50 protein-coding genes and 2 pseudogenes are annotated in these 57,671 nt (G+C 60.2%); 24 read left to right on the top strand and 28 right to left on the bottom strand.

The features are described from left to right. Positions 1 to 329 precede the first annotated feature (329 nt). Positions 330 to 905, top strand: coding sequence for a hypothetical protein (locus tag QWI75_RS08935; protein WP_289268348.1), 576 nt, complete (start codon positions 330 to 332; stop codon positions 903 to 905). Between the two features lie 77 nt (positions 906 to 982). Here the strand turns inward: QWI75_RS08935 and QWI75_RS08930 are convergent, their stop codons facing one another. The 4 genes and pseudogenes from QWI75_RS08930 to QWI75_RS08915 form a co-directional block, all read right to left on the bottom strand. After that, positions 983 to 1,348, bottom strand: coding sequence for a hypothetical protein (locus tag QWI75_RS08930; protein ID WP_289268347.1), 366 nt, complete (start codon positions 1,346 to 1,348; stop codon positions 983 to 985). A 272-nt stretch (positions 1,349 to 1,620) separates the two neighbouring features. Beyond that, positions 1,621 to 1,923, bottom strand: a pseudogene (locus QWI75_RS08925) (DUF5615 family PIN-like protein); the annotation flags it as partial. A gap of 74 nt (positions 1,924 to 1,997) precedes the next feature. Continuing rightward, complete coding sequence (locus tag QWI75_RS08920; protein ID WP_289268346.1) at positions 1,998 to 2,252, bottom strand: DUF433 domain-containing protein; 255 nt, start codon at positions 2,250 to 2,252, stop codon at positions 1,998 to 2,000. Positions 2,253 to 2,461: 209 nt separating this feature from the next. Then, positions 2,462 to 3,448 carry a helix-turn-helix transcriptional regulator gene (locus tag QWI75_RS08915; protein WP_289268345.1) on the bottom strand — a complete coding sequence of 329 codons (987 nt, stop codon included), beginning with the start codon at positions 3,446 to 3,448 and terminating at the stop codon, positions 2,462 to 2,464. 106 nt (positions 3,449 to 3,554) lie between these two features. On the opposite strand from QWI75_RS08915, the gene QWI75_RS08910 reads away from it, so the two are divergent. Together QWI75_RS08910 and QWI75_RS08905 are read left to right on the top strand one after the other, a co-directional pair. After that, on the top strand, positions 3,555 to 3,980 hold the full coding sequence (locus QWI75_RS08910) for a hypothetical protein (RefSeq protein WP_289268344.1): 426 nt from the start codon (positions 3,555 to 3,557) through the stop codon (positions 3,978 to 3,980). Continuing rightward, positions 3,961 to 4,491 carry a DUF6036 family nucleotidyltransferase gene (locus QWI75_RS08905; protein WP_289268343.1) on the top strand — a complete coding sequence of 177 codons (531 nt, stop codon included), beginning with the start codon at positions 3,961 to 3,963 and terminating at the stop codon, positions 4,489 to 4,491. Before QWI75_RS08910 ends, QWI75_RS08905 begins: the two co-directional genes overlap by 20 nt. 61 nt (positions 4,492 to 4,552) lie before the next feature. On the opposite strand, the gene QWI75_RS08900 is transcribed toward QWI75_RS08905, so the two are convergent. The 3 genes from QWI75_RS08900 to QWI75_RS08890 form a co-directional block, all read right to left on the bottom strand. Continuing rightward, positions 4,553 to 5,893 carry an HlyD family type I secretion periplasmic adaptor subunit gene (locus tag QWI75_RS08900; protein ID WP_289268342.1) on the bottom strand — a complete coding sequence of 447 codons (1,341 nt, stop codon included), beginning with the start codon at positions 5,891 to 5,893 and terminating at the stop codon, positions 4,553 to 4,555. 129 nt (positions 5,894 to 6,022) lie between these two features. Beyond that, the gene (locus QWI75_RS08895; protein ID WP_370693631.1) at positions 6,023 to 8,194 is read right to left on the bottom strand and encodes a type I secretion system permease/ATPase; all 2,172 of its coding nucleotides are present in this window, start codon (positions 8,192 to 8,194) and stop codon (positions 6,023 to 6,025) included. Positions 8,195 to 8,602: 408 nt separating this feature from the next. Then, positions 8,603 to 15,514 carry a calcium-binding protein gene (locus QWI75_RS08890; RefSeq protein WP_289268340.1) on the bottom strand — a complete coding sequence of 2,304 codons (6,912 nt, stop codon included), beginning with the start codon at positions 15,512 to 15,514 and terminating at the stop codon, positions 8,603 to 8,605. A 96-nt stretch (positions 15,515 to 15,610) separates the two neighbouring features. Here QWI75_RS08890 and QWI75_RS08885 point away from each other — a divergent pair, with 96 nt between their 5' ends. Next, a complete protein-coding gene (locus tag QWI75_RS08885) occupies positions 15,611 to 15,736 on the top strand; it encodes a hypothetical protein (protein ID WP_289268339.1) in 126 nt (41 codons plus the stop codon). 91 nt (positions 15,737 to 15,827) lie between these two features. Here QWI75_RS08885 and QWI75_RS08880 read toward each other — a convergent pair whose 3' ends face one another. Together QWI75_RS08880 and QWI75_RS08875 are read right to left on the bottom strand one after the other, a co-directional pair. Continuing rightward, positions 15,828 to 16,796: a hypothetical protein gene (locus QWI75_RS08880; protein WP_289268338.1), complete on the bottom strand. Its 969-nt coding sequence runs from the start codon at positions 16,794 to 16,796 to the stop codon at positions 15,828 to 15,830. Positions 16,797 to 17,203: 407 nt separating this feature from the next. Next, positions 17,204 to 17,635, bottom strand: a complete 432-nt coding sequence (locus QWI75_RS08875; protein ID WP_289268337.1) for an OB-fold nucleic acid binding domain-containing protein — start codon at positions 17,633 to 17,635, stop codon at positions 17,204 to 17,206. A gap of 160 nt (positions 17,636 to 17,795) precedes the next feature. Here QWI75_RS08875 and QWI75_RS08870 point away from each other — a divergent pair, with 160 nt between their 5' ends. After that, positions 17,796 to 19,502 (top strand): uracil-DNA glycosylase family protein, encoded by a 1,707-nt coding sequence (locus QWI75_RS08870; protein WP_289268336.1) that lies wholly within the window; start codon positions 17,796 to 17,798, stop codon positions 19,500 to 19,502. Positions 19,503 to 19,576: 74 nt separating this feature from the next. On the opposite strand, the gene QWI75_RS08865 is transcribed toward QWI75_RS08870, so the two are convergent. From QWI75_RS08865 to tldD, 5 genes are all read right to left on the bottom strand, one after another. Continuing rightward, complete coding sequence (locus tag QWI75_RS08865; protein ID WP_289268335.1) at positions 19,577 to 20,074, bottom strand: hypothetical protein; 498 nt, start codon at positions 20,072 to 20,074, stop codon at positions 19,577 to 19,579. A gap of 7 nt (positions 20,075 to 20,081) precedes the next feature. Next, entirely contained in the window at positions 20,082 to 20,372 is a 291-nt protein-coding gene (locus tag QWI75_RS08860; RefSeq protein ID WP_289268334.1) for a hypothetical protein, read from the bottom strand. A 30-nt stretch (positions 20,373 to 20,402) separates the two neighbouring features. Next, a complete protein-coding gene (locus QWI75_RS08855; RefSeq protein WP_289268333.1) occupies positions 20,403 to 21,104 on the bottom strand; it encodes a dienelactone hydrolase family protein in 702 nt (233 codons plus the stop codon). Positions 21,105 to 21,164: 60 nt separating this feature from the next. After that, complete coding sequence (locus QWI75_RS08850) at positions 21,165 to 22,532, bottom strand: TldD/PmbA family protein (RefSeq protein WP_289268332.1); 1,368 nt, start codon at positions 22,530 to 22,532, stop codon at positions 21,165 to 21,167. A 112-nt stretch (positions 22,533 to 22,644) separates the two neighbouring features. Beyond that, the gene (tldD, locus tag QWI75_RS08845; RefSeq protein WP_289268331.1) at positions 22,645 to 24,084 is read right to left on the bottom strand and encodes a metalloprotease TldD; all 1,440 of its coding nucleotides are present in this window, start codon (positions 24,082 to 24,084) and stop codon (positions 22,645 to 22,647) included. 252 nt (positions 24,085 to 24,336) lie between these two features. Here tldD and uppS point away from each other — a divergent pair, with 252 nt between their 5' ends. From uppS to QWI75_RS08810, 7 genes are all read left to right on the top strand, one after another. Continuing rightward, positions 24,337 to 25,137, top strand: coding sequence for an undecaprenyl pyrophosphate synthase (uppS, locus tag QWI75_RS08840; RefSeq protein ID WP_289268330.1), 801 nt, complete (start codon positions 24,337 to 24,339; stop codon positions 25,135 to 25,137). Then, on the top strand, positions 25,134 to 26,021 hold the full coding sequence (locus QWI75_RS08835) for a phosphatidate cytidylyltransferase (RefSeq protein WP_289268329.1): 888 nt from the start codon (positions 25,134 to 25,136) through the stop codon (positions 26,019 to 26,021). Before uppS ends, QWI75_RS08835 begins: the two co-directional genes overlap by 4 nt. A gap of 127 nt (positions 26,022 to 26,148) precedes the next feature. Continuing rightward, on the top strand, positions 26,149 to 27,309 hold the full coding sequence (locus QWI75_RS08830) for a 1-deoxy-D-xylulose-5-phosphate reductoisomerase (RefSeq protein ID WP_289268328.1): 1,161 nt from the start codon (positions 26,149 to 26,151) through the stop codon (positions 27,307 to 27,309). Positions 27,310 to 27,349: 40 nt separating this feature from the next. Beyond that, complete coding sequence (gene rseP, locus QWI75_RS08825) at positions 27,350 to 28,741, top strand: RIP metalloprotease RseP (protein ID WP_289268327.1); 1,392 nt, start codon at positions 27,350 to 27,352, stop codon at positions 28,739 to 28,741. 6 nt (positions 28,742 to 28,747) lie between these two features. Further along, entirely contained in the window at positions 28,748 to 30,448 is a 1,701-nt protein-coding gene (locus tag QWI75_RS08820; protein WP_289268326.1) for a proline--tRNA ligase, read from the top strand. Between the two features lie 175 nt (positions 30,449 to 30,623). Then, positions 30,624 to 32,948, top strand: a complete 2,325-nt coding sequence (locus QWI75_RS08815) for a GspE/PulE family protein (protein WP_289268325.1) — start codon at positions 30,624 to 30,626, stop codon at positions 32,946 to 32,948. 210 nt (positions 32,949 to 33,158) lie between these two features. Beyond that, a complete protein-coding gene (locus tag QWI75_RS08810) occupies positions 33,159 to 33,710 on the top strand; it encodes a metal-dependent hydrolase (protein WP_289268324.1) in 552 nt (183 codons plus the stop codon). Between the two features lie 393 nt (positions 33,711 to 34,103). Here the strand turns inward: QWI75_RS08810 and QWI75_RS08805 are convergent, their stop codons facing one another. Continuing rightward, on the bottom strand, positions 34,104 to 34,562 hold the full coding sequence (locus tag QWI75_RS08805) for a hypothetical protein (protein WP_289268323.1): 459 nt from the start codon (positions 34,560 to 34,562) through the stop codon (positions 34,104 to 34,106). A 232-nt stretch (positions 34,563 to 34,794) separates the two neighbouring features. On the opposite strand from QWI75_RS08805, the gene QWI75_RS08800 reads away from it, so the two are divergent. Next, complete coding sequence (locus tag QWI75_RS08800; protein ID WP_289268322.1) at positions 34,795 to 35,175, top strand: hypothetical protein; 381 nt, start codon at positions 34,795 to 34,797, stop codon at positions 35,173 to 35,175. 65 nt (positions 35,176 to 35,240) lie between these two features. On the opposite strand, the gene QWI75_RS08795 is transcribed toward QWI75_RS08800, so the two are convergent. Together QWI75_RS08795 and QWI75_RS08790 are read right to left on the bottom strand one after the other, a co-directional pair. Further along, positions 35,241 to 35,627: a PilZ domain-containing protein gene (locus QWI75_RS08795; RefSeq protein ID WP_289268321.1), complete on the bottom strand. Its 387-nt coding sequence runs from the start codon at positions 35,625 to 35,627 to the stop codon at positions 35,241 to 35,243. A 135-nt stretch (positions 35,628 to 35,762) separates the two neighbouring features. Then, positions 35,763 to 36,077, bottom strand: a complete 315-nt coding sequence (locus QWI75_RS08790; protein WP_289268320.1) for a tetratricopeptide repeat protein — start codon at positions 36,075 to 36,077, stop codon at positions 35,763 to 35,765. A gap of 438 nt (positions 36,078 to 36,515) precedes the next feature. Here QWI75_RS08790 and QWI75_RS08785 point away from each other — a divergent pair, with 438 nt between their 5' ends. Continuing rightward, on the top strand, positions 36,516 to 36,806 hold the full coding sequence (locus QWI75_RS08785; protein ID WP_289268319.1) for a hypothetical protein: 291 nt from the start codon (positions 36,516 to 36,518) through the stop codon (positions 36,804 to 36,806). Between the two features lie 451 nt (positions 36,807 to 37,257). Continuing rightward, positions 37,258 to 37,569 carry an RNA-binding regulator gene (gene rbp / locus QWI75_RS08780; RefSeq protein WP_289268318.1) on the top strand — a complete coding sequence of 104 codons (312 nt, stop codon included), beginning with the start codon at positions 37,258 to 37,260 and terminating at the stop codon, positions 37,567 to 37,569. Between the two features lie 350 nt (positions 37,570 to 37,919). Here the strand turns inward: rbp and QWI75_RS08775 are convergent, their stop codons facing one another. Beyond that, entirely contained in the window at positions 37,920 to 38,258 is a 339-nt protein-coding gene (locus tag QWI75_RS08775; RefSeq protein ID WP_289268317.1) for a hypothetical protein, read from the bottom strand. Between the two features lie 437 nt (positions 38,259 to 38,695). Here QWI75_RS08775 and QWI75_RS08770 point away from each other — a divergent pair, with 437 nt between their 5' ends. After that, on the top strand, positions 38,696 to 39,316 hold the full coding sequence (locus QWI75_RS08770; RefSeq protein ID WP_289268316.1) for an acetate uptake transporter: 621 nt from the start codon (positions 38,696 to 38,698) through the stop codon (positions 39,314 to 39,316). Here the strand turns inward: QWI75_RS08770 and QWI75_RS08765 are convergent. Further along, positions 39,231 to 41,516 carry an amylo-alpha-1,6-glucosidase gene (locus QWI75_RS08765; RefSeq protein ID WP_289268315.1) on the bottom strand — a complete coding sequence of 762 codons (2,286 nt, stop codon included), beginning with the start codon at positions 41,514 to 41,516 and terminating at the stop codon, positions 39,231 to 39,233. The genes QWI75_RS08770 and QWI75_RS08765 overlap by 86 nt on opposite strands. A gap of 699 nt (positions 41,517 to 42,215) precedes the next feature. On the opposite strand from QWI75_RS08765, the gene QWI75_RS08760 reads away from it, so the two are divergent. Next, complete coding sequence (locus QWI75_RS08760; protein ID WP_289268314.1) at positions 42,216 to 42,761, top strand: nucleoside-triphosphatase; 546 nt, start codon at positions 42,216 to 42,218, stop codon at positions 42,759 to 42,761. A gap of 79 nt (positions 42,762 to 42,840) precedes the next feature. Here QWI75_RS08760 and nth read toward each other — a convergent pair whose 3' ends face one another. After that, a complete protein-coding gene (gene nth / locus QWI75_RS08755; RefSeq protein ID WP_289268313.1) occupies positions 42,841 to 43,542 on the bottom strand; it encodes an endonuclease III in 702 nt (233 codons plus the stop codon). Positions 43,543 to 43,680: 138 nt separating this feature from the next. Further along, on the bottom strand, positions 43,681 to 44,739 hold the full coding sequence (gene rtcA, locus QWI75_RS08750) for an RNA 3'-terminal phosphate cyclase (protein WP_289268312.1): 1,059 nt from the start codon (positions 44,737 to 44,739) through the stop codon (positions 43,681 to 43,683). 318 nt (positions 44,740 to 45,057) lie between these two features. Between rtcA and QWI75_RS08745 the strand changes: the two genes are divergently transcribed. The 3 genes from QWI75_RS08745 (at position 45,058) to QWI75_RS08740 (ending at position 47,018) form a co-directional block, all read left to right on the top strand. Beyond that, the gene (locus QWI75_RS08745) at positions 45,058 to 45,687 is read left to right on the top strand and encodes a DUF2459 domain-containing protein (protein WP_289268311.1); all 630 of its coding nucleotides are present in this window, start codon (positions 45,058 to 45,060) and stop codon (positions 45,685 to 45,687) included. A 79-nt stretch (positions 45,688 to 45,766) separates the two neighbouring features. Next, complete coding sequence (locus QWI75_RS22770; RefSeq protein ID WP_370693561.1) at positions 45,767 to 46,096, top strand: FAD-dependent oxidoreductase; 330 nt, start codon at positions 45,767 to 45,769, stop codon at positions 46,094 to 46,096. After that, positions 46,014 to 47,018 carry an FAD-dependent oxidoreductase gene (locus QWI75_RS08740; RefSeq protein ID WP_370693560.1) on the top strand — a complete coding sequence of 335 codons (1,005 nt, stop codon included), beginning with the start codon at positions 46,014 to 46,016 and terminating at the stop codon, positions 47,016 to 47,018. Before QWI75_RS22770 ends, QWI75_RS08740 begins: the two co-directional genes overlap by 83 nt. Here the strand turns inward: QWI75_RS08740 and QWI75_RS08735 are convergent. The 3 genes and pseudogenes from QWI75_RS08735 to QWI75_RS08725 all read right to left on the bottom strand — a co-directional run. Continuing rightward, positions 46,982 to 47,335: pseudogene (locus tag QWI75_RS08735) on the bottom strand (PHP domain-containing protein); the annotation flags it as partial. The gene QWI75_RS08740 and the pseudogene QWI75_RS08735 overlap by 37 nt on opposite strands. 18 nt (positions 47,336 to 47,353) lie before the next feature. Continuing rightward, positions 47,354 to 47,638 carry a hypothetical protein gene (locus QWI75_RS08730; protein WP_289268309.1) on the bottom strand — a complete coding sequence of 95 codons (285 nt, stop codon included), beginning with the start codon at positions 47,636 to 47,638 and terminating at the stop codon, positions 47,354 to 47,356. Positions 47,639 to 47,679: 41 nt separating this feature from the next. Next, positions 47,680 to 48,213, bottom strand: a complete 534-nt coding sequence (locus QWI75_RS08725) for a DUF1284 domain-containing protein (protein ID WP_289268308.1) — start codon at positions 48,211 to 48,213, stop codon at positions 47,680 to 47,682. Between the two features lie 163 nt (positions 48,214 to 48,376). Between QWI75_RS08725 and QWI75_RS08720 the strand changes: the two genes are divergently transcribed. After that, complete coding sequence (locus QWI75_RS08720) at positions 48,377 to 50,029, top strand: alpha-glucosidase (protein ID WP_289268307.1); 1,653 nt, start codon at positions 48,377 to 48,379, stop codon at positions 50,027 to 50,029. Positions 50,030 to 50,331: 302 nt separating this feature from the next. On the opposite strand, the gene QWI75_RS08715 is transcribed toward QWI75_RS08720, so the two are convergent. Continuing rightward, entirely contained in the window at positions 50,332 to 50,832 is a 501-nt protein-coding gene (locus tag QWI75_RS08715) for a nuclear transport factor 2 family protein (RefSeq protein ID WP_289268306.1), read from the bottom strand. A gap of 179 nt (positions 50,833 to 51,011) precedes the next feature. Between QWI75_RS08715 and QWI75_RS08710 the strand changes: the two genes are divergently transcribed. The 3 genes from QWI75_RS08710 to QWI75_RS08700 all read left to right on the top strand — a co-directional run bounded on the left by QWI75_RS08710 (position 51,012) and on the right by QWI75_RS08700 (position 53,457). Further along, the gene (locus QWI75_RS08710) at positions 51,012 to 52,028 is read left to right on the top strand and encodes an isopenicillin N synthase family dioxygenase (protein ID WP_289268305.1); all 1,017 of its coding nucleotides are present in this window, start codon (positions 51,012 to 51,014) and stop codon (positions 52,026 to 52,028) included. Between the two features lie 170 nt (positions 52,029 to 52,198). Further along, a complete protein-coding gene (locus tag QWI75_RS08705) occupies positions 52,199 to 52,573 on the top strand; it encodes an endonuclease/exonuclease/phosphatase family protein (RefSeq protein WP_502890206.1) in 375 nt (124 codons plus the stop codon). A 146-nt stretch (positions 52,574 to 52,719) separates the two neighbouring features. Beyond that, positions 52,720 to 53,457, top strand: a complete 738-nt coding sequence (locus QWI75_RS08700; protein WP_289268303.1) for a helix-turn-helix domain-containing protein — start codon at positions 52,720 to 52,722, stop codon at positions 53,455 to 53,457. Positions 53,458 to 53,628: 171 nt separating this feature from the next. Here QWI75_RS08700 and QWI75_RS08695 read toward each other — a convergent pair whose 3' ends face one another. The 3 genes from QWI75_RS08695 to QWI75_RS08685 all read right to left on the bottom strand — a co-directional run bounded on the left by QWI75_RS08695 (position 53,629) and on the right by QWI75_RS08685 (position 57,267). Continuing rightward, on the bottom strand, positions 53,629 to 55,797 hold the full coding sequence (locus QWI75_RS08695; protein WP_289268302.1) for an AAA family ATPase: 2,169 nt from the start codon (positions 55,795 to 55,797) through the stop codon (positions 53,629 to 53,631). 602 nt (positions 55,798 to 56,399) lie between these two features. Then, positions 56,400 to 56,984 carry a hypothetical protein gene (locus QWI75_RS08690; protein WP_289268301.1) on the bottom strand — a complete coding sequence of 195 codons (585 nt, stop codon included), beginning with the start codon at positions 56,982 to 56,984 and terminating at the stop codon, positions 56,400 to 56,402. A gap of 25 nt (positions 56,985 to 57,009) precedes the next feature. Beyond that, positions 57,010 to 57,267, bottom strand: coding sequence for a hypothetical protein (locus tag QWI75_RS08685; protein WP_289268300.1), 258 nt, complete (start codon positions 57,265 to 57,267; stop codon positions 57,010 to 57,012). Between the last annotated feature and the right edge of the window lie 404 nt (positions 57,268 to 57,671).

The raw sequence follows: 57,671 nt of genomic DNA, 5'->3' as shown, positions 1-57,671 counted from the left end.
TCCGCCCTATCACGGTGCGAATGAGGCCGGCTTTTGTCTTCCCCTGCCGGTGCTGTACAATCCCCGCATGGCTTTCGATCCGGCCAATCCGCCCATCTGGCTGCGGAAGCTCCACGTGACCGCGGCGCAAATCAGCCCGACGGACTATCCTTCTACACCGGAGGAAGGCATTCTCTTGTGTTGCCGTTTGTCGGATGCCATGTGGAAATGGTCCCGGGCCTGCGCTCAGGCCTTGGGGCATCCGCCGCTCCCGCCTTCTCCTCCATTCGAGAACCCGTTCCGCCCGACTCGTCCCGCTGAACCTCTATCGTCAGACTCGGGCACAGCCGATGCCGCCCGATGACCAAGATCCATTGGCCAGTTACCTGCGGGCCGTGCTCGACGCCTTCCCCCAGCCCGCACCACCCTATTGTCTGATCGGAGCCTTGGCTGTGAACGCCTGGGGTCGCCTCCGGGCCACTCAGGACATCGATCTCCTTGTCCTGTCCGAGGAAGCTGTCCGGGCCGAAGTGACTGACTCCCTTCTTTCTCGCGGGTTCCAGCTCGACACGAGGTGGATCATGCAGAACCCGATGGCCAAGGATCGGGTCCTTCGTTTGGGCCATCCTTCCCATCCTGGCATTCCACTCGACCTGATCTTTTCTGCGGACTCTCACGAAGCACAGGCGCTGACTCGGAGACAAACCCTGCACCTCCTCGGCCTGTCCGCGTGGGTGTGCAGCCCGGAGGACCTCATTATTCTGAAACTCAAGGCCAGTCGTCCTCATGATTTCGAGGATGCGCTTGGTATCATCAAGAACCCCCATCTGCAGCTCGACCTCGACTACCTCTGGCACTGGGCGGACCGCTTGGGCCTGCAGGGCGAACTGCATTATGTGCTGCAAGCGGCCGGGGCTGAGGGCTAGCTCACTAGCGCCGGCCGTTTCTCCCTGCGTCGCCACTCCTTTTTCCATTACCGCACCGCGAGCCATTCTCCCACCGCTCATCGCTTGTGCCTCCGACCGCCGCCTCCGTCCAGCGGCGCAAAGGGGACGTTGGGGTTGAACTGATTGGCCGGGTTCAGCGGGTTGTCCGGACGAAATTGATTGGCCGGATTGAACGGGTTGTTCGGATTGTATTGGTTGATCGGGTTCGCGGGATTGCCCGGATCGAAGCGATTGACGGGATTGAACGGATTGTTGGAATCGTAGGCGTTGGCGGGGTTGAGCGGATTGTCCGGCCGGTACTGATTGGCCGGGTTGAAGATGTTGTAGTCTCGTTCGTACTTCTCATCGAAGCCCTGATCGGCCAATCCTACCGTGGCCCAAGCCACAACAATGAGGGCCGCCGCCAGCGTGAGAGATTTCATGGGTGGCTCCCCTCCCCCTCACCGTCGCCTCTCCCCTTGAGGAAAGGACAGAGGCTAGGATCGTGAGCAGGATACCGAACGCGTGTGACATCCGAGGTCACAGGACAAAGAACAAGATGGCGGGTTCAGGGACCTTGTCTTTCCGTAGGTTGCGCAGCGCCGGCCGGTCGTGGGTCTCACGAGCCGTGACATCCGAGGTCACGCGGCGATCTGACGGTACGATGACGCGAGAGACGTTCTCCGATCCACGCGTCCCATCCCGCGGTCAACCGTTAGGTCTTCAGTGTGTTTGGGCGGATTATCGGAATTTGCCGGAAGTGCCCTGGGCTGGCCACGGTGAAAAAGCCCCGGAGCGTCGGTTTCGAATCGAAGAACGTGCTCAAAAAGGCGAGTACCCCTTCCGGCGACAGCCCGCCCAGGCGGAACAGAACGACGCCCGGAGAAGGCGGCTGCCGATGATGAAACACCAGTTCGCCGAAATCCTGATCGAACGTGAGTACGACGCGGTTCTGATCAAGCGCCGCACGCAGCACCTGTTCATCCGGTGCGGCAATCAGAGTCTCCGCGGCATAGAGGACGTCGTTCCCGGCTGCTCACAACGTCCTGACGATGGCCGCCGGGAAATTCTCGTTCGCCAGATAGCGGTCCGTCATGCCGGTCTGCCGGCTGGGGGCAACAGGTAAAACCGTTCCTCACGGAAGGTCTCGGCCGCGTAGGCGAGGACCGCGCGGACCCGCTCCTCAGTTAAGTTCGGATAATTCTCACGGATCTCGGCCCGATCCCACCCCGCCGCCAGAAGATCGAGCACAAACTCAACCGCAAGCCGTGTGCCCTTCAGGACCGGTTTTCCTCCGAGCACCTGCGGGTCGCATACGATATGGTCTCGCCAGTTGACGGTTGCCATAGGCCCCCCCTTTTTTTTCATCCGACGCCGCTCGCCGCCCGTTCAGCGGGTTCTGATCGCAACGAAGCGCCAAGGAAGCGCGGGTACCAGGCAGATCGGAATCTGTCACGGCATCGCCCAGGGCCGATGCGGGCAAGAATATCGGTTTTCCGGCATCCTGACAAGAAGGCGCAACTCGGGCCCTGCATGGTCACTGCGCCAGATGGCGCCTATACCCCTTCAGCGATGGCCTGGGCTTCCTCTCGCACGGCGGCTTTCAGACTTTCCGGCTTCACCACCCGAACGCCGTTCCCGAAGCTCAAGATCCACCCGAGCAATTCCCGCGTGTCGGCCACGGTGAGCGCCATGCGGAGCCTGCCGTCTTTGAGCTGGGTGAGCTGCTGGCTCGGATGCCAGATGCGATCCCGCACCCAGGCGGCGGTCGCCTTGTCGAACAGCAGCTCGACCTCGATGCGCTTCCCGCGCATGACAATGAGCGCATCTTCGATATAGGCCTCCACGTCGCCATCGAGCGGCATCTGATAGGGATGGTCCGTGAGCGTGCAGGACCGGATTCGCTCGACCGCGAACATCCGAACATCTTTGCGCCAGTGGCAATAGCCGATGAGGTAGAGGCCCCCGTCGATATAGCGCAGCCGGTAGGGATCGACCTCGCGCCGGGTGGTCGCCTGGCGGGAGGCGGAGAAGTAGCGCATCTGGACGGTGCGCCCGCGCGTGATCGCTTTGGTCAGCAAATCGATCGTCACGCGATGGTCGCGGTACCGCTTGTGCGGTCCCAGCCCGACAGAGAACGACTGCTCCAGTCGGCGCACGAACTCCATGGCGGGGGGCGGAATGCTGGCCGACGCCTTCTGCATCGCGGAATCGAGCGCCGCCTTGAGTTCGGTCCCTTCCAACGGCGCGAGCAGATGCCGGCTGAAGGCCACGGCCATGACCTCGGTCGGCGAGAGCCCCAGGGCCGGGATATTGCGAAAGCCCTCCATGAGCCGCCACCGTACCTTGCCATCGACCCGTTCGGTGACGAGGGGAAAGTTCGCCGCCTCCAGTGCGGCCAGATCGCGCCGGATCGTGCGGGCATGCTTAGGCAGGTCGTCAGGCAGTTCCGCCAAGAGTTCGTCCAGCGTCAGGCCCCGCTTGGCGGCTTCCAGACGCCGGAGGAGATGCCACTGGCGGGTGACTTGGTCGTTTCTCGGCATGCGCTTTTCAGTACGGCATGCGCGGGAAGCCCAACAGGGACACAGGGCGCACATGCCCGGCGGGCCATACAGTAGTCGAAACGGATCACATGGGCAAGACGAGCGTATGGCCGTGTGGATCGGTGACGGCTATGAGCTTGGTCAGTCCGTCGCCCTTCGTCGCGAATGGGCGTTATGGTACACTCCCCGCATGTCGGATTCGGGCATCTCCCATCATCCTTCCGCGCCGCTCAAGCTGTTGCCGGCCTACCTCGGAACGGATTCGATCGAGGCCGCCCTGGCCACCGCTCGCGGACGGCGCATTCTCTGGCTGGAAATCTTGGTCAACGATCGGCTGGATCTCTCTCCGTGGCGCAACCATCCGCCGATGCAGGAAGCCTTCCAAACAGCCTGCCGTTGGTATAGCCGCTACAGCCGCCTGATCACGTTCTTGTTCAACCGTGCGCCGTTGCCGGCCGATCCGGGGCCGATCGATTTCCGCGAGTATCGCACCTTCGCCGAGGCGCTGCGCTTTGCCTACCATCACCACTGAGCGCCTGATCGATCTGCTTTCCGAATACGTTCGCGAGCAAGGCCGCTCGGTTGATCTCCTGCTCGTCGGCGCTCTGGCTCTTCAAGCGTACGGCTGGCGTGACCGCCCGACCCAAGATGTGGATGGAGAGGTTGCCGGCCCACTCGAACCGCTGGTGACATTCCTCATGGCACATGGGGTGCCAGCGGACCTCAGCGAAGATATTTCGGGTTGGTCGATCGTCTCGATGCCTCCCGGCTATCGAGACCGCGCCACCGACCTTGTCGCACGTCCCAACCTCCGCATTCGATTGCTCGCGCCCGTCGATTTCGTTATCGCAAAATTGCGACGCGGGACCGATCTTGATCTGGAAGATGCCGCCTTCGTGGTGAAACGCTTCGGACTGACCCCCACCTCGATCCAAGCCACAGCCGAGACCGCAATTGCAGCATCTCGGCAAGATACGGCGCTGTTTCTCTTCCGCAAGACCGTGGACCTCTTCTGCAGAAGCTTGGCCGACCGGCAGCCTTGATCAGTGGGCAGCGGGATTGCTCCCTCTCCATCTATCTTAGATGACCTTTCCTGCCCCTTCCTCACCGTTCTCGCAGGCTCTCTTTGACGGACTTGAGGAGCGGGCTCAACAGGTACTCCATCACCCGGCGCCGGCCGGTCTTGATTTCAACCGTGACGGCCATGCCTGGCGAAAGGTGGACGGGTCTGCCTTCAACCAGCATGGTGGCGCGATCCATGCTCACCCTGGTGGCATAGACCAGCCCACCCTTCTCCTTGTCGAGCGGCACCGCATCGTCCGAGACGCTCAGCACCTTCCCGGGGATTGTCCCGTAGATGGTGAAGGGAAAGGTCTCGATTTTGATTTCGACCTCCTGGCCTTCCTGAACGAAGCCCACGTCTTTGTTCTCGACCTGCGCCTCGACTTCCACCGGATGGTCCTGCGGCACCACGATCAACAATGGCTGAGCCGGCGTGACGACCCCGCCGACCGTGTGGACGGCCAGTTGCTGCACCACGCCGTCGATCGGCGACACCAGCGTTTGCAGTTCAGCCTTCTGACCGGCCTTCACGACCTGCTGCACCAGGGAGGCGGCCTTCGTCTCCGTCGCGGACAGCTCCGCCTGTTTGGTCTGCTGAAATTCCGAGACCAGGGCACGGGCATTTTTCTCCGCCTCCGCCAGTGCCGCCCGGTCTTGAATGAGCTTCTGCCGGTTCTGTGCCAACTCCTGCGCCTTGTCGATCCGCTGTTGCTCAAATTGCAAATAGTCCATCTTGGACACGTACTGATGGTCGAGCAACCGCTTGTAGGCCGCGGCCCGCTCGGCTTCGATCGGCAGGGTCGCTTCCAACCGGCGGATGTTCTCCCTGGTGGCGTCGACCGCCGCCCGTCGTTGCTCGACCAGTGAGTGGGCCGCTTCCACACGGGCGCGGTACTCGGCCAGTTGATCGCGCAACAGTTGTTGTTGCAACGCCACCATTGCCGGCTCTGCCTCCTCCGGCGGCTCCAGGATCGGGCTACCGGCGATCAGAGCCCGGAGCCGCGCCGCCTCCGTCTTGGCCGCGCGATATTCGTTCAACGCCTGTTCCCGGTCCGCTCGATTTTGCGTTGGGTCCAGTTCGATCAAGACCTCGCCTTCTCGGACGGCCTGCCCGTCCTGGACATGGATCGCGGACACGACGCCGGTTTCGTAGGGCTGAAGCAGTTTCGAATAGCCGCTCGGGATGATCTTGCCCGGCGCCACCGCGACGATGTCGAGCCAGCCGAACCAGGCCCAGGCAACGGCGGCCGTGAAGACTCCGAGGATTGTCCAGATGATGGCACGGCCGATCGGCGACGGCGGCGTCTGTTCGATCTCCAGCACCGCCGGCAAGAATTCGACAGCGCGACCGAAGGCGCGGGTTGACGCGCGGCTCGAATGCACGGCTCTCTTCGGCGATTCGGTCTCAGCTCGCCAGGCTGCCAGCCAGACTCTGAGGTGTCGCGAGATCCTATTCCATACCATAAAGTGTTTGTAGAAGTTATGTTATCTAAGCTACTGATTCTATCGATATCAGGCTGCTTCCTGATTCGCCGGCTGATAGCGGCAGAGCCGCGCGTAGGCCCCGTTGTGGTTGATCAGGTCCTCATGCGTCCCCTGCTCCACGATCTCGCCCCTATCCATTACCAGAATGCGTTGGGCTGATCGCACCGTGCTCAGCCTGTGCGCGATGATCAGCACCGTGCGCCCCTGGCAGATCTGCGCCATGTTGCGCTGGATGACCGCCTCGGACTCGTAGTCGAGCGCACTGGTCGCTTCGTCAAAAATCAAGATGCGGGGATTGGCGACCAACGCGCGCGCGATCGCGATCCGTTGGCGTTGGCCTCCTGACAGGGAACAACCCTGCTCGCCGACGATCGTGTCGTACCCGTCCGGCAGTTCCAGAATGAACTCATGGGCGCCCGCCAGCTTGGCCGCCTGAATCACCCGCTCCATCGACAGTCCCGGGTCCGCCTGGGCGATGTTGTCGCGCACCGACCGGTTGAAGAGAAAGTTCTCCTGCAGCACCACACCGACCTGCCGCCGCAGCCAGGCCGGATCGACCTGCGCCAGATCCACCCCGTCCACGAGCACGCGGCCTCGTTCCGGCACATAGAGCCGTTGGATCAGCTTCGCGATCGTGCTCTTGCCCGAGCCGGACCGGCCGACAATGCCGATCACCTGGCACGGCTGGATCGAGAACGAGAGCTTGCGCAGCACTTCATTTCCATCCGGCCGATAGCGGAACGTGACCTCGTCGAAGACCACGTGGCCTTTGACGGATGGCAAGGTCGTCCGGTTCGGGTTGTAGGAGGGTTCCGGCCTGCTGTTGAGTAGATCGCCCAAGCGCTGCATCGATACCCCGACCTGCTGGAACTCTTGCCAGAGGTTGACGATCCGGAGCAGCGGCCCGGTCACTTGCCCGGACAGCATGTTGAAGGCGATCAACTGGCCGATGCTCAAGGTCCCGTCGATCACCAGGTAGGCCCCGGCCCAGAGGATCGCGATGACCGTGAGCTTCTGGATCACTCCCGCGACCTGGCTCGCGACCGTCATCAAACTGGTTGCGCGAAAACTTGCGCTCACATAGTCCGCCAACTGGCCGTCCCAACGCCGCTGCAGGGGCGGTTCCAGCGCCAAGGCTTTCACCGTCTGAATGCCGGTGACGGCCTCGACGAGAAACGCTTGGTTCTCGGCCCCACGCGTGAACTTTTCGTTGAGCCTCGCGCGGATGACCGGCGTGATGACCAGCGAAAGCACGGCATAGAGCGGCAACGACCCCAGCACAATGAGCGTGAGCCAGGGGCTGTAGAACCACATCACGCCCAGAAAGACTGCCGTGAAGAGCAGATCCAAGACGACCGTGACGGCATGGCCGGTCAGGAATTGCCGGATCTGCTCCAGCTCGCGCATCCTCGCCACCGTATCGCCCACGCGGCGCGCTTCGAAATACGCGAGCGGCAACGACAGCACATGGCGGAACAACTGCGCCCCGAGCGCCACGTCCATTCGATTGGTAGTGTGGGAGAACAGATAGGTCCGCAACCCTCCGAGCAGGGCGTCGAAGATCGCCAACCCGGCCATGCCGATGGCCAGTACATGGAGCGTGGTGAAGCCCTTGTGGACCAGCACCTTGTCGATCACGACCTGGGTGAAGAGCGGCGTCAGCAGGGCAAAGAGCTGCAAAAAGAGCGAGGCGAGCAACACCTCACTCAGCAACCATCGGTGCTTCACCAGCGCGGGAATGAACCAGGTGAAGTCGAAGGTGAGATCCTGAGGGCGTCTGAGCGACCGTTTCGTGAACAACAGCAGGGTGCCGGACCATGCGGCCTCAAAATCTCGGCGGGTGAGGATGGCCGGTCGCTCGGCTTGAGGCTCCTGAATCAGGACCTTGTCGGGTTCGGCCTTAGCTAGTACGACGAACCGGCCGTCCTTCCGGCGGGCCACAGCCGGCAACGGGAGGGTCGGCAATTCAGACCAGTCAGCCTTCACCTGCCCGGCTTTCAATCCCAGGTACTTTGCCGCCCTGATCAGATCCCCTTCGGTGAGTTTCTTGCCGGTTTCCGAGAACTGATGACGAATCTGCCCGCCGTCTGCAGGCTGGTCAAAGAACCGGGCCAGCATCAAGAGACAGAGCAGGCCGCTGTCTTGTTCTTGATGTGCCTCGGCGCAGGGTTGCGGAGAGGGAGTATCGGGCTGGCTCATCGGGTTGGCATCGGCGGCACGGCCATCTCGTTGCCTCATACACACATCGAGCAAACGGGCCTATCCTACTCATGTGGCGATGAATCGGCGATTCTCCAGAGGAATGGGATTCCCCCCTAATGGCACTGGCCCATGCGGGACCCAAACCATGAAGTGAGATGGGCGGGGCGATCGGACCGACCGGAAGGAAATTGAATGGAACGGGTGAATTGGGAGTCCTGAGCAGATACGAAGCGCGCCCGGCCGTCGCTTCACCCCCTCACGGCCTCCTCTCCGGGGCGCCCGTTGCTCCGGGACCCATTGCGCTTGGCGAATTCAACCGGTGCTCGGCAACGGGCCATGGGGAGAGGGCAAAGGAGAGGGGGAATACCCTGGCAGATCGATACAACGAACTTCCAGGACTCACTATTACGACCAACTGGCCGCCAGGATCGCCTGCACGTCCTCCGGCCGCTGGGCGACGGCCTCTTCCCACGACAGGCCGGTTTGGCTCGTCAAGCCCGCCATGGCTTGGATGAGCTGATCCACTTGGCTGTTCAGCAACTGTTGGCCGTTGCCTGCTTGGATCAGTTCCGTCTGATTGGCCGTTCCACCGTACCAATTTTGGATCGTGACCTGATCGGAGGTACCGTACAGGGCAATCCGCAGGTTGTCGGCCTGCCGGCTCAGTATCAGATCCAACGGGGCGATCGTGGGACCGAATTCCAGCGAATCCTGGTTGAAGGGAAAGGGGTCCTGCTCGACGATGGTGTCTTGGCCATCCCCTCGCGAGAACAGGTACCTGTCGTTGCCTGAGCCTCCGATCAAGAGATCGTTGCCGATTCCGCCGCTGAGCCGATCCGCCCCGCTTCCGGCCAGGAGCACGTCATCGCCCGATCCACCGTGAAGCTGGTCGTCGCCTGATCCGCCATCGAGCACATCGGTGCCATCACCGCCGTCCAGAAAATCATGGCCGCTCCCGGCGTTCAAGGCGTCATTGCCCACGCCGCCGACAAGCTCATCGTGGCCGCTGCCGCCGAGCAGCAGATCGTTCCCTTCGCCGCCGTCGAGCCGGTCCTGACCCGATCCCCCATCGAGCAGGTTCGCCCCGGCGTTGCCGATCAGGATATTGTTGAGCGAGTTCCCGATGCCGTTCACATTGGCGGAGCCAGTGAGCGTCAGGTTTTCCAGATTGCTTCCCAACGTCCAGGTGATGTGGGTTTGGATCGTGTCGATGCCGCCTCCTGCGCCCTCCACCACCGTATCGCCTCTTCCCACCACGTACGTGTCGTTGCCGGCTCCGCCGGTGAGTCTATTCAAGCCGCTGTTTCCGACCAGCACATTATCCAACTCGTTCCCGGTGCCGTTTAGATTCGCCGTGCCCGTCAAGGCCAGATTCTCGACGTGCGCCCCAAGCTGGTAGCTCAGGCTGCTCTGGACCGTGTCGATGCCCTCGCCCACCTGCTCAACAACCTGATCTCCAATGCCGATGACGTAGGTGTCGTTGCCCTGCCCACCCGCCAACACGTTCGCCGCACTGTTCCCGGCGAGAACATTATCCAACTCATTCCCGCTCCCATTGATTGCGGCCGTTCCGGCGAGCGTGAGATTCTCCACGTTCGCGGCAAGGGTGTAGGTCACAGAACTCTCCACCGTATCGATCCCTTCATCGATCTGCTCGACCACGACATCGCCGGCATCGTCCACCAGATATCGATCGTCGCCGGCCCCGCCGATCATCCGGTCGGCTCCGGCCGCCCCCTCAAGCACATTGTTGCCGCTGTTGCCGATCAGGATATTGTCCAGCTCGTTGCCCGTCCCGGCGAGGTCCGCCGCGCCGACGAGGGTGAGGTGCTCCAGATTGGCGCCGAGACTATAACTCACGCTGCTCTGCACCGAGTCCAGGCCTTCTCCAGCCGATTCCGTGACGACATCGCCGGCATCATCCACCACATAGGTGTCATCACCGCCACCACCTTCCATCCTGTCCGTTCCCGGTCCACCATCGAGGAGATCGTTGCCCTCGCCAGATTGAAGCACATCGTTCCCGGCCCATCCCACCAGGCGATCCGTTGTATTGGTGCCGGTGAGGGTGTCATCGCCGGCAGTCCCCGCGAGATCGAACCCGCGCGCGAGCAGGTCTTCATAGGTCAAGACCGTGCCGTCGGCGAGGCGGAACCGGTCGATTGCGCGAGGACCGAACACGTTGGCCGGATCGAAGGGCGTGAGATGAATCGCATCGCCGCCCGATCCGACGCGAAGCAAGAGAGAACCCAGGCCGAGACTTAGATCGGCCGGCGTGATGCCGGCCCCAAATTGGATCTGATTGCCCTCTCCGGGCAGCGCCTGATCGGTAATCGTATCGACTCCATCGCCCAGGTTGAAGACATAGGTGTCGTCGCCGGCGCCGCCCGACAGGGCATCGTTGCCCTGGCCGCCCGCGATCGTGTCGTTTCCGGCGCCGGCGTCCACGATGTCGTTGCCGGCCAATGCTTCGATCACCTCGGCGGCGGGGCCGCCCTCGAGCACGTCATCGCCGTCGGTCGCCTGTGGGCCAAGCAGGTCAGCCAACCGCATGGTCGTGCCGTCGGCGAATTCGAGGAGCTCCACCCCTGTATCCTCGCCTCTCAGATTGGCAATCTCTATCGAGTCGCCACTGGCGCCGACGGCAATCGTCACGCTGTGGGTATCCCCACCTTGAGCCATGGTCAACGTCAAATCATCTTGCGAGATTCCGGCTCCGAACCGTATGCGATTTCCCGCTCCGGCCTGAACGCTATCCTCAAGGTAGTCCGAACCGTCACCCCTATTGAAGATGTAGGTGTCGTCACCCTGCTCACCAAAGAGCAGATCGTCGCCGGTTCCTCCCATCAAGACATCGTTTCCCTCATCCCCTTCGAGTTCGTCATCCCCGCCGCCCCCATCCAAGAGATCATTCCCCGCGCGGCCGATCAGCGCATCGTGACCGCCAAGACCTCGAATCACATTGTCATTGGCATTGCCAACCAATGGTTCGGCGTGGTCCGTCCCAATAATGGTCGTGAGCCGACTCTCGAATGTCGTGTAATCCCACACGGTGCCATCGTCGAAGACCACCCGTTCAAGTCGATACGGGGTTGGGTTGCTTCTCTGCCCTGTGAAGATGTTAGACCCCAACACGAAATCGAAGTGCGCCAGGACGGTGAGGGTTTCGTTTGTGTTCTTCAATGTGAAGACGAGATCCGAGCCCTGTTTTCCTACGAGGACATCGTCGGCTGTGATCCCAGCCTCCATCCTCACTGTATCGATTCCATGACCCAGTTCATCAAAATCGATCAGCCTGACATGGCCGCTACCGTAGCCGAACTCGAACGTATTTGAATCATATGCTCCAGTGACCAATCCGCCGAGCAGACCCGGACCCCACTTCGTCCCGTCTGCGAACCGAATCAACTCCACCTGCCCCGGCCTCGCATAGTACGGATGAAAGTTCGAGCCTTGGACGATCTCGCCGGATGGCGGCCTGAAGCCGTCGAGAAACCGCCACGCGCCGAGGTCAAAGGTCTCCTTGTAGTACGACTGGATGGTGAGTTGATCATCAGTTCCGGCAATGCTGAGGATGAGATCTTCCCCTTCCCGACGCCACTCCACATCTCCCGGTGTTATGTCCGGCCCCATCTCGATGACGTCCCACTGTGTAGAGGAGAACCCCGCCTCAGTGTCTGTATCGACGACCATGTCCTGCCCGTAGCCTCGATCGAATAGATAGGTATTGCTCTGATAGCGGCTTTCGCCGCCCTCAAATCCAACGAACACCGATCCACCGCCGACCATCGTGTCATTTCCAGCCCCACCGTCCAGCCGGGCTAATCCAGTCAGGGTATCGTTGCCTCCTCCACCGATCAGCGTCGTCCCGACCAAGTTCGTCGCATTCAATACATTATCCTGATCGTTCCCGGTCCCGACCAAATGGTCGGCATTCAGCGTCAGATTCTCAAGGTTATCTGACAGAACAAAATCAATATTGCTCACCACTGTATCAATGCCTCCATCTGCCTCCTCCACAATCCGATCGCTCAAGCTGTCGATCAGATAAGTATCATTGCCTGTCCCCCCCACCAGAAGAGTCTCGCTTGCCCCACGACTTGCGTCTCTCACGTCGAATATATCGTCTCCTTCCTCGCCGTACAGCTCGTCCTTGCCTGCGTACGAAATCAGTCGATCATTGCCGCTCCCACCAAAGAGCCGGTCATCGCCCCAATAAGACGTCAACAGGTCGTTTCCGTTGCCACCATACAGCCAATCATCCCCGCTGCCTTCTGCATTGAGCCCCTCATCGTCTTGAAGTTCATCGTTGCCCTCACCTCCATTCAACACGTCCGATCCGGCACCGCCGAAGAGCCCGTCGTCCCCCTCACCGCCGTGCAGGGTATCGTTTCCGGCCAGACTCATGAGCACGGCCTCTAGCGCGTCTTCCCTCTGGAATCGGAGCCGATTGTAGTCACCATACAAGACGTCATTTCCGTCCCCGCCGGAAAGGTAGTCATCTCCTTCGCCGCCATAGAGATAATCACGACCCTCGCCGCCGTAGAGGAGATCATCGCCGCCGGCTCCACGATACTCTCTGGTGTCATAAAACCCGATCGCTGATGGTAGCCGTAGATCGCCCGACAACACATCGTCGCCCGCACCACCGTACAGCAGATCATCCCCATCCTGACCGTTCACCAGATCGAGACCATCCCCCCCGGAGAGCACATCATTCCCGTACAAACCGAAGAGCTGATCGTTCCCGGTTCCACCTTCCATGAAGTCCGCCCCGCCGTCCTCCGGCCGCCCCCCTTGAAATGACGTCGTGTCCCCGACCAGCAAATCATGACCGTCCCCGCCATCTAGAATATCGCTCCCGGCTCCACCGAATAGGCTGTCATCGTTTGCGCCGCCGAAGAGGTAGTCATCCTGATTGCCATCGTTGACTTGGCTCGGCTCATCACCATTCAGGTTATCGATGCCGGCCCCGCCAATCAGAATATCTGCCCCAGCACCGCCCTGAAGGAGATCATTCCCGTCACCCCCGTCCAGGTAGTCATTTCCGCCGCCTGAAGAGACCGCAGAATTGTCTCCGACCAGCGTGTCGTTTCCGGTCCCTCCATAGAGTCGATCGTGGCCCAATCCTCCATAGAGTTCATCCGTCCCTTCATCGCCATAGAGTTCGTCGTCCCCGGCCCCGCTGACCACATAGTCATTCCCCCCCAGCGCGTGCAATCGATGGTGGTCATCCCCCAGCGGCCCGTTCAACTCCGGTGACCGTGAATCATTATCGCCATCATCGAAGAACGGCACAGGGATGGTTTGTCCCGGATGGAGCGGGTCCGGCACGCTCTTGGTAAAGATGTCTCGCGTGGCCGCGGCATAGTTCGGCAAATCGATGAGCCGGATTCCGAACTGGCCGCTCTGAAACCCCGCATTGACGGTCAGCAACCCGTTGACCATCAGATGACCGTTCGTCAGCACATACGTCTTCGCTCCGTCCAGGCTCGTATAGGTATCGCTTGGTCCATCCTGAGCGCGAATCCCACCCTGGAGCAGGGCTCCATCGAACAATATGTGGCCCTGCGCGTCAGAGTCTTCGATCTGATCCGTCCCGTCGCCGGCGTGATAGAGATAGGTATCGAGCCCCGCACCGCCCTTCAGCAGATCGTTATCGCGTCCGCCCTCGATCGTGTCATGCCCGACTCCACCTTCGAGAATGTCCTCACCGACGCCACCGAGCAGATGATCGTGCCCGGTACCTCCCTCCAGATAATCGTTGCCATCCATCCCACGCACGAGGTCGTCACCACCCGCGCCAAACAGTTCGTCATCAGCGCTATTGCCCGTCACGAGGTTGCCGGCATCAGAATCAAAAATGAATTGCCGATCGGTGCTCACCACGGCATTCGTCACGATTTCATACCCGGTCGTCACGTCTTTGAAATGAATGTTCCCCGTGGATGTCTGATGGTCGAGCTGATTCAGCGAGATCTTTTCCTTGAGAAACAAGGCCCGGTCGTCGAGGTAGCGAGACGTCAGGGTCCCGACACCCGTTATGTCGTCAAACATATCCAGGCCGCCGCCTTGAGCATGGGTGGCATACAGCGCCTCATTCGCTTGCGGTGTGTCGGCCACCACCGCAAACGGATTCAGTTCCTTGAGCGCGTACCTATAGGCCAGCCCCTGATCCGTATCGGTGTCCGCGATGCCGGCAAGCGCGGCGGCACTCACAGCGGTCAGATCCTCGATGGAGAAAATGACGCCTTGGGCTCGCAGGAGCCTCGCGCGCTGTGTAACCTCATCGATCGCCTGGTACATCGCATTGCGATTGGCCAGGTCCCCGAATCCGCCGACTCGCGAATTGACCGGCAGAGGCTCCGCCGGCGACAAGGCGGGATCGCGGAACAGTTTGCGCAACGCATCGACCGCCTTCTCAAGCGAATCACCCTCCGTTACACCCGAGACGTTCAACGGCGCTGTTGTCTCGGCTTTCGCGTTGGAGACAGCTTTGATGAGGAGTTCAGCGCTGGCCTGGCCATAGCGGGAATCGATCGTCTGGATCAGTTCCTGGACCGCCAGAGAATCCACGATGAGGGTAATCGAATGAGTGTTCCCGCTTTCCGTCACGCTGGGAAGTGGCGCACCGGCTATCAGTGGCTGGCCTTCAATAAAGACCGGCGTCGCTGCAGCATGCACGCCGGAATTGGCCACAAACTGAAGGTCGTTGGTCGTCGCGAAGCCATAGAGCTGCGTAATCTTCCCAAACGGCCCCTCCGTGACAGCCTCGGGAGAATGGAAGAGCGGGTCAATTCCCGTTGGTTTGAAAAGGTTGAGGGTTGCAGCCTTGGCCCAGAGATATCGCGGGTCGTTATACAGAGAGGAATCCTGTTGCTCGAAGGGGCGCCATTGAGGATCGGTTTGATGGAGTTGGATCGCGCGCAGATACAGGTCACTGTCCCGCGGGAAGGTATCGGAGGCCTCATCCGGATTGTCCAGCACCAGGCGAAAGTACGCCATCATATCGCTGATGCGACTTTCCTCTGCTGAAAGCCCGGGCACTTCTCCAGGGACATGCCCACGCCCGGCGCCGTTAAAGATGTACGTATGGTTGACCTCGGTATGGTGCAACTCCGTGAAGACGGTGGCCAGGTGTCCGCCCAGCGAATACCCAGTGACATTGAGAACCGCTCCCGCCGGGAGTGTGCCGCTTGTTTTGAGCGACTGATAATAGTCCTCCATCGCCGCGAGCTGCCCAAAGGCGAACCCGGCCCCTCCGATTTCAGCATCCGCTCCGAAGAGATCCCGCTCTCGATCACCGCCTTCAGCCACCAGGGCAGACTCCGTGCTGCGGAAAGAGAGGGTGTATGCACCCGTCGTTCGATCGCGCATGAGGGTCGCCGAAAACCCTGTCCCATCGTTGGCGTGGTGGTCGATGATGTCGTAGGTGCTGAGGAAGCGGTCGGCAAGAACGTTCGTGAAGCGGGTCTTGCCGGGGAGATTACCATTGGCATCTGGCTGGACGAATCGCTGGTCATTATTACCCTCCAGTAGGATCTCTCGAAGAGACCGACCGAATAGAAGCTGATCAAGATATGACTCAGCAGCCATTTGTTGCAGGGCAAACTTCAACCAAGTTGAAATATTACTTTGCCTCATTTCCCCTCTCCTGGGTTGCCAGCACTGGCTTCAGCACCTGGTTAATAAATTGAGCGTCGGTTTTTAGCGACTCCTTGGAACACTTTTGCGCGGTCAGCCACCACACTCCGGTCATGTTCCGTATATAGCCGCTACGGACGAACCCTCGCCTGACTGCGAGCACCTCATGGGTTTGGAGATCCAGGATGATGAGTTCTCCCCCCGCAATTCCCAGTTCTCGATCATGCGGACGAGCGATCCCACGCCAGGTGTAGCCGTATCGGCTCCGGGCAGAGGAAACATTTTCCTCCGCCACGATATAAGGAACTCGCACGAATTTACCGTTAACCGCTGTTTGATAATCTCTTTCCGGATGCGCCCTCTCATCTCGGTAGAACCGCCGATATTTCATTTCCTTCCTCGCCTTTGAACTCTGAGGCAAGGGGGTCTCGATGAACTGATACTTGCCTATGGCAGGTTGGACAAAATACTCTTCAGGGTGATCCCGCCCTCCTACCGAATACCCGTAGGGATCCTCCAGTGCATACAGATGTTCGAGTTCGTAGTCTGTGGGGTTCTCTCGAAGCCGCAGTTGAAGCAGCCCTTCCACATTCTGGACTGTCTTGTAGATGAACTCCCCCGCTTCCGTCTTGCAGAGGTGGTCAAAGTACTCCTGCGGCGTCATGTCCGGCCGATACCCACTGTCCGCCGGCACGGGATTCGGAATCTTGATCGAATGGGCGAAGCGGCCTTCTTCGGTCGCCAGCGGATCGGCGGGCCTGAGCTTCAGAATGTCGCAAGCCGTGTCGTTGGGCTTGAGTTTGGCCTTGGCACAATGGGCCGCAAACTCCTTCATCGCCCGGTCAAAATGCCGGCCTGGAGTTTCGTTCTTAGTGAATGGTGACGCAGCACAGCCGGTCACTAACAGCAGGCCGACGATCACAACCCCCACCACCCTCTCTGCCCTCGCTCGCATGTTCATCCTTTCATCCCTTTCTCCAAACAATGGATTGCAGGAGCCTCGGGCGGATGGCATCTCCGAGCCGCGGCATCCTAAGCGATGGATTGATTGAAATACGATTCTCCAGAGGAGGAGCGTGCTCCCCTAATGGTAGGAGGCCCTGCGGGTCACGAAGCATGACGACGCTTTCGGCCTAGTCACGTTTATTACTAAGGACGATTGTGTCGGGATCAGGAGGACTTGTCGAGGATTTCCGCCGAGATGAACAGTCTGACCAACTATCGGCGAGTAAATTGGACCATTTCCTTGAGACGCGGTCGCACGCTATTCACTCACGCCGACGAACCTGGATTACACTGAGTCGCAGGCGGCTCTCTTCCTGTGCTTTCATACTACCGTCATCGAGGAAGAGCAGATCCTCTTCACGGAGCGGCGGGTAGAATCTGTCTGGCGAGCGCCGTGGCGGTGAATTCAGTTCCGCTCGAGGTTTTGACGTTATCAGGCGGCGCTTCGATCAGCGCTTCGACCTGCACGACCTTTCCATCTCGGGCCGGCTCGGTCTTGGCGGCATCGCCCTGACATCGCACGAGATACACCACTCTGATCGATCCCGTGTCGTCTTCCAGGTCGAAGTCCTGGCCACAGAGCGATTGAGCCGTGACATCTCTGCCCGACCTCGCTCCGATGGCATGCACTCGTCCCTGAATTCGGACAAGCTTACGATGAAAGCCGGCCGGGTTTGAGATAATTTCTCCGATCGGGATGGTCTGGTCCGCCGCCGAGACCGGTTTCCCGCCAAGAGCAACAGCCAAGACTCCGATACCCACGATCGCCTGCCACAGGCCTATTCTCACGGGTCCACTCCTTTCGCGTCCCTCACTGTCCTGACTGTACGACATGTCTGGAGATGGGCCAACGAAATCCACGCTTTCATCTCGTTGACAAGCCGCGCCACCCAACATAAGATTCAGCCCACGTAGGCTTCAGCCCGTTCGCTCACACGTTGTGAACGTCATGACGCTCCAAGAACTCAGCGCCTCACTGTCTAACTGCCAACGGTGCAAGCTGGCCAAGCTGGGCCGGTCTCAAGTCGTCTTCGGCGTCGGCAATCCCCGGGCCTCGATCATGTTCGTCGGCGAAGCGCCCGGCTTTTACGAAGATCAGAAGGGAGAGCCGTTTGTCGGCGCGGCGGGGAAGCTCTTGAACGATCTTTTGCAGTCCGCCGGACTGTCACGTTCCGAGATCTACATCGCGAACGTGATCAAGTGCTTCATCAGTCCGCGAGTGCTCATCTACACCGCGACCGGGTATAAGCCGATCAAGGACATCCGGGTCGGCGACCTGGTGCTAACCCATACCGGACGTTTTCGCAAAGTGACCTATGTCCGTCCACAGGAGGTCCTTCCCCGAGGCAGCCGGGTAGTTCATCTCACGATTCGCCCACAGAGTGAGGACAGGCGGAGACCGGTCCAAATCACAGTGACTCCAGAACACCCCTTCCTTATCAATGGCAAATGGACTGTCGCACGCGAGATTCAGCCGGGCGATCGCGTGGCCATGCTCGGGGATCACTGCGAAGTTTGCGGCAAGGCCTTTTTCGTCCGATATAACCGGTACGAGCAGAGGACATATCGCACCTGCAGCTCCACGTGCCACAACCGAAGGGTCTTCCATGGCCCGGAAGCGAAAGAGAAACTACGTGAAACGATGCTCCGGCAGTACGCCGAAGGACTGCGTGATCCTTGGGCCATCACGGCCAGGGCCAACACCCGTACGCGTGCACTGGTTGCTGCCGGGGTTGCCAAGATTCAGCGCATGACGGCTGAGGAACGTTATCGGGGTCGGATTGCGATCGCCCAGAGAATCACGGAAGGAAATGGCAAGCATCCCATCGGTTATGGGGAACAGGAACTCAAAGCCGTCCTACAGGATATTGGCATGCCGTTCGTCCACCACTTTGCGTTTCCGGATTCCGCCTTCACTTACGACTTCTGCCTGCCGGACGAGAAAATCTTAATCGAAGTTCGCGGTCCGGCATTCGCAAATCGGGAGGCGCAGGCTCGCGCTTTGGTCAAAACTGCGGAGGCAGAGCAGCGCGGCTACCTGGTTCTCAGTGTGTGGTGGCAGGAAGCCGTGCACCATCCGAACCTCGTGCGGGGGCTACTGGAACGCGTGTTGAAGAACCATCACGGCGAGTACGTTTTCATCGAAGCAACCGTTACCAAGGTCAATCACCGCCAGACGTATCGGGCATTTCCGCTCTACAACATCGGTGTGGATGAAGATGAATCTTATATCGCTGCCGGGATCGTAAGCCATAACTGCCGGCCGCCCAACAACCGCGACCCCGAACCGGATGAAGTCGAGACCTGCAAGCCGTTCCTCATGGAGCAAATCAGCCTGATCAAGCCGAAGCTCGTGTGCACGCTCGGCAACTGGGCGACCCAAACGTTAATGGAACGGAAGGTCGGGATTACGAAGGTGCGGGGGCAGGCGTTCTATCTTCAAGACTTCGTGCTGTTTCCATTGTTCCATCCGGCCGCGGCCCTGCACCAAGGCAGCCTGTTGGAACCGTTGCGTGAAGATTTCAAGAAGTTGAAGGCGTATTTGGACAAGATGCGCGCTCAACCGACTCCTGATCCCAAGCAATCTGGGACGGATCAGGCATCACCGGAGGCGAAGTCAGAGCCAACTGCCACCCAGATGAGCCTCTTCAGCTAACCCTCTGGCGAGACTCCGCGCCGACGCCACACACAACGAAATCCCTCGACCGCCATGCGCGGAAGGAGACTTTTTTACTTCACGGCCGGTGACGTGGAGTCGGACCTGATCTCCGGCCGATCCCCCGATCGATCTTCCGATGCGGCCTTCTCCGCCTGCGCGCCTTCCTCGCCGGGCTGCTCGCTTGGTTCCGGCTCCGGCTCATCGAACCAGGCTGCCAGCATGTCTTCCCACCAGGCCTCATTCACCTCGTCGCCGGGATCAACACCGAGGTTCGTCACGTGAGCCTCGGTCAGGGAGGACCCGGCGACCGACGGCGTGGCCTTAATGCGATCGATGACCTGCTTGGTGGCGAACCCGCCGACCATCCAACTGTCGGGGTCGGCGCGACGCGATTTATAGGCCTTCAGGTTTTGCTTGAGATAGAGAAAGACGGCGCGTTGCGCCTCGTCACCCACGCCGGATTGGGGCAGGCTCAAGGTCTTTTCGATTTTCTTGCGCCACTTCCAGTCGTTGTACCGCGAGGTGATCAACTGCAACATCTTTCCGCCCAGTTCAGCGTCCAACGCCATAGTGCACCTAATTCCTCTCCTCTTCCCGCAGCGCCACGGTATCGTTCAGTCCGGCCGCCTCGAGGATCTCGCAGACGGGCCGGTGGTAGACGCGCGGCACGTAGAAAAACAACCCCTTGTAGACACTGCCGAAGATCGCTCCCAGCATCGATTCATTCCGATATTCTTCAAGGCTGAGCGCGTAATCGACGCCTTCCGCCGTCAGGGCCTGCTCCGCCGCCTCGGCCTCGCGGGAGGTACCGGCGATATAGACCAGGCTCAGAGGGGCCGCGAACCAGTCTGTCGAGCGCCGCGCCACAACCGGTCCCTTGCAACCGTCACCCAGTATTCAGGCCAGGTGCTGGCGGAAGAAGTCCAGCGCCCGCCCCCACGCATCCGCCGCCTCCACCGGCCGATAGACTTCTTTCCTCGTATCGTTAAAAAAGGCGTGGGGGGCTCCGGGGTAGGTCTTGATCTCTCCCGTCTTGCCGTACTTCTTGAGCGCGCCCGCCAGCCGTTGCACATCCGCCCTGGTGATCCAGCCGTCATCCTCTCCATAGATGTAGAGGATCGGGCAGGCCAGGTTTTGGATCGGACTGTCCGGATTCGGCACCTGACCGTAAAAGGGCACCGCCGCTTTGATCTCCGCATTCACGCAGGGCAACATCAGCGTATAGGAGCCGCCCATGCAGAACCCGATCACCCCGATGCGGCCCGCATCGACCCCAGGCGTGGATTTCAAATAGGCCGCCGTCGCCGTGAGATCCTTGAGGCCGTCCTCCTGTTTCAGCCGGTTCATCAGTTGGCCGGCCTCGTTGGCATTGGTGGTGACGGCATGGCCCAGGCGGGAATAGAGATCCGGCGCCATCGCCACGTAGCCCTCATTGGCGAGCCGGCGCGCGATGTCCTTGACATGGTCGTTAAGCCCCCACCATTCCTGGACGACGATGATCGCAGGACGCGGCTCTTTCGCCCCTTTCGAGACCATAAATGCGCGGATCGTGACCCCCTCGCCGGGAAACTGCACCATGGTTTCGACTAGGTCAGCCATGACGTTCCCTCACATGCATGCACATTGCCCATCTGACGTTTCACGTTCACGTCAGTCTGGCTAACTGCCGGCGACCGTCATTTCCTGCAGCTTGATCGTCGGGCTCGCGATGCGTCCTCGGAAACGCAGGTCATTCCCGATCTCTTCAATGTTCAGCCACATATCCTTGAGATTGCCGGCGATGGTGATCTCCTCGACTGGAAACGCCAGCTCCCCATCCTTGATCCAGAACCCCACCGCCCCGCGGGAATAATCCCCCGTCACCATGTTCACGCCGAAACCGATCAGCTCGGTCACATATAGCCCTTCCTTGACCCCACCGATGATCTGCCCGGCGGACTTGGTGCCAGGACTCAGGTAAAAGTTCGTCGGCCCGACGCCGGGGCTGTCCCCCACACTTCTCGAGGCGTTGCCGGTTGAAGCCAGTCCCAGTTTGCGCCCGGAATAGGTGTCGAGGAGGTAGCTCTTGAGGACACCCCGCTCGACCACGACGGTCCGCCTGGTCGGCAACCCGTCTCCGTCGAAGGGTTTGGAGCCCAAGCCGCCGGCCATGCGGCCGTCATCGTAGATCGTGACAGTCTCCGGGGCGATCCGCTGCCCCAATTGGCCGACAAGATAGGAAGCTCCTTTATAGAGGGCATAGCCCGAGAGGGCGCTGCAGAGTTGGCTCAACAACCCGCCAGCCATCTCTTGATCGAAGATGACCGGGACCCGCTGGGTGGCCACCCGCTTGGCGCCGAGCCGGCGGATGGTCCGGCGCGCCGCCTCCAGGCCGATTGACTCGGGGCTGTCGAGCTTGGCGTACGCGCGTTGCACGGCGTACCAGCTATCGCGCTGCATCGCGCCGCTGTCGGGATCGCGGGCGACCGGCGCGACGGAGAGGGAAAAATTGGAGGCGCGATACTGGCCGGAAAATCCGCGGCTATTGGCGAGCACGATGGACCCGCTGGACCAGTCGAACTCCGCCCCTTCGGAATTCGTGATGCGAGGATCGGCCGACAGGGCCGTGCGCTCAGCGGTCCTGGCCAAGTCAATCTGCTGCTCGGTTGTCAGACGCGTCTCGTCGTAGAGGTCCAGATCGGGCAGATCCTTCGCAAACTGATCCGCTTCGGGTAGCCCGGACACCTCATCCTCGACGACGGCCCGGGCGAGCGCGCAGGTATCGGCGACCAACTGCGTGAGCGAGGCCTTGGAAAAATCCGAGGTGGAGGTCGTGGCCGAACGCTTGCCGATAAAAACCCTGAGTCCCAATCGCTTTTCTCTGGCTTTGGTGAGCCGATCCACCGCCGACATGCGGACCTGCACCGACAGGGTTTCGCCGTCAGCCACCATCACCTCCGCATCGGTCGCTCCGTCGCGTTTGGCCTGGTCGAGCAGATCCAGGGCCAGATCCACGTAGGAACTGCTGGTCGTCACCGCCGTCGTCATGCATCAACTCCATTCGTCATACGTCACTCGTCAATCGTCATTCGGGGAAACCATGGCCCTTCCGCATTAGTGACGGATGACGCTTGACCTATCACGGTTGACGCCTCCTCATCTACGAGGCCTGCGTCCCGCCGACCGTCAGCTCATCGATCTTGATCGTCGGCAGTCCCACCCCGACCGGCACCGACTGGCCTTCCTTCCCACAGGTGCCGATCCCCTCGTCCAATGCGAGGTCATGGCCGACCATCGAGACCTTCGTCAGCACATCCGGTCCGTTGCCGATAAGGGTCGCGCCTTTGACGGGTTTGGTGATCCGACCCTCTTCGATCAGATAGGCTTCGCTCGCCGAAAAGACGAACTTGCCGCTCGTGATATCGACCTGTCCGCCCCCGAAGGAGACGGCGTAGAGCCCGCGTTTCACCGACCGCAGGATGTCCTGCGGATCGTCCTCGCCCGCCAACATGAAGGTATTGGTCATACGGGGCAGCACCACGCTCTGGTAGCTCTCGCGCCGGCCGTTCCCGGTCAGCGGAATTCCCATCAGCCTCGCATTGAGCCGATCCGTGATGTACCCGCGCAGGACGCCCTTTTCGATCAGCACCGTCCTGCTGGTCGGGGTTCCCTCGTCGTCCATGTTCAGCGACCCGCGGCGGAACGGCAGGGTTCCGTCGTCCACAATGGTGCAGAGTTCCGACGCGACCCTCGTCCCAATGCGGTCGGAAAACGCCGAGGTCTTCCGTCGATTGAAGTCCGCCTCCAACCCGTGCCCGACTGCTTCATGCAGCAGGATCCCCGGCCAGCCCCCGCCCAGCACCACCGGCATCACCCCCGCCGGCGCCTCGACGGCGCTCAAGTTCAAAATGGCCTGACGCGCCGCCTCTTTGGCATAACGCACGTAGCGATCCTGCTCCCGAAACCATTCAAAGCCAATCCGCCCGCCGCCACCGAAGCTCCCGACCTGACGATTTCCGTTTTCCTCCGCGATGCAGGTCACCTGCAGGCGGGCCAGGGGTTGCACGTCGCCGACCGCCAGGCCTTCATGGTTCACCACCATCACGATCTTGTATTCCATATTGATGGAGGCGAACACGTTTTTGATCCGCGGGTCACAGCGCCTTGCCTCCTGGTCGATGAGATTCAAGAGCGCCACCCGGTCCTGGGTCGCCACCTCCGCTACGGTCTGCTCAAGCGGATAGAGATTATGCGCCGGCTGCTGGCGATGGGTGACGGGGACGGGGCTGCCTCCCTGGGGAGAAGCGGCGATGTAGCGGGCCGCATCGGCGGCGATTTCAAGGTCCTTCTTCGTCAGCTCGTCGGAATAGGCGAACCCGGTCTTCTCTCCCGCCGTCGCCCGTACCCCGACCCCCTGTGAAATGCTCTTGGTGGCGCGCTTGACGAGCCCCTCTTCCATCGAGACCGACTCCGATCGAGTGGCTTCGAAGTAGAGATCGGCGTAATCGACCGCCGGCGCCTTGACCCGGGCCAGCGCCCGGAGCACTTCCTGCTCGGTCACGCCGAATTGGCTGAGATCCGTTTGCGGTTGTGTCGGCATGGCATTCCGTCTCGTGAAGAAATAATGTGAAAGGTGAGTATAACTGATGCGTTTTTGCCGGCGCAATGCGGAGTGGTCGCGACCGTCGCGGCGAAGAGGCTTGATCATCGTGCTCGGCCCGCCCGTGAATGGCCTGACTCTCAACCATGATGAACCGGCGCCAAGAGCTCCGGTTGTTTGACTTTTGTTCGGCTCCCCTTTAGACTTTGCCATCCCGCCACCGTTCGGTATAAATGGGAATCCTCCACCTTCATGATAGCCAACAGCGCCCCCGCCGGCACAACCGCCCTCTCCGATAGCGAACTGGTCGCGCGGCTGACGCCCGACACGTTGCCACGGCACGTGGCCATTATTATGGACGGCAACGGGCGGTGGGCGAGAGCCCGCGGTCTGCCTCGCATCGCCGGCCATTCGGAAGGCATCAAATCGCTCCAGGAAGTCATCGCGTTGTTTCTGGAATTGGGCATTCCGGCCCTCACGATTTACGCGTTCTCTCAAGAAAATTGGAACCGCCCGGCGACTGAAATCACGGCGTTGATGGGCCTGCTGGAACACTATCTGTCCACCGAGCAGGGGCGGTTGGTGGAGCGCGGCATCCGTTTGCGGACGATCGGCCGGGTGGAAATGCTGCCGCCCGGCGCGCTGGCTCGGCTGCGCGCCAGCGAAGCGGAATCGAGGCATTGCGACAAGCTGGTGTTGACCGTCGGGCTGAGTTACGGGGGTCGATCGGAAATCGTAGACGCCGTGCGCAAGATCGCCGCCGATTGCAAGACCGGACGCCTCCAGGCCGACGAGATCGACGAGGGGCTCTTCGAACAGTACCTCTCGACGACTGGTCTTCCCGATCCGGACCTGCTGATCCGCACGAGCGGCGAGTCGCGCATCAGCAATTTCCTGCTCTGGCAGTTGGCCTATACCGAACTCTACTTCACCCCCACCCTCTGGCCCGATTTTCGGCGACGAGAAGCCTTGCTCGCATTGATCGAATTCCAGCAGCGCGATCGCCGGTTTGGACGCATCAAGCCGTCCATGACGCCCTCTCCCGGCCGGTGAAGCAGTTGTCGCTCGAACGGTCGCCCGACAGCATCGGGGCATCGCCGGCCTCCGCCGCGGCGCCGCGGCGGTTCGATCCGCGACGGGTCTACGTCGCCCTGGCCTTCATTCCCATCTTCTACGCCCTGATTCGGTATGCTCCGCCGGCGGGACTCTTCCTGCTGGTGCTGCCGACCGCCCTGTTGGCGCTGGGAGAGTTGTACCGTCTGCACCTGGGCCCGCGACGGTTTCCGCCGGTCATGCGCTGCGGGTTCTTGGGCTTGGCGCTGCTATTGGCGGCGGTGCAATGGCCGGGTTTCCTAGACGAGCGGGCCGCCCTTGCCCTCTCCCTCCTCATGCTGTTGGGCGCCACATTGCTGCCGGGAGACGATCGCCGGACGATCCTTCCGGACATGGCTCTGGCCGGATTCGGGCTGCTCTATGTCGGCTGGACGCTCTCCTACGTCCTGAGAATCCGCTCGTTGCCCGAAGGGCTGTGGTTGATCTTTTTCCTCGTGCTGGTCACCTGGGCAGGCGACACAGGGGCTTACTACACAGGAATCTCACTGGGACGGCGGCCGCTGGCTCCCGCACTCAGCCCGAAAAAAACGGTGGAAGGCTTGATCGGCGGCTGGCTGTTTTCGGTTGCGGCGGCGCTCGCAGCATCCTACTGGTTCCTTCCGAGCTTCAGCCCGCTCCATGCCGTTGTTGCAAGCTTTTTGTTGACAGGAGCCGGCCTGATAGGCGACTTATCTGAATCGGCGCTGAAACGCAGCGCGGGAGTCAAGGATTCCGGTTGGTTGTTGCCGGGACATGGCGGCGTGTTGGATCGGATCGACAGTTTATTGTTCACCTCGCCGGTTTTTTACTATTATGTGGTCCTGACTCAGGGATCTCCTGCATGACAGCGTTCCGACGAGTTCACAGGGTCCCTGCTGTGCGTGTCGCCGTGGCGGTCGTCTCTACCATCCGCGCCGCCCTCACGCCGCCCCGTCCCGATCAGTCACATCCACTCCTGCAAAGGACAGTCCTATGAAAGAGATCGTGCTGCTCGGCTCGACCGGATCGATCGGGACGAATACGCTGGATATCGTGGACCGGTTTCCCGATGAGTTCCGCGTGGTCGGCCTCACGGCCGGCAGCAACGACGAGAAGCTGGAAGAGCAAATCCGCCGGTTTCGTCCGTCCCTGGTCGCAATGGCCGATCCCGCCGCTGCCGCCCGGCTGCGCGATCGCTGCCGCGACCTCACGGTGAAGATCCTGTCGGGCCCGGAAGGGGTCGCGGAGGTGGCGCGGGTCCCGGGACCGGCGCTGGCCATTTCCGCCATCGTTGGAGCCGCCGGCCTGCTCCCCACCCTTTCGGCGATCCGAACCGGCAAGCATGTCGCACTGGCCAACAAGGAACCCATGGTGATGGCCGGGCAACTGATGCGGGAGGAGGCGCAGGCCCGGGGCGTCCGCATTCTGCCGGTGGACAGCGAGCACAGCGCGATCTTCCAATCGCTCGAAGGCCATCGACGCGAGGATGTGCGGAAGATCGTCCTCACCGCCTCGGGAGGCCCCCTCTGGGAGATGTCGCCGGCTGACATGCAGGACGTGAAGCCGGAACGGGCGCTCAAGCATCCCAACTGGAAAATGGGCGCAAAGATCACGATTGACTCCGCCACGCTCATGAACAAGGGCCTGGAAGTGATCGAGGCCCGCTGGCTGTTCGACATTCCCGCCTCGCAGATCGAGGTGCTGGTGCATCGGGAGAGCATCATCCATTCCCTGGTGGAATATAGCGACCGATCGATCATCGCCCAACTCGGGCTCCCGGATATGAGGACCCCGATTTCGTACGCGATGAAGTATCCGGAACGGCTGGTGCTCGACCTGCCTTCGCTGGATCTGGCCGACATCGGCAAACTCACCTTCCATCGTCCCGACCACGATCGTTTCCCCTGCCTCCGGCTCGGGTACGATTCTTTGGCGGCGGGAGGGACCATGCCGGCGACGCTGAATGCCGCCAATGAAGTGGCGGTGGAGGCCTTCCTTAACGGCGGAATCCGGTTTGGAGAAATAGCGGAGATTATTCGCGCCACGATGGAATCTCACACCCGTCGTGAGTTAGAGTGTTTGGAGAACGCGCTGGAGGCGGATCGCTGGGCCAGAGAGAAGGCCCTGTCGCTCGTCACGGCGCTTGCGCGATAAGAGAGAACCGGGACGGACGAAGACAAGAGGAACCGAAACGATGCTGTCGGCATTCACATGGTCGCCGGATGCGCTGTGGGTCCTCATGCAGAAGGCCTGGTGGTTTTTGGTGGTCCTGGGCGTACTGGTGGCCTTCCACGAATTGGGACATTTCCTGGCCGCCCGGTGGGTCGGGGTCAAGGTTCTGAAGTTCTCCCTCGGCTTCGGTCCGAAATTGCTCAGCCGGCAAGTCGGCGAGACCGAGTATCTGTTGTCGGCCATTCCCTTGGGCGGATACGTCAAGCTGTTCGGAGAAGAGGAAAGCGAAGCCCTGACCCACGACGACCGCCAACGGTCGTTCGCGCACCAGGCTCTCTGGAAGCGGATGGTGATCGTGGCGGCCGGCCCCGGCTTCAACTTCATCCTCGCCTACTTGATCTTTGCCGGGTGGCTCTCCACCGGCTCGCCCCTCTTCGTCCCGACGTTCCAGGATTTGAGCCCCGACGTGGAAGCCGTGTTGCCGGACTCGCCTGCCGGCCAGGCCGGTATTCAGGTCGGCGACCGCATCATCCGCGTGAACGACCGCGATATTTCGACCCGCAACGAGCTGTTCGACGCGGTCGCCAAGAGCAACGGCAAGTCGCTGACCCTGGATCTCCGCCGCAAGGGACAGGTCAAGACCGTGGTGCTCACGCCCGAGCCGGTGCCGGGCCAGGAGCCGGGCGGCGACGAACCGGCGTTCCGGATCGGCGTCGAGGATCCGGCTCCGGTGGTTACCGGCGTCATGGCCGGTTCCCCTGCGACCGCGGCGGGGTTTCAACCGGGCGACCGCATTCTTCGCATCGACGGACAACCGATTTATTCGTGGGTCCAGATGACCGGGATTGTCAAAGAAAGTCCGGATAAATCCCTTCGCGTCGATATCGATCGGGACGGCGCGCCGGTCACGTTGACGGTGACGCCCGCGCCGGAGAAAACGACGGTCGGCGGCAAAGAGACGGTGATCGGCAAGATCGGAGTGTCCGGACCGGGGCGGTCGTTAATGCGCGCCTCCAACCCTCTGCAGGCGGTCCTCTACGGCGTGCAGGCGACGTGGGGCTGGACGGAACTGACCACCGTCGGCATCTATAAAATGATCGTCGGCGAAATATCGAGCAAAAACATCGGCGGTCCCTTGACCATCGCTAACATCTCGGGTGAAGCCGCCACGCAGGGCGCCTCCAGCGTCGTATTTCTGATCGCGATCCTGAGCATCAACCTGGGCGTGTTGAACCTGTTGCCGATCCCGATTCTCGACGGCGGCCACCTCTTCTTCTTCATGCTCGAAGGCATTCTCCGCAAGCCGCTCGGGGAGCGGCAACGCGAGATCGCCCAGCAAGTGGGGCTGGTCCTCCTGGTCGGCATCATGGTGTTTGCTTTTTGGAATGACCTCGAACGGCTGTTCCTGCGTTAGGTGTGCATGCGCGTCTCCCGTGCCCTGATCCCCACCCTTCGCGAAGATCCCGGAGAAGCCGAAACGGTCAGCCATCGGCTGATGTTGCGGGCCGGGCTGATTCGCAAAGTCGCCGCCGGCATCTATACCTATCTGCCGCTCGGACTCCGCATCATCCGGAATATCGAGGCGATCGTCCGCGAGGAAATGAACCGGGCCGGCGCCCAGGAAATTTTGATGCCGATCGCTTCCCCGGCGGAATTATGGAAGGAAACCGGCCGCTGGGATTTTTATGGCAAGGAACTGCTCCGGTTCAAGGACCGCCACGAACGCGATTTCTGCCTCGGCCCGACGCATGAGGAAGTGGTGACGGACCTCTTCCGCCGCGAAGTCCGCTCGTACCGGCAACTGCCCGTGAACTTTTACCAGATCCAGACCAAGTTCCGGGACGAGATCCGGCCCCGCTTCGGCCTGATGCGGGGGCGCGAGTTCATCATGAAGGACGCCTATTCCTTCGACCGCGATGAAGCCGGCGCCAGGCTCAGTTACCAGAAGATGTACGACGCCTACACGCGCATCTTTACGCGATGCGGCTTGACCTTCCGCGCGGTCGAGGCGGACACCGGCCTGATCGGCGGCACCTCCTCCCACGAGTTCATGGTGCTGGCCGACACCGGCGAAGAAACCATCGTCTACACCGAGGGAGGCACCTATGCGGCCAACGTGGAACGGGCCGAGCTGTTGCCGGAGCCGGAGGCGCCGCCTGAGCCCCAGCAGCCGCTGCAAGCGGTTCCGACGCCGCAGGCTTCCACGGTCGAGCAGGTCACGGCGTTGCTCAGGATTTCACCCCGGCAGTTGGTGAAGACGTTGCTGTATTCAGCCGGGCATGAAACCGTGGCCGTGCTGGTCCGCGGCGACCACGAGGTCAATCCGATCAAGCTCGCCCGCCTGTTGGGTGTGGTGGAAACCACGATGGCGGCCCCGGACATCGTCACCTCCGTCACCGGCGCGCCCGTCGGGTTCGCCGGTCCGATCGGGTTACGGAATATCCGGATCTTCGCCGATTACGCCGTCAAGAATGTCCGGAACATGGTCGTCGGGGCCAACAAGGCGGAGACGCACTACCTCAACGCCAACTGGGACCGCGACTTCACGGTGACCGAGTTCGCCGACCTGCGCAACGCCCAAGCCGGCGATCCCTCTCCGCGCGGCGACGGCCCTCTGCGAGTCGTCAAGGGCATCGAGGTGGGGCATGTCTTCATGCTGGGAACCAAATACAGCCAGGCCATGAACGCCAGGTACCTGGACCAACAAGGGCAGGAGCAGTTGGCGGTCATGGGCTGTTACGGGATCGGGATCGGGCGGACCGCCGCTTCCGCCGTCGAGCAAAACCACGACGCGAAAGGCATCATCTGGCCGCTGCCGATCGCCCCGTTCCACGTGCTTCTCCTGCCGCTGAGCCCGTCCGAGGCCGTGACCAAGAAGGCCGAGGAGCTGTATCAGCAACTCACCGAGGCCGGGGTCGAAGTCCTGTGGGACGATCGGGATGAACGGGCCGGCGTCAAATTCAACGACGCCGACCTGATCGGCGTGCCCTTCCAATTGCTCATCGGCGACAAGAACCTGGCGCAAGGCCTCGTCGAGTGGAAGGAACGCAAGACCGGCCAGGTACAGAAGCTCGCGCCCGAGCAGGTCCTGGCGCTCGCCTCCGGCCTCGCCGCACGATAATCTCCGCGCGAATGGTCGCGAGAACGCATTCTACTTGCCTTCGGACCCGATTCCGCTAGACTGACCTCTACGCGCACATGAGCGCGCCCATCAGGTCGCTCTGTCCGTCGCATGCTCGACGCCCCAGGACCTGACCACCGCCACCGCAGGGTACGACGGCACGTAACGGTCACGCATGACGATCCCGTCCAAGGCCACTTCGAGCGCCCCGGGCGAGCTTCAGAAATCCGGCCAGGGAGACCTGGTCAAGCGCATCGCCGCGAAGATTTCAGCCGCTCCGGACCTCGACGAAATCCTGCTCGATCTGCACAAAGAAATCCTGACGCTGTTCGAAGCCGAGGACCTCACCCTCTACGCCGTCGATACGGACAAGAAGGAGATCTATTCCAAGACGCCGAACCTTCAAGCCGAAGAGATCCTCCGGCTGCCCATCAACGAACAGAGCCTCCCCGGCTTCACCGCCAAGTATCTCCGCCCGGTCAACATCGTCGATGCGTACAATCCTATCGAGCTCAGCAGCATCCACGCCTCGCTGTCCTTCGACCCGACCATGGACAAGAAGACCGGGTTCCGGACCAAGCAGGTGCTGACCTACCCCATCGTCGCCGAGAATAAGTATCTGATGGGCGTCATCCAACTGCTCAACAAACGAACCGGCTCAAAGTTCACCAGAAAGGACGAAGAGTACGCGGGAGAGATCGCCAAGGCGCTCGGAGCCTCGCTCCACAGCCATCGCACCCGTTCCAAGAAGCCGCCCGCCAAGTTCGATTATCTGTTGACCACGGCCCGCATCGCGCAGAACGATCTCGACAACGCCCTGGCCGAAGCCAAGAAAGGCCACCAGGATCTCGAGTCGATCCTGATCGAGAAATACAAAGTGCCGCGCGCCGACCTGGGAAAGTCGCTCAGCCAGTACTATAAGTGCCCCTACATCGAGTACAGCGAACGGACGATCGTGGACGTCGAGCTGCTGAAGAACCTCAACGTCGACTACCTCAAAAATCATCACTGGATGCCGTTGAAGCGCGACCGGCTGTCGATCGAAATCCTCACGGACGATCCCAGCGATCTCGACCGGGTGCAGGACATCAAGCGCACCTTCCCCGGCTTGAACATCCGGTTTGCCGTCAGCCTCCGGCGGGACATCGCGCAATTTCTGTCGAGCACCACCGGCCAGAGCGAGGCGGCCAAGCCCGCGTTCGCCGAGGGCAACATTTCCGACATTCTGGGCGAGCTGGTCAGCGAAGCCCAGGAGGAGGCCGCCCAGGAGAGCGGCGGGGGCGGGCTGGATGAGAACGACAGCGCAATCGTACGCCTGGCCAATCAAATCATCTTTGAGGCGTATAAGGCCGGCACCTCGGACATTCACATCGAGCCGTACGGAGAGAAGCGCGACACGGTCGTCCGCTTCCGCGTGGACGGCAGTTGCTTCGAGTACATGAAGATTCCGCCGAGTTACCGCCGCGCCATCGTGTCCCGCCTGAAGATCATGGCCAGCCTGGACATCGCCGAGCGCCGCAAGCCGCAGGACGGCAAGATCAAGTTCAAGATGGGAGCCGACAAGGAGATCGAACTGCGTGTCGCCACGATTCCGACAGCCGGCTACAACGAAGACGTGGTCATGCGCATCCTGGCCGCGAGCGAACCGTTGCCGCTCGAAAAGATGGGCTTTTCGGAGCGGAATCTGCGCGAGCTGAAGGACATCGCCGAGAAACCCTACGGCATCGTGCTCTGCGTCGGCCCGACCGGCTCCGGAAAAACCACCACGCTCCACTCGGTGCTCGGCTACATCAACACGCCCGACATCAAGATCTGGACGGCGGAAGACCCGGTCGAAATCACCCAGATCGGGTTGCGCCAGGTTCAAGTGCAGCCGAAGATCGGCTTTACGTTCGCGGCCGCCATGCGCGCCTTCTTGCGCGCTGATCCCGACGTCATCATGGTGGGCGAAATGCGCGATAAAGAAACGGCGGACATCGGCATCGAAGCCTCCTTGACCGGGCACCTCGTGCTCAGCACGCTGCACACGAACAGCTCGGTCGAAACCGTCACCCGGCTGCTCGACATGGGCTGCGATTCCTTCAGCTTCGCCGATGCGATGTTGGGCGTACTGGCCCAACGGTTGACGAGACGCATCTGCAAAGAATGCAAGGAAAGCTATCGCCCCGACGAGGCCGAATACGCCGAACTGCGGGAATGTTACGGCACGGCGCTGTTCGACAAGAATGTGGGCGTGAAGTATGACGCGGGTTTCAAACTTTGGCGGGGGAAGGGGTGCGACGCCTGCAATCGGAGCGGCTTCAAGGGTCGGATCGCCTTGCACGAACTCCTCCTCGGGACCGACCGGATGAAGCGGCTGGTCCAGGCCAAAGCCAAGACGGAGGACCTGCTTAAGGCCGCCATCGAAGACGGCATGACCACGCTCGTGCAGGACGGTATCGAAAAGGTCCTGCAGGGGCAGACGACGTTCAAAGAAGTGAAGGCCGTGGCCATCAAATAGTTCGCCTCTCTATTCCTCCACCGCCGATTCGATTCGGACAAGCACTCCCACAGACCTGCTCGGCACGGACCATCCCCGGGTCCTTGGATGCTCCTGCCCATAGAGCGTCTCACGCACCGAATCAAGACCGGCAGAGGGCCAGCCAGCGGAATCGGATTCCCTGTTCCCGGGAGGATCGATATAATGCGCGGCATTCACTCGTGAGGTTTCATGGCATCGGCCTTTGCACATGCGGCAGCAGCCTCGGCGTTGGGGGTCGCCGCGGGAATTCCGTTTCAAGCCCGGCGTGTCTGGATACTGGGCATCGTCTGCTCCATCCTGCCGGATCTCGATTCTTTGGGATTCTTACTGGGGCTTCCCTATGAACACGTGCTGGGCCATCGAGGCGTGACCCATTCGCTCCCCTTTGCCGCGGTGCTGGCATGGATGGTTGTGCGAGGGCTGTTTCCGCAGGCGGCCGGTTCCTTCCGACTCCGGCTCTACCTCTACTTTTTTCTCTGCACCGCATCGCACGGCCTCCTGGACGCCATGACCGACGGGGGCCTGGGCGTCGCCTTCTTTGCGCCGTTTCATAATGACCGTTATTTTGCTCCCTTCCGCCCGATTGTCGTGTCTCCGCTGGAACCGCACAAATTCTTTTCCCGACGGGCCCTGGGTATCCTGCGCAGTGAGTTCATCTGGGTCGGTCTTCCCTCGCTCGGTCTTGCCGTCCTCGCGCAGATATGGCGCTTGGCGATGGACCGTTCGCGATCACGGAGCTGATTCGTAAAGGTTGAGGTCCAGGCTGAGGTTAAGAAACGGACGGGAGGAAAAGGACACGTGCGATCGAATGGTGCCGTCTGAAGGCCGGGACACTAGCCCGCATTATTCATGAACGCTTCTGCTGTTTAGGCCCATTGCAACAGAAGAGCAATGGGCACCCCGATTCGCCGCTGCGACAGAGCCTAAAGGCGGGCATGCTCGCCGCTCAGTCCCTCGACGTACTGTTTCAAGTACGCCTTGGTCCTTCGCGGCTGTGCTTGCCCGTCTCGCTTGGCGACTGCGCGATTTCGCCACGAATCGTCATGAATAATGCGGGCTACACAGGTCCATACAACATCTGCGTCGAACGGGAGGAGCGGCCAAGAACGGACCGCGGCGGTCTCCCTTCATCCGTCAATCAATAATCTCGACTTTTTTCCCCAATGCCTTGGCGCGCTTGAGACAATCCGCATCGATGGCGGCGCAGCGCAGCGCATCCAGCTCGGCTTCATCCACGATTTCGACCTTTTTCCCCTGTTGCTTGGCTGACTTTAAACAGGCGGTATCCGTGGCGACGCACTTTACGGAATCGGCAGGCTGGGGGGCATCCACCATGACGACCTTTTTCCCCTGCTCCTGAGCGCGCGTAAGGCACTCGCGGTCCGTCGCGACACATTGGACCGTCTCTTCGGTCTTGTTGATCGCCTTGTCAATCGCTTGATCCACCCGCTGATTCATGCGATTTTCCGCCTTCTGCTTGGCGCTGTCGGTCGCGCGGTCCAACAGCCCGTCCAGGAGGCTTCCCGCCTGTCCCTCGGCAGTGCCCATCAGGCACAACAACAAGACCGTGTAGCTGATTTTCCGGTACCACATGGCTTCTCCTTTCTACTCTGTCCGCTCCTCCCTGATCCGCCTGTGCTCGACCATGGTCCTTGTACCATAGTCTTGTGGATTGAATCAGCATCCCTCCCGACACGACCACGTCCCCGTCCTCATCGTCCTATAAGGCCTTCGGCTGGGCTCGCTTGCCTTTCCGGACGATCCCGTGCAAGCTCTCCCCGTTTGTGTTTCCGCGTTTCCCTCTTTCAAACGGGCGAGTGGACCGATGGGGCGTGCCGTCAAGCTGTTCCTGCTGGCCAACCTGTTCTCACTGGTCATCGCCGGTCCGGCAAGCGCAGCGGGCGACCAGGCCGACCTGTTTCATCGCATCGAGGCCATGTGGCAGGACACCGATCCGGTCCCCCACGAGCATTGCCTCTCGTTCATCGTCAAGGCCTGGGCGGATCAATTGCTCCGCGGCCGCATTTCTCCTCACGATTGCGTCGCGTTCGCGGTTCGCGAGTATCGGAAAGGGGACCATGAACAGGCCCTGGGCTGGCTCCAAGCCGGCCTTTGCCCGAATCGAGAAGCTCAACAACAGCTCGTGCGCCAGGCACCGGCCGTGTTTCAGTTTCTCCTGACCACTTATGGCACACAGGTGCCCTAGCCTGTACGCCCGGGACCAGCGGCAATACGAAGGAACATGGAACCCGATTGATCGTTAGACGGCTTTTACTTGGCAGGCTGAGAGTTCAGGGCAAGGTATTTTCTGAGGCGAACTTCCGTCGCGCGAGACACCGACAGAAACTCCACCCCGAAGGTCTGGCCGTTCGCCCAGCGCACCGTCGCCATGTCCACCGTCGCGGGGGAGGCCTGTTTCGGCAGGTTGAGCCGCAGCGCCACCCGGTCTCCCGGCTTGATCGGCGTTTCCGTCATCACCTTGGCCCCTCCGATCGATACGTCGAACACGACACCCAATCCATCGCGGTCCTGCGAAAACCACCGCGCCAGCCCGCGGCGTGACAGGGCGCAGGCAAACGGCGCCGGCACACGAACCCGGCGATGGCGGCGGGCATCCACGACGGTCCCTTCAATCTCCAACTCAAAGGCAGGCTCCATGCGTCTCCTCCTGGTTCAACAGACTCTATCCCAGAAGGGGCGCGCCGTGAATCAATTTTCGCTTCGTCACACCTCCTCCAGACACAGGCATCGGCGATCTGTCCGCCGGATACGGAGCCAGCGTGCCAAGCCTCATCACCCCATCGCCTGAAGCAACGCCCGCATGTCCGGCACCAGATCACCGCCGCCGTTGGACCGGCCGGAGAGGGCCGCATCGATTCCCGCTCGCAGGACAGGCTTGGCCTCTTCCCTCCGGCCCAGCGCGATCAACGCCTTGCCCAACGCCAGGTGAGAGGCCACATGCACCGGGTCCAGTCTGACCGCCACCTGCAGATGTTCGACCGCTTCTTCGAGATTTCCCTCTTGCAACAGCTTATTGCCCAGTCCGTATCGCCCGAGAAACCCATTGGGCTGTTTCGCGACCATTTGCCGAAAGGCATCCATATCCATGGCATCTCCTTCATATATCTCGACGTTGCCCGTGCATCGCCGCTTGTCGCGAACCAACGAGTGGAAGATTGTATCACCGCCGAGGAAACGCACTCCAGGATGAACCCCGCGGCCGATTCCCGGGACGCCCCCTGTTTGACTCTGCCCTCCCCACATGATAGCGTTACTCACTGGATACGCCTCGATGAGTGCCCTACGTCTCACGCTTCCTGTCGGCGACTCGACGTGCTCGCGTGACTGATCGTCTCGTGCTCGTTCGCTGCGGCCTATCTGATCCATCTGATCCCGGCATATGTCCTCTCACATAGATGGCTCTACGACCCCACTGGACCCTGTGTGCGGGTGCGCCTACGGTGCAGGCTCCAAGACGATCATATCGGCCGGCCAGGCAAGGGCCCTATTCACCTCGAACGGGCTAACCAAAGGAGCGCAAAGCGTATGCCGATGATGAACGTGGAGCCGGTCGCGACGCTATCGGATGGCTCGGAACTGCTGATCAGCACGGAATTCGGACGAGACCGCCGGTTTACCTGCGCGTTGTATGTGTCGAACCCGTCCGAGTCGGGAGTACGCGGCATGCGAATGGTGTCCAGCTATCACGAAGCTGCTACCTGCTTGGAAGCCCAACACCATGCCTACGGGCAGGCTCAGCGGCTGTATCCCCATCTGGCTGAGGCCATGCGAAAGCCCCCTTACTTGATCTGGAGAGGTCCTCACCTTGTCTCGTAACCACCAATTGAGTCCAGGCATGCCGCATGCCCAACGACCTGTCCACAGAGGAGGGACGAGCCATGCCTTTGCAGTCTTGGCGCAGAAATCCAGCACGTAATGCCCGAATCCATCGGCCGGCCGTCAAGATCAGTTGGCCTCAGGTCGGACTTCCCGATCCTCCGGAACGCCAGCCCCCCTCGATCGAGGAAATTCGGCGGCAATGTCTGGCGCTCTCGACGCATGGACTCACCTGCACGACGGCTTCGGAACCGGTCCAGAAATCGCCCGCAGGGCCCACACGGCCTGCCGGCATCGAACCAGCAACCGGACGCCGCAAACACGCAGCCTGAACCGCGTCAGGAAGGTCCCTGGGCCGTCGGCATTCCGGATGGAGACTCTGAGAATTTCCCGTCCAACCACACCGCGTCAGCAGTATGAGCTTTCATTTCGCCAACCAGAGAGGAGCATCATGGGAACGAAGATTTATGTCGGCGGGCTACCGTACTCCACGACCGAAGCGCAATTGAACGACCTGTTTGCCGCGCACGGCACGGTCCAATCGGCGCGCATCATCACGGACAAATTTACGGGCCAATCGCGCGGGTTCGGGTTCGTGGAAATGGGCTCCGCGGAAGAAGCCAAGAAGGCCATCACCGCGCTGAACGGCACCCAATTCGAAGGCCGGACCCTGACCGTCAATGAAGCCAAGCCGCAGGAACCTCGATCAGGTGGCGGAGGCGGGCGCGGCGGTGACCGCGGAGGACGCGGCGGGCGCTGGTAACAGATCCCTCACAGGATCCATCGCCGTCACGGCTCCGCCGTTCGACGGACGCAAGGCTCTACAATGAGCCTGAATGTTGACCCCCATCAACCTCGGGACCCGAGAAGGAGGCCATCATCGCACGAGCCGGAAAAACAACCCTCGCGAAGCGCGATCGGGAGAAAGCCAGACAGGTCAAGCAGCGTGAAAAGGAGGCCAAGCGGGCGCAGCGAAAGGCCGAGAAGGCGGCCCGTCCATCGCCCGGGGAGAATGGAGAAGATCCGGATCTGGCCGGCCTGACCTGGGGTCCGCAAGCGCCTCAGTTCTAATTCGAACCGACGCCGAAGATCGCCGGGTCAGACGGCGTCATATCAGGAAGTGGATTTGACAAACCGCTCTGCCGCAAAGGCAGCCCGCAGTTGTGTGCTGATGTACGAGCGGTACGGCACCTTCTCTCGCAGCATCAACACCAATCCATCCTGATCCGTGAGGATGAGGAGGTCGTCGTCAATCGCGAGGAGCCGTTCCCCTTCGCCGGTATTGATGCGATATTGGGTCCGTCCGTCCGGATTCCGGCCGGGCCCGATGCCAAGCTCAGTCAGCCCGTCGATATACCCCTGCGGTCCTCCATCACGGTGTCGCACCATGGTTCCGTTAGGGATCCGTACCCAGGGCTTTTGCGTCGTCGTATCCGTTCGGTTCAGGGCCATGGTGAGGCTCTCTCCTTCTTTCTCCGTCGCGACAACCGTCGCAGGTTCTGGGTGGTCGGGAACGACGACTGAGCATCAATCACGCACGCGGAGCGCGCACGAGGGATTGGGCAGTCAGCGTTGTCCGGCAAGGGCTCTTCTCAACAGCCTATAGTACTCGAACCACGGTCGAAGGTCAAAGCCGAATCCGGATGCGCGGGGAGTTGCCGCCCCAACGGTTTCGCACAAGCTCCACATCCGTTGCATAGGCCTTTTGGTCGTCGCTGTGCACGCGGGCGGGACCAGCCTAGCCTGATCTTTCTCGTCAGACCAACCCGCAGCGCTCGACAATCCTCTCTCCTACATGTTGCTTCGTAGGTTCTATGGCCTGTTGAAAAGGCTGCGCCTCCTCCGGCATCCTTACGCCCCGATCACGCACTATCCACAGGGAGGCGCCCGTGACCAAGAATGAGCAGGCCACTCGACAGATCGACGTCCTGGCTATCGGATTGTTCGGACTCGCCGTCGCCGCGTTGACTCTTGGCGTCGCGCAACTCGGCGGCATTCCGGACCGGGATCAGATCGGCACGCTGGTGATCGCTCTGGCCTTCGGAGGAATCGTTCAGATCCTCGCCGGGATTACCGACATTCGATATCACGAACAGCTCGGCGGCACCGCATTGACCATGTACGGCTTTTTCTGGACGACGATCTGCACGGCCAAATTGGTCGGTGAGAGCACCTCGTTTCATTTCGACCAGGTGTTATATGCGCCGATCAACATGGTCTACGCGGTCTTCTCCGTAGTCATGGTTTATCTCACCGCCTATCGCAATGTCACCTTGAGCCTTCTGCACGCCATCATCGCCGCCACCTTTGTCGTCACCTCGCTGGAACGGCTCGACATGATCAGTGAAACCTTGCCGGGAGTCGGCCACGTCCTGGTCGGATTCCTCGCGTTCTACTATGCCGTCGCCAGCCTCACCCAGGCCTTCACCGGCGAACCCCTCCTCCCGCTCGGACCGCCGCTCCTCTCCAAACCAGTAGACCTCGAGGTGAACCCGGCGAGTGCCGTGTGACCCCCGACGTGCAATCGCATTCGACCTGTTCACGGTGACGGGGGCTCAATGGGAATGTTCCCTCCACGAGGATGTCGAGGTGTCCTTCGACCCTTAAGACGTCCACGTTGATGGCCTGCTCCGGCCCACGCCGAAAACGCAGCTCTACTTCCGCACCGCCAACTTTCAGCTCACGGACTTCAAGCTCATCCAAAAAACCCGGCAAGACAGGCCGCACGATTCGCAGCCGATGATCGAGACCGTCCGGAATGAGGCCGAGCATGATTTCGAACAGGTACGGAATCGCACCGGCGGCCCAGGCTTGAGGCGGATTGGCGGCTGGGTACCACATAGGATCGTGGTGATTCACTCGATCGACGCCGGCAAACAGCTCGGGCAGCCGATAGCCGTTGAAATGTCTCGCCGCATCGAAGAGGCCGGTCATAATATCCAGGCCTGCCTGGTCAAACCCATATCGCCGACAGCCCGCGGCAATCAGCGAATTATCGTGAGGCCACACGGTCCCCACATGATACCCGAGAGGATCGTATGCCCGCTCTCGTTCTGACAGCGTTCGCACGCCCCAGCCGCTGAACATGTCAGGGGCCATGAGCCGGTCAACCGTGCGTCCGGCTTTGTTTCCGCTGACAATCCCGCCCCAGAGCGCTTGACCGGGATTTGAGCTGACGACGGAACAGGGCGTCCCGTCGCCTTGCAACGCCAAGGCATAGATGCCCTTATCCGGAAGCCAGAAATCCCGGTTGAAGCGCGTCCGCAACTCCTCCGCCTCGCGCTTCAATCGACCGGCCCGCATCGTTTCGCCGACGCGCTCATAGAGCCCCGCGATCTGCCGTTTGGCGCGATAGACATAACCCTGTACCTCTGCCAGTGCGATCGGAGGGACGGCCAGGCTTCCATCAGCATGGACAATTGCGTCGCCCGAATCCTTCCATCCCTGGTTCGCGAGTGGAGCCGGAGACCGACTTTGATAGGTCACATAGCCGTGGCCATGTCTTTCTTGATTCGTCTCGATCCACGCGATGGCCCGTTCAACGGATTCACGCAATTCTTCGAACAGATTGAGCGTGCCGGTCCAGGCGGCATGCTGAGCGAGCAGAATCAGGAACAGCGGCGTCGCATCGACTGTGCCGTAGTATGGCGTGTGCGGAACAAGTCCGAGTCGGGCAAGCTCCCCCGTCCTCAACTCGTGCAAGATCTTGCCGGGCTCCTCGTCTCTCCAATCGTCATAGCGCTGCCCTTGATACTTGGCCAGCAACCGAAGGGTTTGTTCGGCCACGCTCGAATCGAACGCGAGAGTCTGCAGGGCTGCGATGACGCTATCGCGCCCAAACAATGTGACGAACCACGGTGCACCTGCCGCATAGAAGGTGAGATCATCGATCTTTGTCTGCAAGAGACGAAGGTCCAGCAAGGCACGCGTGAGCACATGATCCACGACGGCATTGTCGCTGACGATGCGCGTGATGGAGCCCATCCAGGTCTCCGAGGTGTGGGCTAGGTCCGAGGCCACACGGCTGAAATCGACGGGCTCACTGACCGGTTTTCTCGCGTCCGGTCGCTCGGAGGAGAAGGTCACAAACTGCGACAGGCGTAGTTCCTTCGTCTCCTGAGACGCCAGTTTGATATTGAAGGAAGCATTGGTCGTATCGGTCGCATCGGGCATGGGATCGAAATGGATCGCAAGGCCTCTGTAAAGCCGGTCTTTCCCTTCATACACGATGTATAGCGGTCCGCCTTCCCAAACCGGAGCGAACAGGTTCCCCAGATGTTGGGGGAACCCTCTCACGGCCATGATGTCCTCGAAGGAGGGGCGGAAGCTGAGTGAGACGGTAAATTCGGCGTGGTGCCCGGCAAGGTTTTGAAACAACAGCCGCTCGCGGATGGCCGGAGGATTGTCTTGAACAAGCCGATGAGATCGGATCGCTAACACTTGCCTTGGAATGAGACGACCGTCCCGCCCCTGAATTCTCGGGTTCGTGAAGGTCAACTCCGCCATGGTCCCTGTCGGGGCCTTCGACGAAACGATCAGGGGTGGAGAGCCCGAGAGTCGTATTTCGAACCCGTTCAGGACCCGGCAATCCTGATAGTAGAGCCCAAACCCGTGTTTCTCCTTGAGGGGTATGGCGCCATTCGCGTCCGTGACTAAGAAGAGATTGCCATTCTTGAGCACGATCGCATTCTCAAACCTCGCGGCGCTCACGGATCCGGCATCCGGAGACCGGCTGAACACCTGCTGCCTATAGAAGCCGGACGCCCGTGCTTTGGAATTTGACGACGGCAGCCCGTGAGGGACGGACGCGAGAGAAAGGACAAGGGCAAGGCACTGCCTGCGGGACAGGATACATCCTCCCTGCAGCGGTCGAAAGAAGGTCCTACGTCGCCCCTGACTTATACCATCTCGTGTGGCAGAATTTTGATCTGCGAGGCGAGAAAGGACCTGCCCAGGAGAGGGGCCAATGATTCGGAACCAGTCCATACGACGCACGTCCGATCGATCATATCCATCCTATCCTTATTTAAAGGCTAGCAACCTCCGAAAGACCATCAAGCTAGGGATTTCCCCAGCCTTCTTGCTTCCCTTCATCGGTCCCCACAGGGAATCATCTCTGCGAAACCGCCTTGCAGTCATGGACTTCAGAGGTTCATGCACACTCACTGTGAGGCTTCAGGGTAATCCCACGGCTGATCGCCCCCTCTCGGTGTCCGCCGAGGGTAACGACCGGCATGAAGTGATATGGGGCTCAATTGCCCCATTCGTCGGTTTGCAAGGACACCCGCATGGCCGATAGTGGCCTCGAGCTCGTGGGTAGCGAACGACGTGCGCCGGCCAGTTCGGCAGGCCACATAGCGTCTGTTGAGTGATCCGGGGGGAGAGCGGGTTTGCGGGACCAGGAGTACCATGGGCCATATCCTGATCACCGGTCGGCCAGGCGTGGGGAAAACCACCCTGATTCGAACCATCGCACATCAGTTGCAGGACTATCAGCCGGCCGGATTCTACACAGAGGAGATTCGGGTCGGAGGAGTCCGGAAAGGATTCCGTCTTATCGCACTCAATGGCCGGCAACAGGTCCTCTCCCATGTCGAGTTCCAGAGCTCTGATCGAGTGTCACGCTATGGAGTGGATGTCATCGGGTTTGAGCGACTGCTGGAGCAACTTGACCTGCGCCATGTTCCCTCGCCGGTCCTCGTCATTGACGAGATCGGGAAAATGGAATGTTGCTCAACACGCTTCAAGGATGCAGTGACCGCGCTTCTTGACTCGCCAAGGATCGTCATCGCGACCATCGCCCTCAAGGGCGATGGGTTTATCGAGGGGATCAAGCAACGGCATGACTGCCGGCTGGTGACGGTGACCGAGCTGAACAGAAACCAGCTCGCGGGGTCGCTCGCCGCGGAGGTCCTTCATCGGCTGAAGGAGAAGCAGAGAGCTTGCGGGTCATGAGAGGGTCATGCTGCACTGGGTGTATCTGACATTGCGCGTTGCTCGACTGGTTTAATCCGGCTGCCTCGCCGGAAGGCTCCTATTTCCGCTTGGCCGGAGCGGCCTTCGCCGAATGGACCGGAAACGGACAGAGCTGGTTGATGGAACAGGCCGGGCAATCCGGTTTGCGAGCCAGGCAGACAGCCCGACCGTGAGCCTGAAGGAGATGGCAGAACCGAATCTTGAGCGGATCCGGCACGATGGGATTCAGATCGAACTCGATCTTGTCGGGATTGGTCTGTGTGGTCAGCCCGAGCCGTTGCGCCAATCGGCCGACGTGCGTGTCCACCCCGATCGCCGGTTGACCGAACGCGTTGCCCAGCACGATGTTCGCGGTTTTCCTCCCCACCCCCGGCAGGCTCACAAGGTCCTCCAGCCGGTTCGGCACCGAGCCCTGGAATCGCTCAATAAGCGCATCGCAACACTCCTGGATGGCTTTGGCCTTGTTCCGGTAGAAGCCGGTCGTCCGGATCTCCGCCTCGAGCGTCGCACGCGGAATCCTGGCCCAGTCCTCTGCGCGGCGGTACTTCGAAAACAGCGTCGCCGTCACCTGGTTGACCCGTTCATCGGTGCATTGCGCCGCCAGGATCAACGCGATCAACAACTCAAGCGGCGTCGTGAAGTTCAGCGCCAGCTTGCTGTCTGGGTAGGTTCGGTCAAGGATGCGCACGATCTTCTGGACCCGGAGCCTCCGTTCCCTTGGCGTTTCCTTCGCCGCTGTCTTGGGTGTGAGCTGCGTCATGGCTTCACCTCATCCTCTGGATCGCAGGCATCATGCTCTATTCACTCGATGGCCGTTAGATCGTGCACTAGGCTCACTCCGGCGAGAGAGACGCCTCACGCTTCTGCACCTCGCCGAGCCGTGATCCTGCTCACCATCTCAAATGTCCACCCCGGGACTGACAAATCGGCCGATGCCCTTGATCTTCAGAAGACAATTCTCGACCCGCACCTCCGCCCCCAGGAACGTGTTCGCCAGCCAAGCGTTGGTCTGCACATGATCTGTCTCAGCGGGGATGCGAAACCGGCTTTCCCCCTCCGCGAGCGCCGCGAAGGGGATGATCTGGTCGGCTGCGTACCGATCGAGCGTGGCGCCGGTCTTGACATCCTGCAGAAGCTGCCGGGTCACGAATTTGCCGATAGCCTCCGCAGACCGGCGCAACGCGCCGGCCTGGTCCGCGCCGAGACGGACACCCTCGCCGCAATCCGCAAACAGCGCCAACGCGGCGCCTGCCTGAAGTGAACTGGTGTCGCTTCGCTCCTCGATCTCAGGGTGAAACCCGGCTTCGCCAAGCGCCTGCCTGGCGGACTCGGCCATGCGCCGGCTCACGCGCCGCTCGTCCAAGTGCGAGGATAAGGAAATGCCCCAGATGCGCTTCACCGGCCCCGCTTCCTCGAGACTCAGACTGCGCAAGGGGCGGTTGACCAGCTTCACCGTCAAGGAGAGAATCCCGTGACCTGCCGGCACGTAGCCAGGTCGCTCCATGTGGGCTTCGGCCTCCAGCCCCATGCGCTGCAACAACGGCAACATGACATACTGCAGGTGAAACAACGACGGCGCAAAGTCCTGAAATAGACCCCCGATCAGCTCGACCGACGCCTTTGAGCCACCGAACGCCAGCACCGGCAGGACCGCCAGCGCAAGCATGGTCGTCGAGCCCGCTGAGCCGATGTCCCAGACGTAGTGCCGGCTGGTCTGGAGCGGGCCGGGCTCGAAGGTCACGCCCATCGACCCGATCTCGACGCCTTCCATTTTGGCGTTGACCACCTCGCCGATTGCTTTGACAACCTGAACGTGCTGGGCACGAAGACCAGGATTCGGCCGTTTGATGCGTGCGTTAGTGATATGAACGGGCGTCCCTGTCAACGCGGAGAACATCACCGATTGCCGGACGATCGTGCCGGAGCCGGAATATTGGGAGCCGTCGATCTCGATCATGGAAGGGCCGCCGGCGGGTCACCCACGATAGCATAAACTGCCCGCGTGCCATAGCTCGCTTCGGCGGTACGTGAAATGGCTGGCTCATTGCCGATAACACAACATCGGAGTCAATGGCGCACGGCCTATGCGAGAGGCCGGCGAATATCATCAATTTTCATACAATATCCAATACCCTAGTCAGTGAATGTGTATTCACGGCATCATAGGCTGACAGAAGACTTACAAGTGAAGCCTGCCTATCTCACTCGCCACGACCGCCTGTCCTTCTTACCCATATTTGTTGCTGTTTGCCTCGTGTTCGGCTGCGCGAGTCCGGTGGCCGGGCTGTGGCCACCTCAAAACGAAACGCCCGTCCACACGATCACCGTCTCGCTCGATTCCTGGCATGCCATGATCGCGCTTCCACATGAAAATAGGTCTGCGGACTCGGGACTGAGGACTGAGAGGAACCCCTCTGATTCGGAACCTCAGTCCTCAGCACTCGCTCCTCAGCACCTATTTGAGGAGTGGGGTTACGCCGAGCAGGCCTGGTATCTCGAGGGACGGACCGAGGTCACCGGAATCATCCGGGCCCTGTTCTGGCCGACGCCGGGCGTGATCGAAGTCGGCGTCCACGATCGTGTCTGGGCGGACCGCACGCCGCAACCACCGGCCGAACGGTTCTTCTTTCAGGTCAGCGCCGAGGGCTATGCGCGCCTGCTGCATTATCTGCAATCCTCGATCGCAGACTCCAAGCCGGTCCTGACGGCTGGGTCAAGCCGGTTCTACCAGGCGACGAGGTTCTATCATCTGTTTCACCACTGCCACCAGTACGCCGCCCTGGCGCTCCGCGAAGCCGGCCTTCCCCTCTCCCCCTCATGGGCCCTCACCCGCAACCTCTTTGCCATGCAGCTCCGTCGCGCTGAACAGCTCGCCAAGAAAGCCGCGGCCCCGGAGGCGCCGTAATTCGTTGTTTTCCTCAAAGATGAGAACTGCTGTGAGAGAATACAGACACGAGCCATAGGACATTTGCTCCGCTTTCTCCATGGACCTCAACGTCCTCATCGTCGGCGGCGGGATTCACGGCGTGGGGCTCCTTCACGACCTGGCGACCCGCGGGGTCCACGCGGTTCACCTGGTCGAACAATCCAAACTCGCCTCCGGCACGTCCAGTCGAACCACCAAGCTGATTCACGGCGGCTTGCGCTATCTGGAGCATCTCGGACAATGGGGACTCGTCCGCGAGGGCCCTGAGAGAACGCGCATTGCTCCTACGGCTGCTACCGGGCATCGTGCGCCCACTTCCCTTTCTCCTGCCGGTCTTCAAACAAGGCAGGCCGGCTTGGCTCATCCAAGTAGGGCTCACGCTCTATGATCGGTTCGCCGGAAGTGATGGCTTGCCCGGCGTCCGCTGGCTGGACCGGTCCGAAATCGCTCACCACGCGCCGTACATGCGGAGTGAGAGGGTCGAACGGGATTTGCGCGCGGCCTTTCTCTATGCTGATGCGCAGATGCTCGACGACGTGATCGTCCGGGTTGCCGCTCGAGCAGCAACACGCCTGGGGGTCAGCTATGCGGAACAGACAAGGGTGGATGACATCACGCCTCTCGGCGGAGGGTATCGCATCCGCATGACCTCAGCGAACGGCGTGCAAGAGGTCACCAGCCGCCTGGTCGTGAACGCGAACCTACTGCGGTGGAACGTGCTGCCGCGCACGGTCTGCTTGCTCAACGTTGGTACCCACCTCGTCTTTTCGCCCGAGGTCCTGTCCGCCAAACCCAAAGACTGTGCCGCGACCCTCATGCAACACGAGGATGGACGGGTGGTCTTCTTCATCCCGTGGGAGGACAAATGGCTCCTCGGCAGGACCGAGCGCGGGCTCGAAGGGACACCCGACCGCATGGACTGTCCCCCGGCCGACGAGACTTACCCGATGGCGTTCGCAACGCAACATCCCGACCTTCGCGAGCCGGAGCACAATGTCATGGAAGTCTTCTGCGGGGCCAGAACGATTCCACTCCGTCAACGCGCGCCGGATGTCGGCATCGGGCGGGTCCGGAGCGCCTGGATCCAGGTCCCGTTCGACTCGCCCTTCTATCGGCGTACGTTCGACGGCGATGCCTCTGCGCTGTCTCGCGAGGCCGTCACTGAGGAATCTGCGCCCGGATTGTTCACGATCTACGGCGGCAAGTTCACCACCTACCGAGCCCTGAGCGAATGCGTTGGCGACCGGATCGCGCCGCGTCTCGGCTGCGTCACTCCCTGCGGATGCGCCAACATCGTGAAGTGCGGGTGATCCATCGCCATCAAAATCCGTTCGGTCTGTTTTTGCTGCGAGAGCTGGAAATGATCGTGCACTGCGCCGACGACGAGATCGAGCTTGCCGAGCACGTCGTCCGGCATGTCCAGGCTGCCGCCCTCCAGGATATCCACCTCGAGCCCCTTGAGCAACGTGATCCCGTCCGGCTCATCGTTCAGCTTGTCGATCTGCTCCAGATGCGCCAGCAGCCGCGTGACGTCGAGCCCCTTGGCGACGCCGAGATGCTGAGAGTGATCGGTGATCGCGAGGTACTCCACCCCCCGCTTCTTCGCCCCAAGCGCCATCCTTGAGAGTATTGCAGATACATCAGCTCAGTTACCCCCCCTGGGGATTCCCTTCCGGTACTCCTCCAGGATGGCTTCGGACCCATGCTGGACGATCTCCTGGATCTTGCCGGCCAGATCCTTGCCGATACCGGGCAGAGCGGCCAGATTCTCATATGTCTCAACCATGGCGCTCATCTCCCGGCCGAGGTCGCGGAGCGTGCGGGCGGCGTTACGGTAGGCTCGGACGCGAAAGACATTCGCGCCCTGGATCTCCAACAGATCCGCGATCTCATCGAAGACCAAGGCGATGTCCGCGGTATGGATGGGCATGGTCGTGCACGACGGACGAAGCCCGGCACGGTGGGTCAACGTTAACCGAAATCCTTGGTCTGGCTGGAAACGCCTTCAACCGCCCCTGCACACCCCAGCCGAGAAGCATCAGTACGAGCTTCGGGCGAGAGAGAGGCCTCGAAGGGATGTCGAAGTTGGTTGATACCCTCCCGGCAATAACCCAACGGCAACCACCGGCAAGCGCCGCAGATGGCAGGCAGGTCGTCGCCGCTGATCGAATTCCGAATCCGCTCGAGCAGGTCCACCCAGCGCAATCGGTCCCCCACCTTCAACCCGAGCCTTTGAATGACCACCAGATCCTGCTCGACCATTTCCGCTTCCGATCGTTCGCCATTGAGCCTGCACCCTGAAGATTGTAGGTGGGGACAGGCCGCGCAGATCTCATCCGGAGAGGCGATCACCTCGATCTGACGGTCGGGAGCCTGGGTCAGGGCCTGGTGGATGGCCGCCATATTGGAAATGAATTCGGGACTGTAGCCTTCCCCGCGAAACCCTTGCAGGCACAAGAGCGTATGCCCTCGGAGCCGGATCGGAGGGACCGGATCGTGAGACATGTGAAGATCGGCCATGGCGAGACCAGAAGGTTGAACTCTGTCACTGCGCGCCGGGCAAGTCAACCGCCCCGACCGCCGTCTCTACGGAGCCTCACCCGGTTGCACGGATTTCCGCCGGCGCTTGTTGGAACGGGTGGACTTAGGGTAGGGTCGGAGCTGCGCCATGCCCGCGATTCATCCAGACTTCCCTTGGTGGCAGCGAGCCGTCGTGTACCAGATCTATCCCTGGTCGTTCCAGGATTCCAACGGGGACGGGGTCGGCGACCTGCCGGGCATCATCAGCCGGCTCGATTATCTCAAAGGAACGCCCGACTCACTCGATGTGGATGCTATCTGGCTGTCACCGCTCTATCCCTCCCCCATGCACGACTTCGGCTACGATGTCATGGACTACCGCAACATCGATCCGCGGTTCGGGACCCTGGCGGACTTCGACCGTCTCGTGACGGAAGCCCATCGCCGCGGCATTCGCGTCGTCATGGACCTGGTGCTCAACCACACGTCCGAGCAACATCCGTGGTTCATCGAATCCCGGTCGTCCCGCGCGTCTTCGAAGCGCAACTGGTATTACTGGGCTGACGGCAAGGCAGGGGGTCGCCCACCCAACAACTGGGCCGCGCGCTTCGGAGGATCGGCCTGGACCAGGGACCCGCACACAGGCCAGTGCTATCTGCATTCGTTTCTGCCGGAGCAGCCGGACCTGAACTGGACTAATCCGGCCGTGCGCGACGTGCTCTTCGACGTCGTCCGTTTCTGGCTGGACCGCGGCGTGGACGGGTTCCGGCTCGACGCCATCAACTGGCTCGGGAAAGACACCCGCTGGCCGGACAATCCTCGCCGGCTGGCCTGGCGGAGCTACTATCGCCAGGTGCACCGCTACGACCGCGACCAGCCTCAAGCTCACGAGGTTCTACGGGCCCTCCGCGCGGCGGTCAAAGATCGACCCGAAACGGTGCTCGTCGGCGAGGCGTCATCTGACACCCCCGGCGGGCCCGCGGCATTCTATGGAACCGGCACGGACGAGTTGCATGAGGTATTCGACTTCCGCCTGCTCCGGTCGCCGTGGCAAGCGGACATGTTTCGACGGCTGATTCCGGAGAGCGACCGGGCCGTGCCTCGTGGCGGCTGGCCTACGGTCGTCTTCAGCAACCACGACCAGTCCCGGCACATCGACCGCTACGGCAAGGGGGGAGACCCTGGCCGGCGCGGGAGAGCTGCCGCCTTGCTGCTCTTCACGCTTCGCGGTACGCCGTTTCTCTATTATGGAGAGGAATTGGGGTTGCGCGATGGGAGGCTCCACCGGTCGGAGCTACGCGATCCTTATACGATCCGCTACTGGCCTTGGAAGAAAGGACGAGACCCGGCCAGGACGCCGATGCCCTGGGACGATTCCCCACAGGGCGGCTTCACGACCGGCAGGCCCTGGCTCCCTCTGTCACCAGGGTGGCGGCAGACCAACGTCGCCTGTGAACAGCAGGACGCCGGCTCGATGCTGTCGCTGTACAAGCGGCTCATCAGTTTGAAGAAGAGCTCGCGGGCACTCACCGCCGGGACGTACGAACCGGTCGACGCTGGGCCAAACGAGTGTTTGCTGTACCAGCGGGTGTTCCAGGCAGAAGCTCACGCCGAAGCCATGCTGATCGCCGTCAACTTCAGCGCGCGAGCGCTGACCGTGACGCTCCCGCCGACGATTCCGATGTTTGCGCGCACCGGAACCTTGATCCTCTCCACCGATCCGCAACGGGGTGAGGAACGGTGGACTGCCGACCGATTCCAGCTCGGCCCGGACGAAGGCATCGTGGTTCGGATGGATTAGCCAGCCTTTGAGAAACGACTCCCCACCTGTTTCTGTTTCCCCGACTTGGGCACCCATTGCTGTTGAGCTGCAACGGGTGTGAACGGCGAGGGGATGGGCTGGTACAACTTGATGTGATGGCTTATGCTGAATGTATGGGCAACAAGGTATACCAGACCGTGGCCGAGGCGGTCCGTGCTCTGGAGGAGCGGGGATTCACCGCCAACTTTGAGCTGATCGGCAAGACGTTTCGGGCGATGGAAAGCGGGAAGACTTTCAATCCAGACGACCTGACCATCGTGGAGCACCACCGGTTTGAAGGATCAAGCGATCCCGAGGAGATGGCGGTGGTGTACGCCATTGAGGCCGATGACGGAACGCGCGGGGTCTTGGTTGATGCTTATGGAGCCTATGCCAATCCTGATCTTTCCGCTTTCCTGAAGGATGTACGAATAGACGAAACGTAACTGAGGGGCCACAAAAGGATTCGGCCACTTCTTTGCGCTGCATGCTGACGGCTTGGCGATGCGTGTGACCTGGCCGGCGATCGCCTGCCAGCGATCACCCCGTTTCACCAATACATCCGCAAAGCGGTACTCGCCGCTTACGTCCTGGTCTTTCACTTTCCCCTTGAAGATGCTCTTCCCGGTGATCACCGCGGCGTCGCGCTTGACGTACGCGTCCACCCACTCCTGCTCTAACTTCTTGACCACCTCCGCAGCCTTGGCGTCCTGAACCGCCCCCTTACCTGCTTCTTGGGCCGAAGCTACTGCCCCGGCGGCGAGAGCCAGAACGGTGATGGCGCTCATGTGCATACGCTTCATGATTCGGCCTCCTGGGCCTGAAAAAGACTCCCCCTATTGTTCACGCTCACCAGAACCGTCGGAACTCTGCAGGGCCAAGAGTGCCTCCGCAAGCTCTCGCCGACGAGAGCGGCTGTCCAGACCTTGCGTATGTGTGGCTGGATTGACGACAATTGATGCTCTTGTTGTGAGAAGTCGCCATGCCTGCCAAGCGAATTCCAGTGATCGACATACAGCCGCTCGGCGGCCGGACCCGCCCGCACGACGAGACGATCACGGCGATCGGCGCAGCCTGTCGCGAGTACGGCTTTTTCCACATCATCGGACACCGAATTCCGGCGGACCTGATCGAGCGCGTCTGGCGTGAGACCAAGCGGTTTTTTGCACTCCCGTTGGACGCGAAGCGAGTCGTGTCTCGGTCGAAGGAGAACGCCCGAGGATGGTACAACCGCGAACTGACCAAGAACGCCCGAGACATGAAAGAGGTGTTCGACTTCGGGCATACCCCTCGCCCGGAACTCCTCGACGAGGATCCGGCCAACTGGACACAGGATGGTTTCAACCGTTGGCCCGACGCCCGTCTGTGCCCCGATTTCAGACCCACCATGCAGGAGTACTTCCGCGCGTGCGAGCGGGTCGCGTTCACGCTGCTCGAGGCGATCGCAGAGAGTCTCGGCGTCCCACCCGACACGCTCACCCACGATTTCGTTGGTCGGCACACAAGCTTCGTCAGGCTGAACTATTATCCCTGCCACGATCCGTTGTGCCTGGAGCGGCCTGCCTCCGCAACGGGTCATCTGGGCATCCATCCTCACACCGATGCCGGGGCACTCACCGTGCTTCTCCATGACGACGTGAGCGCCCTCGAGATCAACCTAGACGGCCAATGGATTCTGGTGGAGCCGGTGACGGGCGCCTTGGTGGTCAATATCGGCGACATCGTTCAGGTCTGGAGCAACGATCGTTATCCGGCGCCGGTCCATCGTGTTCGCGCGAGCACGAATCGCGAGCGCTACAGCCTGCCTTTCTTCTTTAACCCGGTCTACGAGGCCATCTATGCGCCGCTTGCGGCCGTCACGAACGAGCAGTCATTGCCCAGATATCGGCCCATCACCTGGGGGGACTTCCGGTGGAAGAGACAGCAAGGCGATTACGCTGACTACGGTCCGGAAAATCAGATCTCAGATTACCGCATTCCCGGTGTCGACGGCGCCTGAGCGAGGAATCTTGTCTTGCCCTTACCCGGAACGGAGCATTCTGCGCCACTTATCCAAAGAAGTATTCTCAAGCCGTCAATCATCACGCGCGAACGGCGGACTTTCGTCTGCCGCAGCCAGACTCATTGGGACCTCTGATCGGCCTGCGGAGTCGCTCAGACGTAGACCGTGTGGAGCTCTCGAAACCGGCCACTAAGTCGCCTGAGGCGACCCTCTCGTATGCCATGAAGACTCCTTCTAGCGCGGGATTCGTCGATGCGTACCGATTGCATCACCCGGAACCCGGGCGGTACACACGGTGGGACTACCGCGCCGGCAATTTTCATAAAAACTTCGGCATGCCCATCGATCACCTGCTCATGACGGCGCCATTAAGACACCGCGTTGTCTGGGCGGAGATCGATCGCGAGGCGCGGAAAGGCAAGCCCGTACCCTCGGATCACGCCCCGGTCGTCATCGACCTCGACCGCCCCGGCTATCCCTTTGACGCCGGCTGGTCTTCGGCCGCTCCGCGAATCGCGGCACGCCTGAAGAAGCAGCGCTGAGCCACAGCTCGGGCTGGACCCTACGGGCGTGACCCTATATGGTTCCTGACACTGTCCCCGATGCTTTTTGTTCTCTCCTGTCGTATTTCTGTCGTGGAAGAAAGACGTGCTATAGCGTAGGATGTCGATAAAAAGGAGGGCGGCCCATGCACCCTAAAGTGATCGGAGAGAACGTCCGTCGGCACAGAGACAAATGCCACTGGACTCAGGAAGAGTTGGCTATCGCAGCGGATATTGATGCACGGACTGTACAGAGGGCCGAGAGCGGACAGATGGTCGCTTTTGATACGCTCAAAGCCTTCGCCAGCGCATTCGACACCACCGTTGACGAGCTAGCCAAAGATCACAAACACCCTGATCCAATTACCATTACATGGCGTTGTCCAGAGTTGGGCGCTATCTGGAGCAAACATATGTCAGACGTGCGCTTGTTAGAGAACGCGCATCTGCCGTGGTACCCCGACCACTGTCGTGAGCACTCAAAATTACATTCGGACTGGCTCTCATCTCATAACACGCATGTCCGGACCTGTCCTACCTGCAGGGACAACAAGGAAAGCCTGCACATTGAGTGGCGTGGCTTCGATGACTGCAAAGAAACAATCGAGGAGTGGGTAGTTGACTCCCGTGTGATCAGTCTAAAAGACGCGTTACACAATGAGGAGACGATCTCACTGGAAGGCGTCCTGACAGAACAACAAATTCTAGCCATCAACGCCCGTTTCCTAGAGGCGGAACACCAATGGGCTTCCGCAGATCTTGAAGCCATAGCGGGGCTTTGGGAGGTTTTGGATCGTGATCTCATAAATATTCTCGAACGAAATTCTCAGACGCACGGAGCATCAAAGCCAGCAGCCCCATACCAAGAGGCGGGGCCTTGTTAGAACCAGAAATTCGGTAACAAGGGGATAGAATTTCGCGTGCGGGGCTGGATGGCTCTAAGAGATTAGCCTGTCCTCTTTTTCTCTTCCCGTGCTGTCCGAGAGAGAACAAAATGGATTTCTGACACTTTCTCCGGCGGTGGGAGTGGCGGCGGCGGCGGCTCTACTGGGCCATCACGCTAACTTCGCGGCTTCCTGATACAGCCTCTTAAGATGATCGTCAGACATATCAACGATCGGCTCATACATAAACGCGTTGACGTGGATGTTTTCCGGGGTCATCAGCGCAACCTGATCCAGCACACGGATGGAGGCCGCGTCGTTTGAAAACTGCGTCTTGAACCTGTCGATTAATACTTGCGTTTGGTTAGCAGTAATTCCCGCAACAAATTTGGCGTCAGCGATCTTCGTCACCATGAACTTTTCCGCGATCATGCGAATGGCAATCGCCAACACGATTTTGTTCTCAAGATTAAGACCGGCCGCAATGCCGAGACACGCGTTGGCCTGCTCGACAATAAGGTCGTAAATCACTTTCGCCGGATCAGCTGAGGTTCCAGAAGTGCCGCATATAGTATTGTAGACTTCGTCAAGCTTCGCGATGTTCATCGTGGGCGTGTCGGACTTCCAATGGAGCATAGAGGTAAGCTGGCAATAACGCGGATCACTTTCGCCGGTTGTCATTTCAATAAGATTCCGAAGGAATGGAATCGACGCGATCTTTTTCTTGGGATCGTCAAAGAAATGAGTTTTCCAGTCATTCGCGAAAATGTTTCGGATGCCAGTAGCCTTCGCCAGCGTTATGCCGTTCGGATTCTTTGAGGCCATAAGGCAGTACGGATAGCGGACGAACCGCCCTTCCAACGTGCGGAAGAAATCGAAGTTGTGCGTCATGATTATGAGTTTGAACAGACCGTTCTCGCTAATCTCCTTGAGGTAGTGGATGATCGCGTACTTATTCTGGTAATCAAAGGAATCGGCAATGTCGTCCACGAGAAGGAGGGTTTCGAGACCGTCCTTCCGCCTGCGTTCGACCTCAAAAATCACGTTCAGGATATAGAGCGCCTTGCGCTCGCCGGTGCTCAGAACCTGAAGCAGTTTCGGCTTTTCGACTGGCGCATTGTCTTTGCCATCCCAATAGGTGAAGCCAAGGTCCACAATCGGCTCGTAGCCGAGCATCACCGCAGTTCGGTTCCGCGCTTCCAACTTGAACGGAACGACAAACCTGTCGTTAAAGATCGCGATTACATGTTCCCATTGTGTTCGCTGCTTCTGCGCTTCGGCTTCGATCTCCTTTATGCGTTTTTCCGCAGACTCGTACGTCTTCATCATTTCCAGATATAGCGGCTCGTTGGCCTTGATGTAGGATTTGAGAACGTCTTCCTTGAACTGGTCCAGGTTGTTCATCCGGGATAGCAGAGGCTCGTTGAATTGCAGGTAGCGGCAAAAATCCCTGACGGCGGCGTTCTTCTCAAGCTGCTTGGCCACGGCGTCGAACTTCTTGCGCAAGTCTTTGTCGGCCATCATTGCCGCCTTTTCCTGCGCGATAATGTCTTCAAGTTCCTTCTGGGTATTAATCTCCTGTGACTTGCCAGTTGCCTTCAGGGTGACAGTGTGCTTCGCCTCAAAGAAGCCGTTATCGGCAAGGTGTTTCGCGATCTGAGCCGCATTGTAGTAGTCGAACGTTCCCTTCTTGAAGAACGTGGACGCATCAAGTAGTTCGTTGTAACGCCGTACATAATCTTCGACAGCACCCTTTATATCCTTGTTACCCAGCGCGGTCATGACCTGGTCATTGAAAATCACGTCGTATTCCACATTCGCAAAAGGTGTTTCCTTCTGGTTCTGGACCTCCTTCTTGATGCGCGCGACGGCATCGTCAAATTTGTTGGCGCTCGCGGTGAATGCGGACGAAATTTTCTCCTCGAAATTTAACCGGGAATTAGCCTGCTTCCGGATGGCCTTAAGGAACGCTTCCTTGGTTTCGTCGATTGCGACGTGAAGCGCGTCGTATTCTTTCTTGAGTTTTGCATCCACCAAGAGCGTGGCGGTCTTCTCAGTTGGACCGAATTGCTCATCGTATGGCCCGACAACGAGAACGCGCTCCCCATCGATCTCCTTGTCAGCCTCGTCGGCAATTTTCCGGTACGTCTTCCGCGTTGGGAAAATACGATCCTCGGAACTCTTACCATTGGCAGCGTCTTTGAAGGTCTGAGCCAACGAAGATTTCATGACCCCGTTGGGGGCATAAATTGCATAGACAGGGGTGTTCCGGAAGTCCAAGGTGATGCGTAATGCTTTGATTCCGTAACAGTTTTGAAGGTCTATGGTGACTTGATCCATGAGATGCCTCTGCTGTAGAACGCCTAGAATTATGGCACCCTACTCCTTGCGGTAGGCGTATTCAAGGGTGACGTTCCCTTCTCCAGGTGGTGGCCCAGAACAGCACCGCCCAGGCGAGAACGCCGACGGACTGCCACGATCTACTCCCTAACGCGCTCCTCTACGCGCGAATGCCGCCGCCTCCAACCACTCTAAGGACGGTATGCATAGAGAATTAGCGGCTGTTGGAGCAGTTGTGTGCGCCGAAAGGGTGCGGCCTGCACCCCAGATGCCGAGAACTGTCTGAGCCGTATCTGAGCGAAATGCGATTAATGATGCGAAACCACCATCAGGGCGCTGCGATCCACAAGCGATTGCAGCGCTCCACTTCGTCTCGTTTAGCTGAAGGGTGCTGTCGAGCGGGATGGTGGACCTCGCGTCGCGAATTGCGGAGGTTCGGGCACCCGTGCTTGCGGAACAGGTGCGGTCCGCGCCAGCAGGCGCCGAAGACTATCGGAACAGAAACCGGTTCCTGATACCGTTTCTGCTTCCCCACTTTTCGGCCGGCCCACCGAAAAATGTTCTCCCGGAACCCAGAATCCTGAATAGATCCGGCGTCGGCATCACGCTGGCGCCTTGATGGGAACGTCCTTGATCCGTCGTGCCAGTTGCCTGGTACGGGTGAGGTCACTTCCGCTGAAACCCTGGGGCATAGCTAGCAACTGCTCTTTTATCTCATGCTTCTTTTGGTTTCCCGGACCAGTAGAGACCGGGTAACGACCCGCCCATTTAACTGCAGCCTCCAGTGTCTTTAAGAGTTCTTTTTCACCATTATCGACAGCCAGCCCTACACCCCTTGTGACCAAGTCCTCTAAGTCGTGGGTATTCAATCTATTGGGAAGCCTTCCACTTTTGAGACGCAATCGGTCATCCTTGCTCAGCTTGGTCACGACATGGGCCTTGCAGAGATTTTCAATGGCAAAGCCATAGAGCATCATGAAGATGTTCTGGTATTGGCTTCCAACCAAGTCTGACAAAGAAAAAGTAGCCTCTTCGTCCAACTCATCCAGTTTTTTCCAGAACTGCTCGATGTCTGGCGCAAGGCGCTCCGCTGCCGACATGAGATGATTGGCTGTCGCAATCCAACGATTTGGATCAAGAACATGTTGAGCGAAATAAGTGCTCAGATCATCCTGCAGCCTGGCCATGGGCACCCCCCCCAAAACTCCCGACTCAGCCCTTTAATTTCCAGGTGAGTTTTGACCCATCACTCGAACCCGAAAAAGTAGCAAGAGTATGACCACACTGACACTCAACCTCCCCATTTACCGAATCCTGCAATGGACCAGTTGAGGACAATCGAACTTTCAAGCTTCCTGTATGACAAGGGCTGATGTCCGGGTCATCTTCGATGTCCTTACGAATTGCTGATTTTAGACCGTCAAGAAACTCTGCAGACATCGGAGTACACCATCCATATTCAATTTCCATAGGTGCTGCCCTCCATAAAAGGAGAAAATGGAGCGGGGGTCATTCCTTTAACACCGTTGGAGGCTACAGCTGTTCATGCAGCACCTTCTTAATACAACAGTTAGGGCCCTGATTAAGTGAGCCACGCTTTCCACCGCGTGTTTCCGTCCTTACAAGCAGAACGAATCTAGATTGGCTTGTCTCCAGATTTCATCTACGAAATCACCGATCTTGATGGCTTGAGTACCGAATGTCATAAATCCTGCATCTTCCGAAAATGCCACTGGTCTAAACAATTGAATGACGCGACGATTCGACACCCGATCATTGGATGCAGTTTCTGAATCTTGTATTGTCCCACTATCAGGTAAGGGCTCTTTAATATATCGCGGCTGTCGCATTTCCGGAGGAGCACCTCCTCGATA

This window comes from Nitrospira tepida (assembly GCF_947241125.1).
GTDB lineage: Bacteria > Nitrospirota > Nitrospiria > Nitrospirales > Nitrospiraceae > Nitrospira_G > Nitrospira_G tepida.
This window is presented reverse-complemented; position numbering and strand designations above follow the sequence as displayed.

Bases quoted from the DNA above. Each gene is read 5' to 3' on its own strand.
- QWI75_RS08935 (WP_289268348.1), top strand. From the start codon at position 330: ATGCCGCCCGATGACCAAGATCCATTGGCCAGTTACCTGCGGGCCGTG.
- QWI75_RS08795 (WP_289268321.1), bottom strand. From the start codon at position 35,627: ATGGAGCCTGCCTTTGAGTTGGAGATTGAAGGGACCGTCGTGGATGCC.
- QWI75_RS08910 (WP_289268344.1), top strand. From the start codon at position 3,555: ATGGCCGTGTGGATCGGTGACGGCTATGAGCTTGGTCAGTCCGTCGCC.
- rbp (WP_289268318.1), top strand. From the start codon at position 37,258: ATGGGAACGAAGATTTATGTCGGCGGGCTACCGTACTCCACGACCGAA.
- QWI75_RS08700 (WP_289268303.1), top strand. From the start codon at position 52,720: ATGCACCCTAAAGTGATCGGAGAGAACGTCCGTCGGCACAGAGACAAA.
- QWI75_RS08785 (WP_289268319.1), top strand. From the start codon at position 36,516: ATGCCGATGATGAACGTGGAGCCGGTCGCGACGCTATCGGATGGCTCG.
- QWI75_RS08685 (WP_289268300.1), bottom strand. From the start codon at position 57,267: ATGGAAATTGAATATGGATGGTGTACTCCGATGTCTGCAGAGTTTCTT.
- QWI75_RS08855 (WP_289268333.1), bottom strand. From the start codon at position 21,104: ATGGCTGACCTAGTCGAAACCATGGTGCAGTTTCCCGGCGAGGGGGTC.
- QWI75_RS08710 (WP_289268305.1), top strand. From the start codon at position 51,012: ATGCCTGCCAAGCGAATTCCAGTGATCGACATACAGCCGCTCGGCGGC.
- QWI75_RS08895 (WP_370693631.1), bottom strand. From the start codon at position 8,194: ATGAGCCAGCCCGATACTCCCTCTCCGCAACCCTGCGCCGAGGCACAT.
- rseP (WP_289268327.1), top strand. From the start codon at position 27,350: ATGCTGTCGGCATTCACATGGTCGCCGGATGCGCTGTGGGTCCTCATG.
- QWI75_RS08810 (WP_289268324.1), top strand. From the start codon at position 33,159: ATGGCATCGGCCTTTGCACATGCGGCAGCAGCCTCGGCGTTGGGGGTC.
- QWI75_RS08775 (WP_289268317.1), bottom strand. From the start codon at position 38,258: ATGGCCCTGAACCGAACGGATACGACGACGCAAAAGCCCTGGGTACGG.
- QWI75_RS08760 (WP_289268314.1), top strand. From the start codon at position 42,216: ATGGGCCATATCCTGATCACCGGTCGGCCAGGCGTGGGGAAAACCACC.
- QWI75_RS08730 (WP_289268309.1), bottom strand. From the start codon at position 47,638: ATGCCCATCCATACCGCGGACATCGCCTTGGTCTTCGATGAGATCGCG.
- QWI75_RS08920 (WP_289268346.1), bottom strand. From the start codon at position 2,252: ATGGCAACCGTCAACTGGCGAGACCATATCGTATGCGACCCGCAGGTG.
- nth (WP_289268313.1), bottom strand. From the start codon at position 43,542: ATGACGCAGCTCACACCCAAGACAGCGGCGAAGGAAACGCCAAGGGAA.
- QWI75_RS08865 (WP_289268335.1), bottom strand. From the start codon at position 20,074: ATGGCGTTGGACGCTGAACTGGGCGGAAAGATGTTGCAGTTGATCACC.
- QWI75_RS08870 (WP_289268336.1), top strand. From the start codon at position 17,796: ATGACGCTCCAAGAACTCAGCGCCTCACTGTCTAACTGCCAACGGTGC.
- QWI75_RS08930 (WP_289268347.1), bottom strand. From the start codon at position 1,348: ATGAAATCTCTCACGCTGGCGGCGGCCCTCATTGTTGTGGCTTGGGCC.
- QWI75_RS08805 (WP_289268323.1), bottom strand. From the start codon at position 34,562: ATGTGGTACCGGAAAATCAGCTACACGGTCTTGTTGTTGTGCCTGATG.
- QWI75_RS08725 (WP_289268308.1), bottom strand. From the start codon at position 48,213: ATGTCTCACGATCCGGTCCCTCCGATCCGGCTCCGAGGGCATACGCTC.
- QWI75_RS08790 (WP_289268320.1), bottom strand. From the start codon at position 36,077: ATGGATATGGATGCCTTTCGGCAAATGGTCGCGAAACAGCCCAATGGG.
- uppS (WP_289268330.1), top strand. From the start codon at position 24,337: ATGATAGCCAACAGCGCCCCCGCCGGCACAACCGCCCTCTCCGATAGC.
- QWI75_RS08690 (WP_289268301.1), bottom strand. From the start codon at position 56,984: ATGGCCAGGCTGCAGGATGATCTGAGCACTTATTTCGCTCAACATGTT.
- tldD (WP_289268331.1), bottom strand. From the start codon at position 24,084: ATGCCGACACAACCGCAAACGGATCTCAGCCAATTCGGCGTGACCGAG.
- QWI75_RS08915 (WP_289268345.1), bottom strand. From the start codon at position 3,448: ATGCCGAGAAACGACCAAGTCACCCGCCAGTGGCATCTCCTCCGGCGT.
- QWI75_RS22770 (WP_370693561.1), top strand. From the start codon at position 45,767: ATGGACCTCAACGTCCTCATCGTCGGCGGCGGGATTCACGGCGTGGGG.
- QWI75_RS08820 (WP_289268326.1), top strand. From the start codon at position 28,748: ATGCGCGTCTCCCGTGCCCTGATCCCCACCCTTCGCGAAGATCCCGGA.
- QWI75_RS08720 (WP_289268307.1), top strand. From the start codon at position 48,377: ATGCCCGCGATTCATCCAGACTTCCCTTGGTGGCAGCGAGCCGTCGTG.
- QWI75_RS08800 (WP_289268322.1), top strand. From the start codon at position 34,795: ATGGGGCGTGCCGTCAAGCTGTTCCTGCTGGCCAACCTGTTCTCACTG.
- QWI75_RS08850 (WP_289268332.1), bottom strand. From the start codon at position 22,532: ATGACGACGGCGGTGACGACCAGCAGTTCCTACGTGGATCTGGCCCTG.
- QWI75_RS08880 (WP_289268338.1), bottom strand. From the start codon at position 16,796: ATGCGAGCGAGGGCAGAGAGGGTGGTGGGGGTTGTGATCGTCGGCCTG.
- QWI75_RS08695 (WP_289268302.1), bottom strand. From the start codon at position 55,797: ATGGATCAAGTCACCATAGACCTTCAAAACTGTTACGGAATCAAAGCA.
- QWI75_RS08830 (WP_289268328.1), top strand. From the start codon at position 26,149: ATGAAAGAGATCGTGCTGCTCGGCTCGACCGGATCGATCGGGACGAAT.
- QWI75_RS08715 (WP_289268306.1), bottom strand. From the start codon at position 50,832: ATGAAGCGTATGCACATGAGCGCCATCACCGTTCTGGCTCTCGCCGCC.
- rtcA (WP_289268312.1), bottom strand. From the start codon at position 44,739: ATGATCGAGATCGACGGCTCCCAATATTCCGGCTCCGGCACGATCGTC.
- QWI75_RS08815 (WP_289268325.1), top strand. From the start codon at position 30,624: ATGACGATCCCGTCCAAGGCCACTTCGAGCGCCCCGGGCGAGCTTCAG.